Origin of the sequence: Spirabiliibacterium mucosae (assembly GCF_014884965.1) — a bacterium.
Classification (GTDB): domain Bacteria; phylum Pseudomonadota; class Gammaproteobacteria; order Enterobacterales; family Pasteurellaceae; genus Spirabiliibacterium; species Spirabiliibacterium mucosae.
Map to the genome: position 1 here is coordinate 57,672 of NZ_JABTBO010000004.1, position 56,204 is coordinate 113,875.

General features: G+C 51.0%; 52 protein-coding genes, 5 tRNA genes, 2 other RNA genes and 3 pseudogenes (1 of these 62 only partly in view). 45 read left to right on the forward strand and 17 right to left on the reverse strand.

Annotated elements, in window-relative coordinates; genetic code table 11:
• The 12 genes from rhlB to HPC37_RS02320 form a co-directional block, all read left to right on the forward strand.
• Positions 1-901: the 3' portion of an ATP-dependent RNA helicase RhlB gene (gene rhlB / locus HPC37_RS02265; protein ID WP_208121616.1), read on the forward strand. It extends 368 nt beyond the left edge of the window; only the last 901 of its 1,269 coding nucleotides appear in the window; its start codon lies beyond the left edge, outside the window; it ends in the stop codon at positions 899-901.
• A 117-nt stretch (positions 902-1,018) separates the two neighbouring features.
• Entirely contained in the window at positions 1,019-1,333 is a 315-nt protein-coding gene (gene rsfS / locus HPC37_RS02270) for a ribosome silencing factor (protein WP_235961291.1), read from the forward strand.
• A 1-nt stretch (position 1,334) separates the two neighbouring features.
• Positions 1,335-1,802, forward strand: a complete 468-nt coding sequence (gene rlmH, locus HPC37_RS02275; RefSeq protein WP_208121618.1) for a 23S rRNA (pseudouridine(1915)-N(3))-methyltransferase RlmH — start codon at positions 1,335-1,337, stop codon at positions 1,800-1,802.
• A gap of 14 nt (positions 1,803-1,816) precedes the next feature.
• Positions 1,817-3,718 (forward strand): penicillin-binding protein 2, encoded by a 1,902-nt coding sequence (gene mrdA / locus HPC37_RS02280; protein ID WP_345789993.1) that lies wholly within the window; start codon positions 1,817-1,819, stop codon positions 3,716-3,718.
• Complete coding sequence (rodA, locus tag HPC37_RS02285; RefSeq protein ID WP_208121619.1) at positions 3,715-4,830, forward strand: rod shape-determining protein RodA; 1,116 nt, start codon at positions 3,715-3,717, stop codon at positions 4,828-4,830. The genes mrdA and rodA overlap by 4 nt, the downstream gene beginning before the upstream one ends.
• Before the next feature lie 19 nt (positions 4,831-4,849).
• Positions 4,850-5,515: a septal ring lytic transglycosylase RlpA family protein gene (locus HPC37_RS02290; protein WP_235961293.1), complete on the forward strand. Its 666-nt coding sequence runs from the start codon at positions 4,850-4,852 to the stop codon at positions 5,513-5,515.
• Positions 5,516-5,517: 2 nt separating this feature from the next.
• Positions 5,518-5,754, forward strand: coding sequence for an SPOR domain-containing protein (locus HPC37_RS02295; RefSeq protein ID WP_208121620.1), 237 nt, complete (start codon positions 5,518-5,520; stop codon positions 5,752-5,754).
• Between the two features lie 20 nt (positions 5,755-5,774).
• On the forward strand, positions 5,775-6,956 hold the full coding sequence (locus tag HPC37_RS02300; RefSeq protein ID WP_208121621.1) for a serine hydrolase: 1,182 nt from the start codon (positions 5,775-5,777) through the stop codon (positions 6,954-6,956).
• An 11-nt stretch (positions 6,957-6,967) separates the two neighbouring features.
• Entirely contained in the window at positions 6,968-7,264 is a 297-nt protein-coding gene (gene ybeD / locus HPC37_RS02305) for a DUF493 family protein YbeD (protein ID WP_208121622.1), read from the forward strand.
• Positions 7,265-7,285: 21 nt separating this feature from the next.
• Positions 7,286-7,957 (forward strand): lipoyl(octanoyl) transferase LipB, encoded by a 672-nt coding sequence (gene lipB / locus HPC37_RS02310; protein WP_208121623.1) that lies wholly within the window; start codon positions 7,286-7,288, stop codon positions 7,955-7,957.
• 18 nt (positions 7,958-7,975) lie between these two features.
• The gene (lipA, locus tag HPC37_RS02315) at positions 7,976-8,938 is read left to right on the forward strand and encodes a lipoyl synthase (protein ID WP_208121624.1); all 963 of its coding nucleotides are present in this window, start codon (positions 7,976-7,978) and stop codon (positions 8,936-8,938) included.
• Between the two features lie 20 nt (positions 8,939-8,958).
• Positions 8,959-10,167, forward strand: coding sequence for a BaiN/RdsA family NAD(P)/FAD-dependent oxidoreductase (locus HPC37_RS02320; RefSeq protein WP_208121625.1), 1,209 nt, complete (start codon positions 8,959-8,961; stop codon positions 10,165-10,167).
• Here HPC37_RS02320 and HPC37_RS02325 read toward each other — a convergent pair.
• On the reverse strand, positions 10,136-11,899 hold the full coding sequence (locus HPC37_RS02325) for a DUF3413 domain-containing protein (RefSeq protein WP_208121626.1): 1,764 nt from the start codon (positions 11,897-11,899) through the stop codon (positions 10,136-10,138). The two genes, HPC37_RS02320 and HPC37_RS02325, sit on opposite strands and share 32 nt — an antisense overlap.
• A gap of 11 nt (positions 11,900-11,910) precedes the next feature.
• The gene (locus tag HPC37_RS02330; protein WP_208121627.1) at positions 11,911-12,132 is read right to left on the reverse strand and encodes a YejL family protein; all 222 of its coding nucleotides are present in this window, start codon (positions 12,130-12,132) and stop codon (positions 11,911-11,913) included.
• A 132-nt stretch (positions 12,133-12,264) separates the two neighbouring features.
• Here HPC37_RS02330 and yejK point away from each other — a divergent pair, with 132 nt between their 5' ends.
• From yejK to HPC37_RS02345, 3 genes are all read left to right on the forward strand, one after another.
• A complete protein-coding gene (yejK, locus tag HPC37_RS02335; RefSeq protein WP_208121628.1) occupies positions 12,265-13,278 on the forward strand; it encodes a nucleoid-associated protein YejK in 1,014 nt (337 codons plus the stop codon).
• A 137-nt stretch (positions 13,279-13,415) separates the two neighbouring features.
• Positions 13,416-13,835, forward strand: a complete 420-nt coding sequence (bamE, locus tag HPC37_RS02340; protein ID WP_208121629.1) for an outer membrane protein assembly factor BamE — start codon at positions 13,416-13,418, stop codon at positions 13,833-13,835.
• A gap of 102 nt (positions 13,836-13,937) precedes the next feature.
• On the forward strand, positions 13,938-14,324 hold the full coding sequence (locus tag HPC37_RS02345; protein WP_208121630.1) for a hypothetical protein: 387 nt from the start codon (positions 13,938-13,940) through the stop codon (positions 14,322-14,324).
• 53 nt (positions 14,325-14,377) lie between these two features.
• Here HPC37_RS02345 and HPC37_RS02350 read toward each other — a convergent pair whose 3' ends face one another.
• Together HPC37_RS02350 and HPC37_RS02355 are read right to left on the reverse strand one after the other, a co-directional pair.
• On the reverse strand, positions 14,378-14,920 hold the full coding sequence (locus HPC37_RS02350; protein ID WP_208121631.1) for a KdsC family phosphatase: 543 nt from the start codon (positions 14,918-14,920) through the stop codon (positions 14,378-14,380).
• Positions 14,921-14,929: 9 nt separating this feature from the next.
• Positions 14,930-15,862 carry a KpsF/GutQ family sugar-phosphate isomerase gene (locus HPC37_RS02355; RefSeq protein WP_208121632.1) on the reverse strand — a complete coding sequence of 311 codons (933 nt, stop codon included), beginning with the start codon at positions 15,860-15,862 and terminating at the stop codon, positions 14,930-14,932.
• Between the two features lie 150 nt (positions 15,863-16,012).
• Between HPC37_RS02355 and rnpB the strand changes: the two genes are divergently transcribed.
• An RNA gene (rnpB, locus tag HPC37_RS02360) (RNase P RNA component class A) lies at positions 16,013-16,389 on the forward strand.
• A 44-nt stretch (positions 16,390-16,433) separates the two neighbouring features.
• Here the strand turns inward: rnpB and tesB are convergent.
• Positions 16,434-17,300 carry an acyl-CoA thioesterase II gene (tesB, locus tag HPC37_RS02365; RefSeq protein ID WP_208121633.1) on the reverse strand — a complete coding sequence of 289 codons (867 nt, stop codon included), beginning with the start codon at positions 17,298-17,300 and terminating at the stop codon, positions 16,434-16,436.
• A 161-nt stretch (positions 17,301-17,461) separates the two neighbouring features.
• Here tesB and ffs point away from each other — a divergent pair.
• The 17 genes from ffs (at position 17,462) to HPC37_RS02445 (ending at position 34,675) form a co-directional block, all read left to right on the forward strand.
• An RNA gene (ffs, locus tag HPC37_RS02370) (signal recognition particle sRNA small type) lies at positions 17,462-17,554 on the forward strand.
• A 164-nt stretch (positions 17,555-17,718) separates the two neighbouring features.
• Positions 17,719-18,687, forward strand: coding sequence for an HlyD family secretion protein (locus tag HPC37_RS02375; protein WP_208121634.1), 969 nt, complete (start codon positions 17,719-17,721; stop codon positions 18,685-18,687).
• Positions 18,688-18,708: 21 nt separating this feature from the next.
• Positions 18,709-21,456, forward strand: coding sequence for a ribosome-associated ATPase/putative transporter RbbA (rbbA, locus tag HPC37_RS02380; RefSeq protein ID WP_208121635.1), 2,748 nt, complete (start codon positions 18,709-18,711; stop codon positions 21,454-21,456).
• A gap of 1 nt (position 21,457) precedes the next feature.
• The gene (locus HPC37_RS02385) at positions 21,458-22,585 is read left to right on the forward strand and encodes an ABC transporter permease (RefSeq protein ID WP_208121636.1); all 1,128 of its coding nucleotides are present in this window, start codon (positions 21,458-21,460) and stop codon (positions 22,583-22,585) included.
• An 8-nt stretch (positions 22,586-22,593) separates the two neighbouring features.
• Positions 22,594-23,184: a TolC family protein gene (locus HPC37_RS11155; protein ID WP_345789994.1), complete on the forward strand. Its 591-nt coding sequence runs from the start codon at positions 22,594-22,596 to the stop codon at positions 23,182-23,184.
• A complete protein-coding gene (locus tag HPC37_RS11160; protein ID WP_345789995.1) occupies positions 23,112-24,026 on the forward strand; it encodes a TolC family protein in 915 nt (304 codons plus the stop codon). Before HPC37_RS11155 ends, HPC37_RS11160 begins: the two co-directional genes overlap by 73 nt.
• Positions 24,027-24,113: 87 nt before the next feature.
• Positions 24,114-25,430: a glutamyl-tRNA reductase gene (gene hemA / locus HPC37_RS02395; RefSeq protein WP_208121637.1), complete on the forward strand. Its 1,317-nt coding sequence runs from the start codon at positions 24,114-24,116 to the stop codon at positions 25,428-25,430.
• Positions 25,431-25,504: 74 nt separating this feature from the next.
• The gene (prfA, locus tag HPC37_RS02400; RefSeq protein WP_208121638.1) at positions 25,505-26,587 is read left to right on the forward strand and encodes a peptide chain release factor 1; all 1,083 of its coding nucleotides are present in this window, start codon (positions 25,505-25,507) and stop codon (positions 26,585-26,587) included.
• The gene (gene prmC / locus HPC37_RS02405; RefSeq protein WP_208121639.1) at positions 26,587-27,486 is read left to right on the forward strand and encodes a peptide chain release factor N(5)-glutamine methyltransferase; all 900 of its coding nucleotides are present in this window, start codon (positions 26,587-26,589) and stop codon (positions 27,484-27,486) included. The genes prfA and prmC overlap by 1 nt, the downstream gene beginning before the upstream one ends.
• The gene (locus tag HPC37_RS02410; protein ID WP_208121640.1) at positions 27,473-28,285 is read left to right on the forward strand and encodes a SirB1 family protein; all 813 of its coding nucleotides are present in this window, start codon (positions 27,473-27,475) and stop codon (positions 28,283-28,285) included. Before prmC ends, HPC37_RS02410 begins: the two co-directional genes overlap by 14 nt.
• An 18-nt stretch (positions 28,286-28,303) precedes the next feature.
• A complete protein-coding gene (locus tag HPC37_RS02415) occupies positions 28,304-29,248 on the forward strand; it encodes a 2-hydroxyacid dehydrogenase (protein WP_208121641.1) in 945 nt (314 codons plus the stop codon).
• Positions 29,248-30,435, forward strand: a complete 1,188-nt coding sequence (locus HPC37_RS02420) for a lipoprotein-releasing ABC transporter permease subunit (protein ID WP_208121642.1) — start codon at positions 29,248-29,250, stop codon at positions 30,433-30,435. The genes HPC37_RS02415 and HPC37_RS02420 overlap by 1 nt, the downstream gene beginning before the upstream one ends.
• Positions 30,428-31,132: a lipoprotein-releasing ABC transporter ATP-binding protein LolD gene (lolD, locus tag HPC37_RS02425; RefSeq protein ID WP_208121643.1), complete on the forward strand. Its 705-nt coding sequence runs from the start codon at positions 30,428-30,430 to the stop codon at positions 31,130-31,132. Before HPC37_RS02420 ends, lolD begins: the two co-directional genes overlap by 8 nt.
• Positions 31,129-32,388, forward strand: a complete 1,260-nt coding sequence (lolE, locus tag HPC37_RS02430; RefSeq protein ID WP_208121644.1) for a lipoprotein-releasing ABC transporter permease subunit LolE — start codon at positions 31,129-31,131, stop codon at positions 32,386-32,388. Before lolD ends, lolE begins: the two co-directional genes overlap by 4 nt.
• 12 nt (positions 32,389-32,400) lie before the next feature.
• Entirely contained in the window at positions 32,401-33,498 is a 1,098-nt protein-coding gene (gene aroG / locus HPC37_RS02435; RefSeq protein ID WP_282435385.1) for a 3-deoxy-7-phosphoheptulonate synthase AroG, read from the forward strand.
• A gap of 133 nt (positions 33,499-33,631) precedes the next feature.
• Positions 33,632-33,841, forward strand: a complete 210-nt coding sequence (locus HPC37_RS02440) for a DUF1107 family protein (protein WP_208121645.1) — start codon at positions 33,632-33,634, stop codon at positions 33,839-33,841.
• Positions 33,842-34,009: 168 nt separating this feature from the next.
• The gene (locus HPC37_RS02445) at positions 34,010-34,675 is read left to right on the forward strand and encodes a hypothetical protein (protein WP_208121646.1); all 666 of its coding nucleotides are present in this window, start codon (positions 34,010-34,012) and stop codon (positions 34,673-34,675) included.
• Here the strand turns inward: HPC37_RS02445 and HPC37_RS02450 are convergent.
• Positions 34,580-35,287: a hypothetical protein gene (locus tag HPC37_RS02450; protein ID WP_208121647.1), complete on the reverse strand. Its 708-nt coding sequence runs from the start codon at positions 35,285-35,287 to the stop codon at positions 34,580-34,582. The two genes, HPC37_RS02445 and HPC37_RS02450, sit on opposite strands and share 96 nt — an antisense overlap.
• Positions 35,288-35,321: 34 nt before the next feature.
• Between HPC37_RS02450 and HPC37_RS02455 the strand changes: the two genes are divergently transcribed.
• Together HPC37_RS02455 and HPC37_RS02460 are read left to right on the forward strand one after the other, a co-directional pair.
• Positions 35,322-36,245 (forward strand): autotransporter outer membrane beta-barrel domain-containing protein, encoded by a 924-nt coding sequence (locus tag HPC37_RS02455; protein ID WP_208121668.1) that lies wholly within the window; start codon positions 35,322-35,324, stop codon positions 36,243-36,245.
• A gap of 116 nt (positions 36,246-36,361) precedes the next feature.
• Positions 36,362-37,198 (forward strand): MurR/RpiR family transcriptional regulator, encoded by an 837-nt coding sequence (locus tag HPC37_RS02460; RefSeq protein WP_208121648.1) that lies wholly within the window; start codon positions 36,362-36,364, stop codon positions 37,196-37,198.
• Between the two features lie 9 nt (positions 37,199-37,207).
• On the opposite strand, the gene iolB is transcribed toward HPC37_RS02460, so the two are convergent.
• Complete coding sequence (gene iolB, locus HPC37_RS02465; RefSeq protein WP_208121649.1) at positions 37,208-38,029, reverse strand: 5-deoxy-glucuronate isomerase; 822 nt, start codon at positions 38,027-38,029, stop codon at positions 37,208-37,210.
• A 206-nt stretch (positions 38,030-38,235) separates the two neighbouring features.
• On the opposite strand from iolB, the gene HPC37_RS02470 reads away from it, so the two are divergent.
• The 5 genes and pseudogenes from HPC37_RS02470 (at position 38,236) to HPC37_RS02490 (ending at position 44,798) form a co-directional block, all read left to right on the forward strand.
• Positions 38,236-39,750 (forward strand): CoA-acylating methylmalonate-semialdehyde dehydrogenase, encoded by a 1,515-nt coding sequence (locus tag HPC37_RS02470; protein WP_208121650.1) that lies wholly within the window; start codon positions 38,236-38,238, stop codon positions 39,748-39,750.
• A 64-nt stretch (positions 39,751-39,814) separates the two neighbouring features.
• Positions 39,815-40,942, forward strand: a complete 1,128-nt coding sequence (locus HPC37_RS02475; protein WP_208121651.1) for a Gfo/Idh/MocA family protein — start codon at positions 39,815-39,817, stop codon at positions 40,940-40,942.
• 335 nt (positions 40,943-41,277) lie between these two features.
• Positions 41,278-42,212, forward strand: a pseudogene (locus tag HPC37_RS02480) (substrate-binding domain-containing protein).
• A gap of 74 nt (positions 42,213-42,286) precedes the next feature.
• Positions 42,287-43,793 (forward strand): annotated as a pseudogene (locus tag HPC37_RS02485) (sugar ABC transporter ATP-binding protein).
• 47 nt (positions 43,794-43,840) lie between these two features.
• A pseudogene (locus HPC37_RS02490) lies at positions 43,841-44,798 on the forward strand (ABC transporter permease).
• Between the two features lie 56 nt (positions 44,799-44,854).
• On the opposite strand, the gene thrC reads toward HPC37_RS02490, so the two are convergent.
• From thrC to thrA, 3 genes are read right to left on the reverse strand one after another with little or no spacing between them, the layout of a single operon-like run.
• Positions 44,855-46,135, reverse strand: coding sequence for a threonine synthase (gene thrC, locus HPC37_RS02495; protein ID WP_208121653.1), 1,281 nt, complete (start codon positions 46,133-46,135; stop codon positions 44,855-44,857).
• Between the two features lie 7 nt (positions 46,136-46,142).
• Positions 46,143-47,087, reverse strand: coding sequence for a homoserine kinase (gene thrB, locus HPC37_RS02500; protein WP_208121654.1), 945 nt, complete (start codon positions 47,085-47,087; stop codon positions 46,143-46,145).
• Positions 47,087-49,546: a bifunctional aspartate kinase/homoserine dehydrogenase I gene (thrA, locus tag HPC37_RS02505; protein WP_208121655.1), complete on the reverse strand. Its 2,460-nt coding sequence runs from the start codon at positions 49,544-49,546 to the stop codon at positions 47,087-47,089. The genes thrB and thrA overlap by 1 nt, the downstream gene beginning before the upstream one ends.
• 382 nt (positions 49,547-49,928) lie before the next feature.
• On the opposite strand from thrA, the gene HPC37_RS02510 reads away from it, so the two are divergent.
• From HPC37_RS02510 to HPC37_RS02520, 3 genes are all read left to right on the forward strand, one after another.
• Positions 49,929-50,621 (forward strand): YggS family pyridoxal phosphate-dependent enzyme, encoded by a 693-nt coding sequence (locus HPC37_RS02510; RefSeq protein ID WP_208121656.1) that lies wholly within the window; start codon positions 49,929-49,931, stop codon positions 50,619-50,621.
• Between the two features lie 10 nt (positions 50,622-50,631).
• Positions 50,632-52,134: a sodium/proline symporter PutP gene (gene putP, locus HPC37_RS02515; RefSeq protein ID WP_208121657.1), complete on the forward strand. Its 1,503-nt coding sequence runs from the start codon at positions 50,632-50,634 to the stop codon at positions 52,132-52,134.
• A 105-nt stretch (positions 52,135-52,239) separates the two neighbouring features.
• Positions 52,240-52,464 carry a hypothetical protein gene (locus tag HPC37_RS02520; RefSeq protein WP_208121658.1) on the forward strand — a complete coding sequence of 75 codons (225 nt, stop codon included), beginning with the start codon at positions 52,240-52,242 and terminating at the stop codon, positions 52,462-52,464.
• Between the two features lie 270 nt (positions 52,465-52,734).
• Here the strand turns inward: HPC37_RS02520 and HPC37_RS02525 are convergent.
• The 7 genes from HPC37_RS02525 to cspE form a co-directional block, all read right to left on the reverse strand.
• Positions 52,735-52,819: transfer RNA gene (locus HPC37_RS02525), tRNA-Leu, on the reverse strand.
• Between the two features lie 13 nt (positions 52,820-52,832).
• Positions 52,833-52,907: transfer RNA gene (locus HPC37_RS02530), tRNA-Gln, on the reverse strand.
• Between the two features lie 23 nt (positions 52,908-52,930).
• Positions 52,931-53,005, reverse strand: a tRNA-Gln gene (locus tag HPC37_RS02535).
• Between the two features lie 24 nt (positions 53,006-53,029).
• Positions 53,030-53,114 (reverse strand) — tRNA-Leu (locus HPC37_RS02540).
• A 5-nt stretch (positions 53,115-53,119) separates the two neighbouring features.
• A tRNA-Met gene (locus tag HPC37_RS02545) sits at positions 53,120-53,196 on the reverse strand.
• 189 nt (positions 53,197-53,385) lie between these two features.
• The gene (nagB, locus tag HPC37_RS02550; RefSeq protein WP_208121659.1) at positions 53,386-54,201 is read right to left on the reverse strand and encodes a glucosamine-6-phosphate deaminase; all 816 of its coding nucleotides are present in this window, start codon (positions 54,199-54,201) and stop codon (positions 53,386-53,388) included.
• Positions 54,202-54,373: 172 nt separating this feature from the next.
• Positions 54,374-54,583: a transcription antiterminator/RNA stability regulator CspE gene (cspE, locus tag HPC37_RS02555; protein WP_208121660.1), complete on the reverse strand. Its 210-nt coding sequence runs from the start codon at positions 54,581-54,583 to the stop codon at positions 54,374-54,376.
• 254 nt (positions 54,584-54,837) lie between these two features.
• Between cspE and HPC37_RS02560 the strand changes: the two genes are divergently transcribed.
• Both HPC37_RS02560 and pflA read left to right on the forward strand, forming a co-directional pair.
• Positions 54,838-55,239 (forward strand): NUDIX hydrolase, encoded by a 402-nt coding sequence (locus HPC37_RS02560; protein ID WP_208121661.1) that lies wholly within the window; start codon positions 54,838-54,840, stop codon positions 55,237-55,239.
• Between the two features lie 83 nt (positions 55,240-55,322).
• Complete coding sequence (gene pflA / locus HPC37_RS02565; protein WP_235961297.1) at positions 55,323-56,060, forward strand: pyruvate formate lyase 1-activating protein; 738 nt, start codon at positions 55,323-55,325, stop codon at positions 56,058-56,060.
• The last annotated feature ends 144 nt before the right edge of the window (positions 56,061-56,204 follow it).

Sequence of the window (56,204 nt, forward strand, 5' to 3'; positions counted from 1 at the left end):
CTACGACAAGCAGCTCAAAGCCATTGAGCAAGGCGTGGATGTGTTGATTGGCACCACCGGCCGGGTGATTGATTATGTCAAACAAAACATCATCAACCTTGATAAAATCCAAGTAGTGGTGCTCGATGAGGCCGACCGTATGTTTGACTTGGGCTTTATCCGCGACATTCGCTATCTACTGCGCCGCTGCCCGGCCAACACCGAGCGGCTGACAATGCTGTTTTCCGCCACCTTGTCTTACCGTGTGCGCGAGCTGGCGTTTGAAGATATGAACGAGCCAGAATATATCGAAATCGAACCGCAACAAAAAACCGCCGCGCAAATCTCCGAAGAGCTGTTTTATCCCTCCAATCAAGACAAAATGCGCTTGTTGCAAACCTTGCTTGAAGAAGAGTGGCCCGATCGCTGCATTATTTTTGCCAACACCAAACACCAGTGTGAAAACATTTGGGCGCATTTGGCCGCCGACGGCCACCGCGTGGGCTTGCTGACAGGCGATGTGGCGCAAAACAAACGCTTGGCGCTGTTGGATAAATTCACCCAAGGCGCGCTCGATGTGCTGGTGGCAACAGACGTGGCTGCGCGCGGGTTGCATATTCCGGCGGTGACGCACGTGTTCAACTACGATTTGCCAGACGACTGTGAAGACTACGTGCACCGCATTGGGCGCACAGGGCGCGCAGGCGAGGCGGGCAAATCGATTAGCTTTGCCTGTGAGCAATACGCCATGAACCTGCCGGCGATTGAAGAGTACATCGGCCACCACATTCCCGTCAGCCAATATGACGAAACCGCACTTTTAACCGATTTGCCAAAACCGCAGCGTCGCCGTCGCACCAGCAACAGCAATCAGCGCCCTGGCAACCGTGGCAACACCCGCCGACGCAACTTTTCACGCTAAACGCCTGCAAACCGCACTTTGCGATAAAAGTGCGGTCAATCATTTCGCTTTTTGCCCAAGTGCGGTTATAATTCCCCTTTTATTTGTTCTATTTTAACGCAATACATGGGGAAACTTTTGCAAGATTCATTAGCCCAAACAGTGACAACAATTTTAGACGAACTCAAAGCCACCGATATCGATGTGTTTGACGTGCGCGCCAATAGCGGCATCACCGACAACATGGTAGTGTGCACCGGCACCTCCAGCCGCCATGTGGGCGCGATTGCGCAAAACCTCACCGAGGCGTGCAAAAAGCAAGGCATTGAGTCTTATGGTGCTGAGGGCATCAACACCGCCGATTGGGTGGTGGTGGATTTCGGCCAGGTGATTGTGCATGTGATGCAGCAAGAAAGCCGCGATCTCTATCAATTAGAAAAACTCTGGGGTTAAGGTGAAAATCCAACTCATCGCCGTGGGGGTGAAAATGCCCAGCTGGGTCAACGAGGGCTTTCGTGAATATCAGCGCCGCTTCCCAAAAGAGATGCCGCTGGAGCTGATTGAAATCCCCGCCGGCAAACGCGGCAAAAACGCCGACATTAAACGCATTTTGGACAAAGAGGGCGAGCTGATGCTGGCGGAATGCGGCAAATCGATGATTGTCACCCTCGACATCCCGGGCAAGCCGTGGGACACGTCGCAGCTGGCGGAGCAGCTGGAAAGCTGGAAGCAAGACGGGCGCGATGTCAGTTTGCTCATTGGCGGGCCTGAGGGGCTGTCAAGTGCGGTCAAAGCCGCCGCCGAGCGCAGCTGGTCGCTCTCGCCATTAACGCTGCCGCACCCGCTGGTGCGCGTGGTGGTGGCGGAGAGTTTGTATCGCGCGTGGAGCTTGTCGGCCAATCACCCTTACCATCGTGAATAAGAGAAAGTGCGGTTGTGAAAGAGATTATTCGAGATAACAAAGCAGAGCAGAACCTGTTTTTACGACGGGCGCTGGTGGCGTTTATTGGCGTCATCATTTTGCTTGCGCTGCTGCTGCTTAATCTCTATCACCTGCAGGTGCGCGATTTTGACAACTACCAAACCCGCTCCAACGGCAACCGCATCAAGCTGCTGCCCGTGCCGCCAACCCGCGGGTTGATTTATGACCGCAACGGCCATGTGCTGGCAGAAAATTTGACCTTTTTTGGCCTCTACATCGTGCCGGAAAAAACGGAAAACCTCGAGCAAACCTACGACGCGCTGCGCCAAATTGTCGGCTTGCAAGACGAAGACATTGACGCCTTTAAAAAAGAGCGTCGGCGTAACTCGCGCTACACGCCGATTTTGCTTAAACCGAATTTAACCGAAGAGCAAATCGCGCGCTTTGCCGTGGAGCAATACAAATTCCCAAGCTTGGAAGTGCGGCCGTATTTCAAACGCCACTATCCATACGGCGAGGACATGACCCATATTTTAGGCTATGTGGCCAAAATCAACGACAAAGACGTTGAAAAGCTGAAAAAAGACGACAAACTGGCCAATTACGCAGGCTCAAGCGACATTGGCAAGCTCGGCATTGAGCGCTTTTATGAAGACCAACTCCATGGTGAGGTCGGCTTTGAAGAGGTGGAGGTCAATAACCGTGGCAAAGTGATCCGCACTTTGCGCCAGCAGCCCGCGGTGTCGGGCAAAAGCATTAAGCTGACGATCGACATTGAGCTGCAACGCTACATCCGCCAGCTGCTTGACGGGCGCCGTGGCGCGGTGGTGGTGCTTGACCCGCGCGATAACAGCATTTTGGCCATGGTTTCGAGCCCAACTTACGACAACAATTTGTTCGTCGGTGGCATTTCAGGCAAAGATTACCGCACGTTGCTCAATGACCCTGACCGCCCGCTGTATAGCCGCACCACCCAAGGCGCATTCCCGCCGGCGTCCACCATCAAACCGTTTTCGGCCGTGGCGGCGCTGCAAGAGGGCGTGATCAGCACCAGCACCACCATTTATGACCCTGGGTATTGGGTGTTGCCAGGCACGGAGCGGCGTTATCGCGACTGGCTGAAAAGCGGCCACGGGCGGCTGAATTTGAACAAAGCGATTATGGAGTCAGCCGATACGTATTTTTATCAAGTGGTGTATGACATGGGCATTAACCGCTTTTCCAAATGGATGAAAAAATTTGGCTTTGGGCTGCCAACGGGCGTGGACATTCGGGAAGAAACCACCGGCGTGATGCCCGATCGCGAATGGAAGCGCAAACGCTTTAAAAAATCGTGGGTGATGGGCGATACCATCCCCGTGGGCATTGGCCAAGGCTACTGGACGGCGACCCCGCTGCAAGTGGTCAAAGCGCTGAGCATTTTGATCAACAACGGCAAGGTCAACACACCGCACTTTATGAAAGAGATCATCGGCAACCAGATTGAGCCGTATCAAGATCCAAAACTTTATGAAGACATCACCGGCGTGCCTAATGCCTACTGGCAAGCGGCGAAGCAAGGGATGTTCTCGGTGCTGTATGGCCCGTCGGGCACGGCGCGCAAGGCCTTTACGGGCATGCCGTATTACGCCGCGGGCAAATCGGGCACCGCGCAGGTGTTTGGCTTGAAAGAAAATCAAAAATACGATGCCAAGAGCTTGGCGAAACATTTGCACGACCACGCGTGGTTTATCTCTTACGCGCCGTTTAATGAGCCGAAAATCGCGCTGTCGATCTTCTTAGAAAACGCCGGTGGCGGCTCGAGCAACGCAGCACCGCTGGCACGACAAATTTTGGATCACTATTTATTGCGCATGGGGCATATCAAAGATGACAATACACAAAGTGCGGTTGCGCAAGCCGAGGAGGCGCTGTGAGTGACGAAAAACGCTTTTTCGGCGGGCTATGGGCGCGGCTGCATTTAGACTTTTGGCTATTTTTAGGGCTGGTGGTCATCAGTGCCTATGGCTTGATTGTGCTTTACAGTGCATCGGGCGCCAGCGAGGCGATGTTTCAAAGCCGCGTGATTCAAATCGCGCTGGGCTTTACCGTGATGATCGTGATGGCGCAATTGCCGCCACGCTTTTATGAACGCATCGCGCCTTATCTTTATGTGATCGGCATTGTGTTGCTGATTTTGGTGGATGTGATTGGTACCACCAGCAAAGGCGCCCAGCGCTGGCTCAACTTGGGGCTGTTTCGCTTTCAGCCCTCTGAGATTGTCAAACTCTCGGTGCCGCTTATGGTGGCGGTTTATTTAGGCCGGCAAAAACTGCCGCCAACGCTGCTCAGCACCTTTATTGCGCTTGCGATGATTTTTGTGCCAACGATTTTGGTGGCGATCCAGCCCGATCTCGGCACGTCGATTTTAGTTAGCGCATCGGGGCTATTTGTTGTATTCTTAGCGGGGATGAGCTGGCGGCTAATTGCCATTGCGGTGGTTGGCCTGGCGGGGTTCATCCCTATTATGTGGTATTTTTTAATGCACGATTACCAACGCACCCGCGTGATGACACTGTTTGACCCCGAGTCAGACCCACTGGGTGCGGGCTATCACATTATTCAGTCGAAAATCGCCATTGGATCAGGCGGGCTGTTTGGCAAAGGCTGGATGCAAGGCACCCAGTCGCAATTGGAATTTTTGCCCGAGCCACATACAGATTTTATTTTTGCGGTGCTCGGTGAAGAGCACGGCTTAATTGGTGTGTTGATTTTACTGGCGATTTATATGTTTATTATCATCCGCGGTTTGATGATTGCCGGCAAAGCCGACACCTCGTTTGGCCGCATCTTAACAGGTGCGATAATTTTAATCTTTTTTGTTTATATTTTTGTCAACATCGGCATGGTCAGCGGTATTTTGCCGGTGGTTGGCGTACCCTTACCGCTTGTCAGCTATGGCGGCACGTCGTTCGTGACGCTGATGGCGGGGTTTGGGTTGATTATGTCAATCCATACCCACAAGCGCAAAATAACACAATACCTATGAGGTATTGCGAGGACTTTTTATGAATTATGTAAAATTCACATTCTGGGGCTTGCTCTCATTGTGTGTAGGCATGCAAACGGCACTGGCAAGCGCCGGCGGCGCGCTGGAGAAGTATTACGGCGTCAAAGGCCCGGCCTTGAGCCAGTCGGCTAGTCGTAGCAAAAGCCGCTCCTACACCGTGAAAGGGCAAACCTACAAAACCCTAAATCATGAAACGGCGAAGGAATATTCGGTCACTGGCACCGCGAGTTTTTATGCCAAAAAATTCAACGGCCGCAAAACCTCCAGCGGCGAGATTTATAACGAAAATCTGCTCACCGCTGCGCACAAACGCTTGCCGATCCCAAGCTATGTGCTGGTAACCAACTTGCACAACGGGCGCAAAGTGGTGGTGCGGGTCAATGACCGCGGGCCATTTGTCGGCGATCGCAAAATTGATCTCTCCAAGGCGGCGGCGCGCGAGCTCGGCATGCTCCATCGCGGCACCGCGAAAGTGAAACTCGATGTGGTGCATGTGGACCGCCACGGCAACATCAGCGGCCCAGGTGGTGAGAAGCTGATGAACATTGCCAAACGTAAAATTTGCCCATCCCAGGGCAAAAAGACGCGCAAAATGCCGTCGAAATCGCACAAGGTGAAAGCCAAAGTGCGGTCGAAACAGCACAAAACGCGCCGCAAAACGTGAGCGTGTCTGCCCATACTTATGAATTGCAAAGTGTTAATCTCGGTAGCGACAAACAAGCCAAGCAGTTAATTGCCAAACTCACCATGGATAATATCAACAGCGAAATTATCCGTGATGGGGATCGCTACAAAGTGAAATTTGGCCCGATTGCCAGCAAAAGCATGGTTAATCAGCTGAAATCGCAGCTGGTGAAAGAAGGCCAAAAAGACAATATTTTATATTCTTATAACGCAAAATAAGCCAAAGGAGTTTGTTTGCTATGTTTAAACACGCAAAATCAGCCGTAACGTTGTTAGCAGCAACTTTATCTGTTTCAAGCTTGAGCTACGCCGAAGGCGAGGCGCTGGAATTTAATATCCCAACGCCGCAACTCAACGCCAAAAGCTATGTGCTGGTGGACTACCACACCGGCGTGGTGCTGGCCCAAAAAGACATGAACGAGCGCTATGCGCCAGCCAGTTTGACCAAAATGATGACCAGCTATGTGGTCGGTGATGCCATTAAACAAGGCAAAATCCACAATGATGACATGGTCACCATCAGTGAAAACGCGTGGGGCAAAAAATTCCCAGGCTCGTCCAAAATGTTTTTGAACATCAACCAGCAAGTCAGCGTCAGTGATCTCAATCACGGCGTGATCATCGCCTCGGGCAACGACGCTTGCGTAGCACTGGCGGAGCATTTAACAGGCAGCGAGCACAACTTTATTGAATTGATGAATAAATATGTGCAGCAATTTGGGCTGAAAAACACTCACTTTGCCACCGTGCATGGGCTGGATGCTGACGGGCAATACTCATCAGCCTACGACATGGCGGTGATTGGCAGCCATTTGATTCGTGACCTGCCGGATGAATACCACATCTATGCGCAAAAAGATTTCACCTTTAACAAAATCAAACAAAACAACCGCAATGGCCTATTGTGGGATAAAAACTTACAAGTTGACGGCATCAAAACTGGCCACACCGACCAAGCCGGCTACAACCTAGTGGCCTCGGCGGTGAACGGCGACACGCGTTTTGTTTCGGTGGTGATGGGTGTGCCAACCTACAAAGGCCGCGAGGTGGAAAGCAAAAAATTATTGCAATGGGGCTTTAACCACTTTGAAACCTTAAAACCGTTTAAAGCCGGCACGGTGGTTTCTGAGCAGAGCGTGTACTACGGCGCGGAAAACAAAGTCAAACTCGGCACGCTTGAAGACGGCTTTATCACCATTCCAAAAGGCAAAATGGCCGAGCTGAAAGCGCGCTATGAGCTCAACAATCGCTTTTTAGAAGCGCCACTGGCCAAAGGGCAAAGCGTGGGCAAAGTGGTTTATCAACTCGACGGCAAAGATGTGGCTACAGTTGATTTGCAAGTGCTTGAAAACGTGGAAGAAGCAGGCTTTTTCGGCAAAATGGTTGACTGGGTTGTGCTGACTGTGAAGAGCTTGTTTTAACGGAGAATACGATGACCAAAGAGATCAATTTAAACGACCTCGGTGAAGACAAAACCTTAAAAGATTTGCTCACCTTTCCGTGCAGCTTCACCTTCAAAGTGATGGGGCTGGCCGACACCGCGTTGAAAGACAAAGTGGTGGCCGAAGTGCAAAAAGTGGTGCCAGGGGATTATTCACCCGAGGTGAAACCGAGCTCAAAAGGCAAATACGAAGCGGTTTCCATCACCTTGCAAGCGCAAAACATCGAGCAAATCGACACCTTATACCAAACGCTGGCGGAGATCGACGGCGTGCGGATGGTGCTTTAAATAGTGCGGTAAAGTGCGGTTATGCAACACGCGACAACCTTGATCATCCGCGATCTCGGCGTGCAGCCTTATGTGGCCACATGGGAGAAGATGCAAGCGTTCACCAACGCGCGCGGTGACGACACCTTAGATGAAATCTGGCTGGTGCAGCACCCGTCGGTGTTCACCCAAGGGCAGGCGGGCAAGGCCGAGCATTTGCTGCGCCAAAGCGACATCCCTGTGGTGCAATCCGACCGTGGCGGGCAGATCACCTATCACGGCATCGGCCAGCAGGTGATGTATGTGCTGATCGACATCAAACGTCACAAAACGCAAGACAACACCTTTAATGTGCGTGAGCTGGTCAGCGCGCTGGAAAACACCGTGATCGCCACCTTGCGTGACTACGGCATTGACAGCGCAGCCAAGCCTGATGCGCCAGGGGTCTATGTTGACGGGCGCAAAATTTGCTCGCTGGGGCTTCGTATTCGCAAAGGGTGCTCCTTTCATGGGTTGGCGTTGAACGTGAATTTAGACCTCACGCCGTTTAGCTACATCAATCCGTGCGGCTATGCTGGCCTAGAAATGTGCCAGTTGAGTGAATTAATCTCTGAGCGCACTTTACAATGCGACGCGGTTGCGCCACAATTGGTGCAACATTTTTGCAACATCATGCACTACACCACCTTCGACCACCGTCAAGGGTGGCAATAATCATTAACTGAGAACATTATGGGCAAGCCGTTTAAAATGGAGCGTGGCGTGAAATATCGCGACGCCGCAAAAACCTCAATTATCCCTGTAAAAAACATCAACCCAGACCAAGAGCTGCTGCCAAAACCAGCGTGGATGAAAATCAAACTGCCGGCCAGCAGCGTGAAAATTGAAGGGATCAAAAACGCGATGCGCAAGCACGGGCTGCACTCCGTGTGTGAAGAGGCCTCTTGCCCGAATTTGGCCGAGTGTTTCAACCACGGCACCGCGACCTTTATGATTTTGGGCGCGATTTGCACTCGCCGCTGCCCGTTTTGCGATGTGGCACACGGCAAACCCTTGCCGCCAGACCCAGACGAGCCGCGCAAATTGGCGATGACCATTCGCGATATGAAATTGCGCTATGTGGTGATCACCTCCGTTGACCGCGACGATTTGCGCGATGGCGGCGCGGGCCATTTTGCCGAGTGCGTGAAAGCCATTCGCGAGCTCAACCCAGAGATTAAAATTGAGATTTTGGTGCCCGATTTCCGCGGCAAAATCGACAAAGCCCTTGAAGTGCTCGCCAGTGCGCCGCCGGATGTGTTTAACCACAACCTTGAAAACATCCCGCGGCTTTATAAAGAAATCCGCCCTGGGGCTGATTATCAGTGGTCTTTGCGTCTGCTGCGTGAGTTTAAAGCGCTGTTTCCAGAGATTCCAACCAAATCTGGCTTGATGGTCGGCTTAGGCGAAACCAACGAAGAGATTTTGGACGTGATGCAAGATTTGCGTAACAACGGTGTGACCATGCTAACACTGGGGCAATACCTCCAACCTAGCCGCCACCACTTGCCAGTTGACCGCTATGTTTCGCCTGATGAGTTTGACGTGATGAAACAAAAAGCGCTCGCCATGGGCTTTGAACACGCTGCCTGCGGGCCGTTTGTGCGCTCATCGTATCACGCTGACTTGCAAGCCCAAGGCAAAGAGGTGAAATAGCCCAACCGCACTTTGAGATTATGACAAAACCATTCGACGTTGCCATTATTGGCGCAGGTGCTGCGGGGCTTTTTTGTGCGGGGTTGCTAGGCCAAGCAGGCTTGCGCGCGGTGGTGCTTGATAGCGGCAAAAAAATCGGGCGCAAAATTTTGATGTCGGGCGGTGGCTTTTGTAATTTTACTAATCTTGATGTGGGCGCAGAGCACTATTTGTGCGCCAACCCGCACTTTGTCAAATCCGCCCTTTCTCGTTTCACCCAGTGGGATTTCATCGCGCTGGTCAATCATTATCAAATTGCTTATCACGAAAAAGAGCGCGGCCAGCTGTTTTGTGACATTGGCGCTAGCGAAATTGTGCGCTTGCTGCAAAGTGAGTGCGACAAAGGCGATGTGACCATTGCCTTGCGTGAGGCGGTGGAGAGCGTCAGTTATCATGAACCGCACTTTACTATTTCAGCCAGTCAAACTTACCACGCCCGCCACTTGGTGGTGGCAACAGGTGGGCTTTCCATGCCCAAACTGGGCGCTAGCGCCTTGGGCTATCAACTGGCCACGCAATTTGGTTTGTCGGTGCGCGCTCCGCGAGCCAGCTTAGTGCCTTTTACTTTCCGCGAGCAAGACAGCTTTCTCTCGGAACTCGCCGGCGTTGCTCTGCCCGTGGTGGTGCAAGCCAAGTGCGGTATGGCATTTTCTCACCAAATGCTGTTCACTCATCGCGGGCTTTCAGGGCCTGCGATGTTGCAAATCTCCAACTATTGGCAGCCTGGTGAAGCGCTGAAAATCGATCTCTTGCCGCAAGGGGATATCAAAACATGGCTTGCTAAGCAGCGCCAACGCACGCCAAAGCAGCAGCTGAAAACCGCACTTTGCCAGTGCCTGCCCAAACGCTTGGTCACATTGTGGGAGGCGCGGGGCGTGATCCCAAGCGTGGAGCTGGCGCATTTAAGCAAAGCGCAGCTTGAAGCCCTTGAAACAACAGTGCATCACTGGGCGTTTCAGCCCAACGGCACGGAGGGGTACCGCAGTGCTGAGGTGACACTTGGCGGGGTGGATACGGCGCAGATTTCATCGAAAACACTGCAAGCCAGCACTCAGAAAAACCTCTATTTTATCGGCGAAGTGCTTGATGTCACTGGCTGGCTTGGTGGGTATAATTTCCAGTGGGCGTGGAGCTCGGCTTACGCTTGCGCACAAGGGATTATCGCGCAAGAAAATTGCGATCGCGATTAAACACCTGCAAAAAGAGCTCAAGCGGCGGCTTTTCGGATGGCATCAGCTGGTGCTTGGCATCATATTGGAAATATTCGCCTTTGGAATCAAGCTGATATTGCGTGCCGTCGCGGGCGATGATCACATTCCAGCGCTGATTGGCGGCAAACACCCACGAGGCATTATCGGCGCTGAACAAATTGCGCCCTTGGGTGTAATCACCGTTGCGGTTTTCCAGCGCGAACACCTCTTGCATCACGCTTGGCACAATGTCCATCAGCGAGGTAATGCTGGCATAATGCCCCGCGCCATGGCCGCGCCATTGCATAATCAGTGGCACTTGCAGGCGATCTTGGCCAAAATAGTTGCTGTCTTGCTGGAATTTGGCGTTGAAGGAATAGCCTTGATCGGCGGTGATGATCACCACCGTATCAGTCGCGCCTTGGTTAATTTGCGCCAGCATTTGCGCCAAATAGCTATCAATGCGCTGGAGTTGGAGAGCATATTCGGCCTGTTTTTCCGCCTCAGGGGCGTTAAGCACGCCTTTCATCGCGCCAATCAGGTCAAATTGCATATAGCTAAACCACGGCGTTTGCGCCTGCTGGCGTGCTTGCGCTTGCCAATCCAGCCAAGCTTGGGTGCGCTGGGCATCATCACTGAGTACATTTAGGCGTTTGCCAAACAAGGTGTTGCGATACAGCGTCGAATTGGCGTTGGCAAAGGCGCCGAAGTGATAGCCCAGCTCCTGCATACGGTCAAACCACACGGGTTGCGTTTTCTGGTTTAACAGGCTGTCTAAGTAGTTGGCGTTGAGGCCATAAAACAGGCTCACCAGTGCGCCATCTTGCTCGTTGCTGCCGCTATAATTATTACTCAGTTGAATATTGCGCGCGGCAAACTCACGCAAGGTTGGCATCGCCTCGCCATCGAGTGCATCAAAACGCAGGCCTGAAATATTAATGACCAAAATATTTTGCACAGGCGTGCTTTGCGCACCATAGTAAAGTGCGGTTTTCGGGTAATCCAGCGCAGGCGCATCCAGCCGGCCGGTTTGCGAGAGCCGGTCAAAATAGATGTCTTTATCCAGCAGCTGATTTTTCTGCAAAAAGGTGCGTGCTGTCATCGGGTAGGCTAGCGGCAAATTGGCGCGCTGGGCGGTGACAGGGCGATAAAAATAGGCATCAGCCCAGGCATAAATTAAATGGGAGCAGACAAAGCACAACGTGAGCACCAGCACCACGCCTTTGACCCATTTTTGCCGCTCAAGGCTGCGCAGTTTGTCCCAGCTCCAGCGCGAGAAAATCATCAGCACCATCAAAATCAACGGCATCGGTGCGAAAAAGATCTCCCAATTGCGCGCCAGCCGCCCGTTGTCAGGGTTGACTAAAATATCCCAAATCAAAATCGACAAATGCAGATTGAAGCGATAGAACACTTCGCTGTCAAACAGCAGCAGCGTCAGCCCAATGGTGGCAAAAATCACACTCACGCCGCGGAAAGTGGCGGGGTTTTTAATAATAAAACTTAAAGGGAAGAGTACGAGCAAATAAAGCGCAAAAACAATAAAGCTAAAATGCCCTAATATATTGATAATAAAATAAAATCGACCAATGAACGTTTCAGGCCAGTCGCTGATGAAAGCATAACGTGCGCCGATTAAAATGGCAAAAATGATGTTAAACAGTGCAAACCAATGCCCCCACGCAATTTTGCGTGAAATGGCTTCCCAATATTGGCGCGAGAGCTTAAACATGCACTTGCCTATCAGTGACGGGTGTTGACCGATTGTTGCAGCGCGCGGCAGAAAGTCTCAACCAAGGCTTGCTGCTGGGCTGGCGCAACGCTGGATTTCAACAAATTGGTTACGGTATCACCGAGCGCCATCAGCGCTAAGTCGACACTGGCATGGTGTTGCTCAAGCACGGCGGCGAGATCTTGCAGCAGGGCGCGCACTTGGGTGTCTGAATATTTTGATTGTCTTGCCATGTTGTTCTTATCTTAGGTTTGAGCCAAACGGGCTTGTTTATCGTGTTATAGTAGCATAAATTTTTTTTGACAGCTAAAAAAGCGCAACAAAATTCGCTATAATGCGGGAAATTTTCAACCAAGGCAACGACAATGAGCATTGATGTAAAAGCAATTATTCTTCACCAACTTGAGCCGAACGCAAACGAAAGTGAAAGTGCGGTTCTCACCACTCGGCTGCGCGCCCAGCCCCTGGCTGTGGAGGACGACATCTTACAAATGATGTTGACTCTTCACCAGCACTATCAAGGTAAGGCGCAGGCCTACGGCGTGTTCAAGCAAGAATCCACTTTTGCGCAAAGCCTGAATCAATACCTTGAAGGCGAACTCGATTTTTTGTCATTCAGCCAACAAAGCGCCAAAGCGCTGGGCCAAGAGCTGGGACAGTACAATTTCGCCCAAGGGGGCAGTTTTATTTTTTGCCATTACACCTTTTTGGCCACGCAATATTTGTTTATCGCGCTGCTGGATAATCGCGAAAGTGTGTTGGTGGACGACGCGCTGGACATTCATCAGGTCTCTTATCTTAACATGGCGCAGTTTGACATCGCCGCGCGGATTAATTTAACCCAGCTGCAAGTAGACGCCAGCGACAAGCGCTATTTGAGCTATCTCAAAGGCCGCGTGGGGCGCAAAGTGGCGGATTTCTTTATGGATTTTCTCGGTGCTGAGCCTGGCTTTGACCCGAAAGCGCAAAACCTCACTTTGTTGCAAGCGGTGGACGATTTCTGCCAGCAAGGGGAGCTCAACGCGCAACAAACGCAAGCAGTGAAGTCGCAAACTTTTGACTATTGCAAAGGCCAACTTAAAGCGGGTGAAGAAATTGTCCTTTCAGAACTCTCTGATGTGCTGCCAGTGCTCAACGAGCAAGCCTTCAGCACCTTTAGCCAAACGCAAGAGTACGACCTTGCCGAGCAAATTCCGCCGGTGCAAAGTGCGCTGAAAAGCCTGACCAAATACTCCGGTTCAGGCAAAGGGGTGACCATCAGCTTTGACGCCGCTTTGCTGGGCGAGCGCTTGATTTGGGATGAGCACGCCGACACCCTCACCCTTAAAGGCTTGCCTGCTAACCTGCGCGATCAGCTCCAACGCTTTGCCAAAGGTTAAAACAAAAGTGCGGTTGGATTTTTTGCGCCAGCCGTCACATATGAGTAGAAAATTCTCTCACTTTTTGGCATTATAAAGCCATTGAACACAGCATGCCGCTTTGCGGTCAAGCCAACCTAGACGGAAAAGGTAAACTTATGCGTATTAAATCTCTTCTCGCCATGACACTGATTGCCGCAAGTGTCAGCTCTTGCTCGTTGTATAACAAGCTTGTCTACCGCATTGACGTACCGCAAGGCAACTACCTCCAGCAAGATCAAGTTGAGCAACTGCAAGTTGGCATGACAGCGCCGCAAGTCCAATACCTGCTCGGCACCCCGCTGCTGATTGACCCCTACAACCGTTTTGTGTGGTACTACGTTTTCTTGCAACAAAAAGGCCACCAAGACCCTGTGCAGCGCACCTTGACCGTGAATTTCTCACAACAAGGCACCGTGAGCGATTTCACCTTGGATAAACCGTTGCCTGAAATGCAAAAAGGCGACGTCAAACCGATTGAACTCGACGACGAACACAGCTGGTGGCAATCGTTTAAAAATATGTTCTCCTCAAACTAACCTCCAAGCCCGATGTTATCGGGCTTTTTGCTGCCTGCCATTTGAGTTTAATTTCAAGAAAATGCTATAGTGAGTGAAACTATATTCTCACCAGGAGGCGTTATGGATAATATTATTTGGATCATTGCACTTGTGGTGCTGGTTGTTGTGGGCTTTTGGTTTGTCGGCAACGTGCTACGCAACCGGCGAGAAAAGGCCCGTCTTGAGCAACACGAGCAAAGCGTTGTGGTGCTCAGCACCAGCCAAAGCGGCTATGCCGAGGCTGTCAACGTGCTGTCTTACAACGGCATCACCCCCAGCACTTTCACCTACCAAGGCCAACAAGCAATTTATCTGCCCGTCGGCCAGGTGGAATTGAGCGTGCAAGCCCAAAGTGATGACACCACCGAGCCCCACCAAATGCGCGTCAACGTGGCCGAAAAATCCGTCTACCACCTACGCTACAACCTCACCACCAAAGAGTATCAGTTTGTGGGGTATGATAAATAAGTAAGATGAAAGCCGATTAAAACCGCACTTTAAGATAAAAGTGCGGTTTTGTTTTATTGCGCCATTTTTTTGGCGGTTTTGAGGAAGCCTTCGGCGCTGGTGAAGATGGCATCATGGCCTTGGGCGCGGAGGATGGCGTCGCTTAACTCGCGCACGGCACCTTTGCCACCGGCGGTGTTGAGGGTGATATCAGCAGCGTCTTGAATGTAATCAGGGGCGTCGGCAACAGCAACAGCGAGGCCACAGCTGGCAAAGGCGGGCAGGTCAACGCTGTCATCGCCGATATAGGCGGTTTGTTCTGCGCTGACGCCGGCCTGCGCCATCAGTTGTTGGCAGGCGGTGCGTTTTTCCAGCTTGCCGAGCTGAAACAGCGTGATGCCCAGATCGGCGATGCGTTTGCGCAAAATGGCGGAATCCCGCCCGGAGAGCACGGCCACTTGCACGCCGTTTTCGATCAGCATGCGGATGCCAAGCCCGTCGCGCACGTTGAAGCATTTCAGCGCCTCACCATTGGCGTCGTAATAGAGCGCGCCGTCGGTCAGCACGCCGTCGACATCAGTGATTAACAATTTGATCTGTTTGAGCTTTTTATTCATTTTTTACCCTTAGCTTGAAAATTCAACCAAACCAAGCACTTTGCCGTTGTCGGTCACAATCAGTGAATGAATTTTGTGCTCGCGCATGTAATCCTCCGCTTGGCTTAAAAATGTGTCAGCCTCAACGGTTTTAGGGTTGCGCGACATAATATCCTGCGCGTTTAGGCGGATGCATTTCACCCCTTTGGCGGAAAAGGCGCGGCGAATGTCGCCGTCGGTGATGATGCCCGCTAATGCGTCGTTTTCCATCACCACCGCCACGCCCATGCGCCCTTCGTTCATGGTGGTGATACATTCACTAAACGGTGTGTTAGGGGCGACCACGGGCAGCTTGGTTTGCATCGCGTTGCGCACGCGGGTGAGCAACCGCCGGCCAAGGCTGCCGCCAGGGTGAAAGCGGGCGAAATCTTGCGGCTGGAAGTTGCGCGCTTTGATCAACGCCACCGCCAGCGCATCAGCCAGCGCCAGTGTCACCAGTGCTGAGGTGGTGGGCGCGAGATTGTTCGGGCAGGCCTCACGCTCAACCGCGATGTTGAGCACATAATCGGCGTTTTTTGCCAGTGTGGAGCTTGGGTTGCCCGTCATGGCGATGATTTTATTGCCAAAATTTTGCAAGCTGGGGATCAGCTTGTTGACATCGTCGGTTTCGCCGCTGTATGAAATCAAAATGACAATATCAATCGGCTTGAGCATGCCCAAATCGCCGTGAAAGGCTTCCGTTGGGTGCAAAAAGAAGCTCGGTGTGCCTGTTGAGGCAAAGGTGGCGACCATTTTTTGCCCAATCAGGCCAGATTTGCCAATGCCTGACACCACCAGCCGGCCTTGGCCGGTTAAGATCAGCTCAACCACATCATTAAAAGTGCGGTCAAGGCGCTCGCGCAAGGTTGCTAAGCCGTGCTCTTCAATGCTCAGCGTTTGGCGTGCAATGTTTAGATAATCCATAATTGTCTCCCACAAAGAATCGCTTGTATTCTAACGTATGTGATTAAATGGATAAATCCCAAGATGTCAAAATTGTGCGAAACCGCACTTTTTTGTAGGCTAAAGTGAAATGTGTTAGCCAATGGGCGCAATTTCACGTAGAATGGCGCGTGAGTTGGCCAGGCAATCGCTGGTTTATTGAAGCCCTTACCCATGGTGGAGGGGACAAATAGATGAGAGGAAAGTCCGGGCTACACAGGGCAGAGTGCCAGATAACGTCTGGGGGGCGCGAGCCTACGACAAGTGCAGCAGAGAGCAGACCGCCGATGGGCGCAAGCCACAGGTAAGGGTGAAAGGGTGCGGTAAGAGCGCACCGTGCCGCTGGCAACAGTGTGCAGCAAGGTAAACTCCACTCGTAGCAAGACCAAATAGGAACGCAATGCGTGGCCCGCGCAGCGTTCGGGTAGGTTGCTTGAGCGTGTGTGTGAATGCACGCCTAGAGGAATGATTGCCCACGACAGAACCCGGCTTATCGGCCAACTCACACGTTTTTAAAAGTGCGGTTAAGGTGACTTGACCGCACTTTTGCTTTTTAAGGCGCGCTAAAGCGAATCAAGCCCTCTTGCGCGGTGCTGGCAATCAGCCGGCCTTGTTGGTCAAAAATCTGCCCGCGCGCAAGGCCACGCGCGCCAGACGCGTTGTTGCTTTCCACCGCATGCAGCAGCCAGTTGTTGAGATCAAACGGGCGGTGAAACCAAATGGCGTGGTCGATGGTGGCCACTTTCATGCCGGGCTCTAAAAAGCCTTTTTTGTGTGGGTGAAGTGCGGTCAGCAAGCAGTGGAAGTCACTGAAATAGGCCAGCAAGCATTGGTTGATCGCCAAATCGTCGGGCACGCGGCCGTTGGCCTTAAACCACGCGTATTGCTCCGGCGGGAATTCAATGCCTTTAAACGGATTATTCAAATACTTGGTGCGCACATCAAACGGGCGCTCAGCGGTGAGCTTGTCACGAATGGCTTCAGGCAGATAAGGCGCCACTGCGCGCACGGCGGCGAGTTCATCGGTCAGCGCCTCTGGCGGCTCCACTTGCGGCATCACGACTTGGTGCTCAAAGCCTTGTTCTGGCGCTTGGAAGGAAGCGGTGATGTGGCAAATCGGCTCATTGTGTTGCAGCGCTTTAACCCGCAGTGCGCTGAAATTATGCCCATGGCGGAGCACTTCCACGTCGTATAAAATTGGGTGGGCGGCATCGCCTGTGCGCAAAAAATAAGCGTGCGCGGAGTGCAATACGCGCTCTTTGGGTGCGACTTGCATCGCGGCATACAGTGCTTGGGCGATCACTTGCCCGCCGAAAACTTGGCGCAAGCCCATGTCCACATTGTGGCCACGGTAGTAGTGATCGTCAATCATCTCAAGCTCGAGCAGGGCGATCAGTTTGTCTAAAATTGAAGCGTTCATGGCTTTCCTTGTTGGCTGTTTTTTTACGGTTATAACAAAGTTGACTGATGAATACAATGAAAACGGCGGATAAATCGGCAACTGTGGGCGAGAAACTTGCAATCACCGCACTTTTATAGCACAATGCACGCACTTGATTTTTCAAGTCCTCTATGGGTTCTCCCTTGGTTCCTCGCAACAGGGTTTGGCTCACTGGGTCAGGTTCGGAAGAAAGCAGCCCAAGTTAAATTACTGTGTGCCGAGATCAAGCTGGGGGAGAATCCACCCTTTCTCGTAATAATTTCACGTTGTTATGATCTAATTCTCCTTTTTTGCTTAATTTTGAATAAAATAGCGTTGTGTGCTTGATCTTTTCGACCGCACTTTATAGTATTTGTCACTATAGTTACTATTCTTCTTTTTGGCTTGGCAGGTAATCATGAAAAAAATAGTGATCATTGTGCTGCTACTGGCAATCGCTGGCGGCGCCTATTGGTTTTTCACGCGGGATGACCGCACGCAATACGAAGGCGTGAGCTACAGCAATGGGCGGCTGGAATTTGCCCGCATGGACGTGGCCAGCCTTTATCCTGGGCGGGTGGAGCGCTTGGCGGTGAGTGAAGGGCAGCAGGTTGCCCAAGGCGATGTGTTGGCAGAGCTGTCCTCCAGCACCAGTTCCAGCCAATTGCAAGCGGCCAAAGCGCAGCAAGCGCGTGCCGAGCAAGCCGTTAGCCGCGCGCAAGCGGAAGTGCAAGCCCGCGAGCAGCAGCTCAATGTGGCACAGATGGATCTCAACAACGCGCAGAAAATGCGCCGGGAGCGCTTAATTTCTCAATCTGAGCTTGAAAAACGCATCGCCGCGCGTGATGCCGCCCGTGCTGCGGTGGAGGCCACCAAAGCCGCACAATCTGAGGCCAGTGCCGCGGTGGAGGCCGCGAAAGCGCAAGTGGAGCAAGCCTCCAGCGTGAATGAAGACATGCAAGTGCGCGCCCCGCAAGCCGGCCGCGTGGAATACACGATTGCGGAAGTGGGCAATGTGATCCCCGCCGGCGGCAAAGTGGTGAGCCTGCTCAACCTGGATGATGTCAGCATGAATCTCTTTTTCCAAGCGCCTGTGGTCAACAACATTGCCCTTAACAGCGAGGCGCGCATTGTGCTCGATGGGCTAGATAGCGTGTTCCCTGCCAAAGTGGTGTATGTCGCGGCCCAGTCGCAGTTCACACCAAAATTTGTGGAAACCGCCGAAGAGCGCGAAAAGCTGGTGTTCAAGGTGAAGCTGAAAATCGACAAAGACACCGTGGATAAAATCGCGCCGTATCTCAAAGGCGGCATGACGGGCAATGGTTATGTGCTCACCGCACCAAACGCCACCTTCCCGCCTGAGTTGGCGGTGAAATTGCCGCGCTAACCGCACTTTGAGAGGGGCGTTATGAGTGAGCAAAAATTCGCCGTCAAGGTTGAGCACGTTTCCCACCACTATGGCAAAACGCGCGCCCTTGATGATGTGTCGCTAACCTTGCCGATGGGCAAAACTGTCGGCTTGATTGGCCCTGATGGCGTGGGCAAATCCACGCTGCTATCACTCATCGCGGGGGTGAAAATCATCCAAAAAGGCGATGTTGAAGTGCTCGGGCGGGATGTCAAAAACAAAGCCGACCGCCAAGCGCTGTCATCACAAGTGGCGTTTATGCCCCAAGGGCTGGGTAAAAACCTCTATCCAACGCTCTCTGTTTATGAAAATATTGACTTCCACGCCCGCCTTTATGGGCTGGATAGCAAACTGCGCAAGCAGCGCATTGAGCGCTTGATGCAGGCCACAGGCTTGGCGCCCTTTCCTGACCGCGCCGCGGGCAAACTCTCCGGCGGCATGAAGCAAAAATTGAGCCTGTGCTGCGCGCTGGTGCACAATCCTGATTTATTGATTTTAGACGAACCCACAACGGGGGTCGATCCGCTCTCCCGCCGGCAATTTTGGACGCTGGTCAATGACCTGCGCCAAGAAATTCAAGACATGACCGTGCTGGTGGCAACCGCCTACATCGACGAGGCGGAGCAGTTTGAGTATCTGCTGGCGATGGATGATGGCCAATTACTGGTCAATGACAAAACCGCCAACGTGCTTGAGCGCACGGAAAGTGAAAACCTCGAGCAGGCCTACATCAAACTGTTGCCAGAGGACAAACAAACCCACTGGGACGACAGCCAAATCCCACCGTTTGAGCCCGAGCCGAACGCGCCGCCTGCCATCGAAGCAGAAAATTTGGTGAAAAAATTCGGTGATTTCACCGCCGTGGATAATGTCAGTTTCAGCATTCCCAAAGGGGAGATTTTCGGTTTTTTGGGCTCCAACGGCTGCGGCAAATCCACCACCATGAAAATGCTCACCGGCCTTTTAGATGCCACCTCCGGCAGCGCGAAACTGCTCGGAAAAAGTGTCGAGACAGGTGATATGCAAACGCGCAAACGCGTGGGCTATATGTCGCAAGCCTTCTCGCTGTATGAAGAGTTGAGCGTGCGGCAAAATTTGGATCTCCACGCCAAGCTCTACCAGCTGGAAGGCAAAGAAAGGCAAAGTGCGGTTGAAGACGCACTCAAACAGTTTGAGCTAAGCGAAATTGCTGATGTGATCCCCGCCTCACTCTCTCTAGGCGTGCGCCAGCGTTTGCAGCTGGCGGCAGCCTGTTTGCACCACCCCGAGGTGCTGATTTTAGATGAGCCCACCTCTGGCGTGGACCCTGCTGCACGGGATATGTTTTGGGAATATTTGCTCAAGCTCTCGCGCGAGGATCGCATCACCATTTTTGTTTCAACTCACTTCATGAACGAAGCACAACGCTGTGATCGTATTTCGTTTATGCACCGCGGGCGTGTGCTCGGCGTTGGCACGCCTGAGGAGTTGCGCCAAGAGCAGCACGCCGACACCTTGGAAGAGGCGTTCATTCTCTTTTTGGAGCAAGAAGAGGAGAAAGACGGCGAGCAAAGTGCGGTCGAGCACGCCGATGAAGAGAAGCAAAGCGATGGCTTAAGCGAGGCGAAAGGCAAGCCGATGGGGCTGGCGTATTGGTTTATGATTGTGCTGACCTTTGCCATCCGTGAGGGCAAGGAGCTGCTGCGCGATAAAATCCGCCTGCTGTTTGCCATATTTGGGCCGGTGATTTTGCTGCTGGCGGGCAGTTATGGCATCTCGTTTGATGTCAGTAATTTACGCTTTGCCGTGTGGGATCAAGACCAAACCCAAGAAAGCCGCCGCTTGGTGGAACAATTTGAAGGCTCGAGTTATTTCCACGAAGTGGGGCAAATCCGCACCCGCGATGAGTTGATTCACAGCCTGCGCAGCGGCAAGGCGCGCTTGGCGCTGGATATCCCGCCTGATTTTGGGCGCAAATTATTGCAAGGGCAAAAGCCCGAAGTGGCATTTTATGTTGACGGATCAATGCCGTTCACCGGCGAAAATATTGTCGGCAATATCCAAGGAATCATGACCCAATATGTCAAAGACTACTACGCCCAGCAGGGCTACACCTTGCCACAAGCGTTTGACCTTGAAGTGCGGTTTATTTATAACCAATCTTTCCGCAGTGTGAATGCCATTTCGCCGGGGCTGATCATGCTCACGCTGATGATGATCCCGTGCATGATGACCGCACTTGGCGTGGTGCGAGAAAAGGAAATTGGCTCGATCACCAACCTTTACTCCTCGCCGGCCGCCACCTGGCAGTATCTGCTGGGCAAGCAGCTGCCTTATGCCACTTTAGCGATGGCGAGTTATTTTGTCCTGATTGGGCTGACCATTGTGCTTATTGGCGTGCCGATGAAAGGCTCGTTTTGGGCGATGAGCTTGGGCGCGCTGTGTTTGATTTTAGCCTCCACCGCCTTTGGCTTGTTGATTTCAGCCTTTGTGAAATCGCAAGTGGCGGCGATTTTTGCCGCGGCGATCATCTCGATGGTGCCGGCGCTCAACTTCTCTGGGCTGTTGTACCCGATGTCAACCCTCACGGGCGTGGGCTATTGGATTGGCTGGAGCTTCCCGACCAGTTGGTATAATTTAATCAGTCTGGGCACCTTCACCAAAGGGCTAGGCTTTGCCAGCTTTGTGTCGATTTATGGCGTGCTGCTGGGCTTTTTTGTTGCCTATTTGCTGCTCGCCAGCATGTTGCTGAAAAAGCAGGAGGTGTGAAGTGTTGCGTTGGCTAAAAAATGTCTATTTTCTCTCAGTCAAAGAACTGCGCAGCCTGTTTAGTGATTACACCTTAATCGGCCTGGTGGTGATTATGTTCACCTTCACCATCTATTCCATCGCCAAAGGGATCACAACCGAAGTGAAAAACGCGTCCGTTGCGGTGTGGGATCAAGATCAATCCACGCTGTCATACCAAATCCGCGATGCGATTTTGCCACCCTATTTCAACCACGTGGCGAGCATCACGCCAGATAAAATCGACAAAGCGATGGACGAGGGTGAGTATATTTTTGTCATCACCATCCCGCCCAATTTTGAGCAAAAAGTGATGGCCGGCGAGCAGCCGCAAATTCAGCTGCTGGTTGATGCCACCGCCATGACGCAAGCTGGTGTGGGTGCGAGTTATCTCAGCCAAATCATCAACCGCCAAATCAGCGAATTTTTACACCAGCCGTCGATGAGTGACATTTTGCCGCTTAAGCCGGTGGTGAATGTGTTGTTCAACAGCAATTTGCGCAGTGAGTGGTTTATGCCGATGACGCAAATCACGGGTAACTCGAGCCTGCTGGCGCTAATTTTAGTCGGTGCGGCGGTAATCCGCGAGCGTGAGCACGGCACGATTGAGCACTTGCTGGTGATGCCCGTGAGCGCCAGCGAAATTGCCTTTTCCAAAATTTTAGCCAACGGCTTGGTGATTTTGGTTTCCGCCATGTTGTCGCTCTATTTTGTGGTGCATCAATTTTTGGGCGCGCCGATTAACGGCTCGATTTGGCTATTTGCCGCCAGCGAGGTGGTCTATCTCTTCTCCATCGCGGGCTTAGGGCTGTTTTTAGCCACCCAAGCACCGACCATGCCGCAGTTCAGCCTGCTGTGTTTGCCGGTTTATATCGTGCTGTATTTACTCTCTGGCGCGCCGTCGCCGTTTGAAAATATGCCGCAAGGCGTGCAAAACGTGATGCAGCTTTCGCCGCTGACCCAATTTGTGGCCATCAGCCAAGATGTGTTATTCCGCGGTGCGGGGTGGGAGACCATTTGGCACCGCGTGCTGATCATGGCCGTGCTTGGCGCGGTGTTTGTTGCCCTTGCGATTTCCAGCTTCCGCTCAATGCTGGCAAGACAAAACTAGGAGTTATTATGCCTCAGTCAAAATGTATTTTAACCGCACTTGCTCTGTTGCTCACCGCGTGCAGCCAAACCCAAGTGCCGCTGGAGTCCAACATCACGATGCCGGCGCAATTTGAACAAGTGAAAGCCGGCCAAATGCAAAATATGCAGCAGTGGTGGCGCTATTGGCATGACCCGCAACTGGCACGCTTGATTGAGCAAGGGCTGAAAACCAGCCCTGATATTGCCATTGCTCAATCGCGCCTCAATGAAGCGCGCGCCACCGCCCAACTGGCGCAAAGTGATCTTGGCCCAACGGTTGGCGTGGGCGGCAATATCGGTGGCCAGCGCAGCCGCCTTGACAACCCGATTGGCGAGCCGTACCGCACTTTGGCTGGGCAAGACGACCACATCAACAGCAAAGGCTATGGGGCCAACCTCGGCGTGATGGCCAGCTGGGAGGTGGATATTTTCGGGCAAAAACAAGTGATGCCGATGCCGCCAGTGCCGCCGCGCGCGGTGCGCAAGCCCGTGTTTATGGCGCGCAAATGCTCTTGGCCACGGGCATTGCCGAAAATTACCTCAAAGCCGCCGCCACACTGGAAAAACGCACCTTGTTAAATGCCATGGCTGGCACGCTCTCGCGGTTGCGGCAATATGTTAAAGGCCGATTTGAATCTGGCCAAGCCACCGCTTATGAAGTCAGCGCGGTGGAGTCAAAATTGCAAGCGGTGCGCGCGCAACTGCAAAGCCTCAACGCCGAGTTTGCCGCCTATGAGCGCAGCATTGCGGTGCTGATTGGCTACAACGGCGTGGGCTTCAAGCTCGATAAAACCGCACTTTCAGGCAAAAATGGCCTGCTCAAACGCCTGCCTGCACCACCAACGGGCGTGCGCCCAGGCGACTTGCTTGCCAGCCGGCCGGATATTCAAGGCAAAAAAGCGGCGGTGGAGGCTTATGCCGCCAAACTGGCCTCAGCCAAAGCGGATTTGCTGCCGCGTTTTGACATTCGCTTTTTAGGCCAAGGCGGGCGCATTGAGCTTGACGGCGACGTGCCAACGCTCAAAGGTGTGGGTGGCTTGATTAGCCTTGGCGTGCAGTTGCCGATTTTCACCAACGGGCGGATTCAAGCCAACATTGATGCCGCCGACGCACGGCTGAAAACCGCACTTTTGGAATATGATCAAACCTTGCTGAAAGCCTTAAGCGAGGTGGAAAGCAGCTACCAATTGCAATATGCATTGGCCCGCCAAAGCCGGCAATTGCAAAGTGCGGTCGGCAGTGCGTATCGCCAAGCCAGCCAAGGCGAGCGACTGTTTAACTACGGCGACAAAACCCTTGATGAAGCGCTGCGCGCACGCCTTGATGCGCTCGATCTAGCGCAAAAATCGCTAGAACTGCGCTTATTCCAAGGGCAAAACTTGCTGAATTTATACAAAGCCATCGGTGCGGGCTGGCAGTAGTAATCATAGGTTGCCCAATGGCGCGCAATTGATTAAAATGTTGCGTTTTACCGCACTTGCGGTGGTGGGGAGTGGGCAGGCCCAAAGATGACCATTTTATTGCTTGGTATCAATCATAAAACAGCGCCAGTGGAGCTGCGTGAAAAAGTCGCTTTCAGTGATGAAAAGCGCGGCCTTGCCTTGCAACAAATTCACGAACAGCAATTAGGTGAAAGTGCGGTTATCCTCTCCACTTGCAACCGCACTGAGGTCTATTTGCATGCGCGCAACATCCCACCTGATGAACACAACGAGAAAAACCGCACGTGGCTTGCGCGAGTGCTGGCGTGGTTTGTGGCACTGCATGGCGTGAGCGAGCGCGAGGTGCAAAAAAGCATTTACCTTGAACAAAACCTTGCCGTGGCGCGCCATTTGATGCGCGTGGCCTGCGGGCTGGACTCCTTAATTTTGGGTGAGCCGCAAATTCTAGGCCAAGTGAAGCAAGCCTTCAGCGCCAGTGAGCAGTTTTATCATGCTCAGGGGTTGAGTTTGAGCAGTGAGTTTTCACGGCTGTTTCAAAAAAGTTTTGCCAGCGCCAAACGTGTGCGCAGCGAAACCGCCATCGGCGGCAGTGCTGTGTCGGTGGCCTATGCCGCCACCAGCCTCGCGCGGCAAATTTTCGACTCCTTCCAGCCGTTGACCATTTTGCTGCTCGGCGCGGGGGAAACCATCGAGCTGGTCAGCCGTTATCTCTTCCAACAAGGGGCAAGCCATGTATTGGTTGCCAACCGCACTTTGGAGCGCGCCCAGGCCTTGAGCGAGCGGGTGGCGCCGATGACGGTGCTCAGCCTGGGGCAGTTGCAAACGGGGTTGAATCAAGCCGATATTGTGATTTGCTCCACCGCCAGCCCAACGCCGCTGATTGATGTGGATATGGTCAAAGCCGCACAAAAAGCGCGCAAATACCGCCCGATGCTAATCATCGACATCGCCGTGCCGCGCGATGTGGACGAGCGCGTGGGCGAGCTGGATGCGGTGTATCACTACTGCGTGGATGATTTGCAGCAAATCATTGAGCAAAACAAAGCCCAGCGCCAGCAAGCCTCGCAACAGGCGGAGCTGATTGTGGCGCAAGAGGCACAAGATTTCTTCCAATGGCTGAAGTTGCACCAATCCTCCAATTTGATTCGCAAATACCGCGCGCAGGCCGAAAGCACACGCCAAGTGCTGCTGGCCAAAGCGCTGCAGGCCATCAACCAAGGGCAAGATGTGCAAACGGTGCTCAATGAAATGAGCTACAAACTCACCAATAATTTGCTCCACAGCCCAACGCAGGCCATCACGCAGCTGGTTAAACAAGGCGACGCGCAGGCGTTGCAGCTTTTTTCAAGCGCGTTGGGGCTCGATGACGAGCGCGAACATTAGCGTTTTTGTTAAGCAAAATCCCGCAAAGTAGGCTAAAATAGCCTGTTATCAACCTTTTTCAGATGATAAAAACTATGAAAGAATCCATCATTGCCAAGTTAGACACCCTCAATGAACGCCATGAAGAGCTGCAAGCCCTGCTTGGCTCACCCGAGGTGATTAACGATCAAGACAAATTCCGCGCCTATTCCAAAGAATTCGCCCAGCTCGGCGAGGTGGTGGAGTGCTTCAACGCGTGGAAAAAACAACAAGACGACCTCGAGCAAGCGCAATTGCTGCTTGATGACCCCGCTATGAAAGAGATGGCGCAAGAAGAAATTGAACAGTGCAAAGGCGAGATCGACAGCCTTGAGCAGCGCTTGCAAGTGCTGTTGCTGCCCAAAGATCCCAACGATGAATACAACTGCTTTTTGGAAATCCGCGCCGGCACCGGCGGCGACGAGGCAGGCATTTTCTGTGGGGATTTGTTCCGCATGTATAGCCGCTATGCCGAGATCAAACGCTGGCGGGTGGAGCTGATGAGCGCTAACGAAAGCGAGCAGGGCGGCTTTAAAGAAGTGATCGCCAAAATCAGCGGTGAGGGCGTTTATGGCCAGCTGAAGTTTGAATCCGGCGGCCACCGCGTGCAGCGCGTGCCGAAAACCGAATCCCAAGGGCGCATTCACACCTCGGCTTGCACGGTGGCGGTGATGCCAGAGCTGCCAGAGTCCGAATTGCCGGAGATTAACCCATCGGATCTGAAAATCGACACCTATCGCTCCTCGGGCGCCGGTGGTCAGCACGTCAACACCACCGATTCAGCGGTGCGCATCACCCACTTGCCAACGGGCATTGTGGTGGAGTGTCAAGACGAACGCTCACAGCACAAAAACAAAGCCAAAGCGATGTCGGTGCTGGCCTCCCGCATTGTGAAGGCGGAAGAAGAGCGCAAAGCAGCGGAAACCGCCAACACCCGCCGAGACTTGCTCGGCAGTGGCGATCGCAGTGACAAGATCCGCACTTATAACTACCCACAAGGGCGGGTGACGGATCACCGCATCAACTTAACGCTTTATCGCCTGGATGAAGTGATGAACGGCAAAATGGACGAACTGATCCAGCCGATCATCACCGAATACCAAGCCGACCAACTGGCCGCGTTATCGGACGAGAATTGATGACCTACGCCGATTGGGTAAAAAGTGCGGTTGCAAAGTTAACCGAGTGCGACGTGGTGCAAAGTGCTAGGCTTGATGCCTATTTGCTGCTTGAGCGCGTCACATCTTGTACGCGCGCGCAACTGATGGCCTTTGACGACACACAACTGAGCGCATCACAACTGCGCGAGCTGACCGCACTTTTAACGCGCCGTATGCAAGGCGAGCCGATGGCGTATATTTTAGGGGAAAAGGCGTTTTGGTCACTGAATTTAAACGTTGACCCCAGCACCTTGATCCCCCGCCCCGACACGGAAGTGCTGGTTGAGCGCGCGCTGGATTTGGCGCGTGCGGCGATTGCTCAGCTCAACCCACCGCACTTTGCGATTCTTGACCTCGGCACCGGCACGGGCGCAATTGCGCTGGCGCTGGCCTACGAGCTGAAAGACTATTGCCAGCAGCACAGCTGCCAATTGCGCGTGGTTGGCGTGGACAAAATTGAAAGTGCGGTCGCACTCGCCAAACACAACCAGCAGCGCAACGGCATTGCAGGCGTGGAATTTTTGCACAGTGATTGGTTTACCGCCCTTGCAGGCCAGCGCTTTGATTTGATTGTTAGCAACCCGCCTTATATTGATGAAACGGACACCCATTTGCAGCAAGGCGACGTGCGCTTTGAGCCGCGCAGCGCGCTGGTGGCGGCAAAGTGCGGTTTGGCCGACATTGAGCAGATTATCAGCCAGGCAAAAAGGCATTTAAACCCCGGCGGCTATCTGCTGATTGAACACGGCTGGCAGCAAGGCGAGGCGGTGCGCGCGTGCTTTCGCGCACACCATTGGGCTGATATTCACACCATTGACGATTACGCCGGCCGTGAGCGCGTAACCTTGGCAGGATTAAACACAGATGCAACACAATAATCTCACTCCCAACACACACGTCCAGCGGCTGTTGATCAATTTGATGATCACGCTAGAATCAGTGCTCAGCGACACTCTCAAACCGTCTAGCATTTACGGCCGCTTGGGGCATTTGGTGCGCGCGGTGGGGGCAAAAGTGGACCCCGCGCTGCCCGTGAAAAGCCAAATCGACCAACTCTTGGCGGCGTTTTATCACGATCAGGGGTTTCATTGCGACCCTAAAAATTATTACCTATCGGATAATTTAAAAATCTCCGCCATTTTGACCCGCAAGCAGGGCATGCCAGTTTCACTGGGCGCGATTTTACTGTTTTTGGCTGATCGCTTGCGCTTGCCGCTTTACCCGATTAACTTCCCAACTCAGTTGATTTTAAAAGCGCAAGTCAATGACGAAGTGGCGTTTATCGACCCGTGGAATGGCGAGTTTATCAGCCTTGACTATTTAAACAAACTGATTGAAGGCCACATTGGCTTTGGCGCGCGGCTAGAACCAGCGGATATTGCAGTGGCCGACCCGCAAATGCTCGAAGGGCGGCTGGTGCAGCTGATGAAAATGGCCTTAATGCGTGAAGAGCAAGACATGGCGGCATTGCGCTTAATTGAATGGTGCATGCAGCGCTATCCAGAGAATCCTTATGAATTGCTTGACCGCGGCGTGGTGCTGGCCAATTTGGGCTGTGTGGCGCTGGCGCGTGATGATTTTAACAATTTTGTAAAAAAATGCCCAGAAGATCCCACCAGCCAAGTGTTGCGTGATAAGATTGAGAAATTAGAGCAAATCAGCCACATTTATCACTAGTGACGTTAAGGAGTGCTTATGTTAACCATTGTTCATCTTGATTCCGACACCTTCCCGCGCGGGACAGAGGTACCCAAGCCACGCATTGAACACCAGTGGATTGCCTACCCGTTCACTGACCCAGAAGACAGGCTTGAGCGGCTCAAAGACGCGGACGTGGCGGTGAGCAACAAAGTAGTGATCGACCGTGAGCTGATGGCGCAATTGCCGAAGCTGAAACTCATCGCCATCACCGCAACGGGCATGAATAATGTGGATTTGGACGCCGCCAAAGAGTTTGGCATTTGCGTGAAAAACGTCGCGGGCTATTCCTCAACCTGCGTGCCAGAGCACGTGCTGGGCATGATTTTCGCCCTCAAACACAGCCTGATGGGCTGGTATCGCGACCAACTGACCGACCGCTGGGTAGAAAACAAACAGTTTTGCTACTTTGATTACCCAATCACCGACATTCGCGGATCAACGTTGGGCATTATCGGCAAGGGCAATTTGGGCTCAGAAGTGGCGCGCCTGGCCACCGCGGTGGGCATGAATGTGATTTTTGCCGAGCGACCAAACGCGAAGACCTGCCGCGAGGGCTATTTGCCGTTTGATGAAGTGCTCTCACAAGCGGATTTCATCAGCTTGCATTGCCCACTGACGGAAGAAACGCAAAACATTATCAACGCCGAGGCGCTGAGCAAAATGAAAAAAGGCGCGTTTTTAATCAACACTGGCCGCGGCCCGTTGGTGGATGAACACGCCTTGGTCGAGGCCTTAAAGTGCGGTCAGCTCGGTGGCGCGGCGCTGGATGTGATGATCAAAGAGCCACCTGAAAAAGGCAACGTGATCATGCAAGCGGCCAAAACATTGCCGAATTTGCTTATCACCCCACATATTGCGTGGGCGTCTGACAGCGCGATCGACACCTTGCTGAATAAGGTGCGGGATAATATCGAAACCTTTGCAAAAGAGCAGGCATAATGGCGTTGAATGTTTCGTTGTTTGTTGCTTGGCGCTATTGGCGCTCCAAAAGTGCTGATCGCTTCGGGCGCATTGTCACTTGGCTGGGCAGCATTGGCATCACCCTTGGGGTGATGGCGCTGGTGATTGTACTCTCCGTGATGAACGGCTTGCAAAATCAGCAAAAAGTCAATGTGCTCGCCAGCCTGCCGCACGCCATCGTGATGCCCAAAGCGGGCCATTTGCCAGCGGATTTTGCCTTCACGCAAACATTGCCTGACGTGGCGCGCGCGGTGCCAGTTAATCAAAGTGATGTGATTTTGCAAACCGCCTCGGGCATGAGTGCCGCGCGGCTTTTGGGCGTGAAAAGCTGGCGTGATGACCCGACACTGGCCGATGAAACGGCGGATTTTGACCGCACTTTGCCTATCGGTGGCTATCACATCGCGCTGCCGGCATCCTTGGCGCAGCAATTGAACCTGCACGTGGGTGACAAAGTGCGGGTGATGCTCGCCGCCAACAGCCAATACACCCCCTTTGGGCGCGTGCCCGTGCAGCGTTTGTTTACCGTCTCGGCCATTTTGGATGCCAGCGTGAAAAACGACGGCCACAGCGCCTTTGCCAATCTTGCTGATGTTGGCCGGCTGCTGCGCATCGCACCTGATGAGGTGCAAGGCATGCGATTATTTATGCCAGACCCTTTCAAGGTGACCGCACTTTCACACACGTTTCCTAAAGACAAATGGCACATTGCGGACTGGCGCGAGCAAAAGGGCGAGTTTTTCCAAGCGGTGGCGATGGAAAAAAACATGATGGGGCTGCTCATTGGCCTTATCATCATTGTGGCGATCGCCAACATTGTGACAAGCTTGAGCTTGATGGTGCTCGACAAACAAGGCGAGATTGCCATTTTGCAAACCCAAGGGATGCAAAAGCGTGATGTGATGGGCATTTTTATTTTGCAAGGGCTGCTCGTTGGCGCTAGCGGCACGGCGATTGGCCTGCTGGCGGGCTTTGTGGTGGCGTCTAACATCAATGAAATTATGCACTATTTGCCGTTAAACAGCATTCGCCTGCCGGTGTTGTTTGACCACAGCCAGCTGCTGCTCATCGGCGTGCTGACGCTGACGTTAACCTTGCTTTCCACCCTTTATCCTGCTTATCGAGCAGCAAAAATTGAACCTGCGGATGCATTACGATATGAATAATTCAACCTCATCAACGCCGCTTTTGGCCTGCGAGCAGCTGTGTAAATCCTACCAAGAGGGCGACAAAACCACCGAGGTGCTCAAACAGGTGAGCTTTGCCATGCGAGCTCAAGAGCTGGTGGCGATTGTCGGCAGCTCCGGCTCGGGCAAAAGCACCTTACTGCACCTGCTCGGCGGGCTAGACAAGCCTGACAGCGGGCGCGTGATGCTGTGCAATCACGATCTTTTCAGCCTCAAAGCGCGCCAGCTGGCGCAGTTGCGCAATCAACATTTGGGCTTTGTTTATCAATTTCACCACTTGATGGCGGATTTTTCCGCGCTGGAAAATGTGATGATGCCGCTCTTAATTGGCAAAACCAATAAAAGCGAGGCGCAAGACAGGGCCCAGGCCATGCTCAGTGCGGTTGGGCTGGCTCATCGCTTAAGTCACCGCCCATCGGCGTTGTCAGGCGGTGAGCGCCAGCGGGTGGCGATTGCGCGCGCGTTGGTCAATCAGCCTGATTTGGTGCTGGCCGATGAGCCAACGGGCAATTTGGATCACAAAACCACCGAGAGCATTTTTGAATTGATTCAACAACTTAACGCCGAGCAAAAAATCGCCTTTTTGCTCGTCACTCATGACCGCACTTTGGCACAAAAACTCTCGCGCACCATGGTGATGAAAGACGGCGTGTTGCACGCTGAGGGGGCGGTGTGAACACCCCATTGATGATGGCTTGGCGCTATCAACGCGGCAAGCAGAAAAACCGCCTAGTGAGCCTCATCTCCGCCTTTTCCACCGTTGGCATCGCACTCGGTGTGGCGGTGCTGATTATTGGGCTCAGTGCCATGAACGGTTTTGAGCGCGAGCTGCGCCAGCGCGTGCTGGCCGTGGTGCCCAATGTTGAAATCAACGCCTACGCAACGGATGCTGGGCGCGAGAATTATGTCCATGACTGGCAGCAACTGGCCGGCGTGTTTTCAGGCCAAAGTGCGGTCAAAGGGGTGGCGCCTTACGTCAGCACCACCGCGCTGGTGGAAAACGGCAACCGCTTGAAAGTGGTGCAAGTGCGCGGGGTTGACAAAGCCGCGCAAGACAGCGTTAGCGCGTTGGGCCAATTTGTGCAACAAGGCGCCTGGCAGGATTTCAATGCCGATTCGGGCCTGATTTTAGGCGCTGGCATTGCCCACGATCTTGGTGTGCAGCGTGGCGATTGGGTCACGTTATTATTATCACAAGGGCAGGCGGGCGACAACGCCATGGCGCAGAGCAAACGCGAGCGTATCCGCGTGGACGGCATTTTGCGCCTTGACGGCCAGCTTGACCACAGCTTTGCGTTAATGCCCATTGGCCAACTGCGTGCGTTATTGCATCTATCCGACCAAGAGGCCACGGGCATTGAAATTGCCCTACACGACCCGTTTGCACTGGACAAAGTCGATTACCAAAGCCTGATAAACTACCCTCAACAGCTGTGGGCGAGCAGCTGGCAGGGCAAATTTGGCTATATGTATCGCGACATTCAGCTGATTCGCAGCATCATGTATATCGCCATGGTGTTGGTGATTGGCGTGGCGTGTTTTAATATTGTCTCCACCTTGATTATGGCGGTGAAAGACAAGCAAGGCGACATCGCCATTTTGCGCACGCTTGGCGCTAATGGGCATTTTATTCGCCGAATTTTCATTTATTATGGCATGCTCGCTGGCATGAAGGGGTGCTTTTATGGCATTATCTTAGGCGTGCTGGTGGCGCTCAATTTGACCGCACTTATCCAAGGCATTGAGCATCTTTTTGATATTCACATTTTGTCTGACGGCATCTATTTTGTCGACTTTTTGCCAAGCCAATTGCACTGGTTTGATGTGGCAATGGTGTTTATTGCGGCCTTGATTTTAAGTTTAATGGCAAGCCTTTACCCCGCTTCACGTGCGGCGAAGCTTTCGCCGGCACAGGTTTTAAGTAGTTATTAATAAGAGAAGAACATGAACAGCAAAAACAAACTGTATTATAAAAACGACGATTTACGCATTGCAAAAACACAACAACTGCTCCCACCGGTGGCCTTGCTGGAAAAGTACCCTGCCAGCGACGTGGCTGCTGAAACCGTCGCACAAGCCCGCGCCAAAGCGCATGACATCATTCAAGGGCAAGACGACCGCCTGCTTGTGATCATCGGCCCGTGTTCGATTCATGACCCCAAAGCGGCGTTGGAATATGCACAAAAAATCAAAGCGATGCGCGCCGAGCTTGGCGATGAGCTGGAAATTATCATGCGCGTGTATTTTGAAAAACCGCGCACCACCGTGGGCTGGAAGGGCTTTATCAACGACCCTGATCTTGACAACAGCTTTTTGATCAACGACGGCCTTCGCCTTGCGCGCAAAGTGCTGTCTGACATCAACGACATGCAAGTGCCGGCGGCTGGCGAGTTTTTGGATATGATCACACCGCAATACATGGCGGATTTCATGAGCTGGGGCGCGATTGGGGCACGCACCACCGAATCCCAAGTGCATCGTGAGCTGGCCTCGGGCCTTTCTTGCGGTGTGGGTTTTAAAAATGCCACCAACGGCTGCGTGCAAGTGGCACTCGACGCCATCGGTGCGGCACAAGCCTCGCACAACTTTTTGTCTGTCACCAAATTTGGCCACTCCGCCATCGTGACCACCAAAGGCAACGAAGACTGCCACATCATTTTGCGCGGCGGCGACAAACAAACCAACTACGACGCGCAGTCCATCGCGCCCGTGTGCGAGCGCCTTGCCAGCATGGGTAAACCGGCGCACGTGATGATTGATTTCAGCCACGCCAACAGCCACAAACAGTTTAAAAAGCAACTCGACGTGTGCCGTGATGTGTGCGAACAACTCTCCAACGGCTCAACCCACATTTTCGGCGTGATGATCGAAAGCCACCTCGTTGAAGGGCGCCAAAATTTGGTGGATGGCCAAGCGCTGGTTTACGGCCAAAGCATCACCGACAGCTGCCTAGGTTGGGACGACAGCGAACAAGTGCTGCGCGACCTTGCCCAAGCTGTGCGCAACCGCCGCTTAAAAAAACAGATAATTATGCAAAAATAATGTGATCCCATTCAAAGTGCGGTGAATTAAATCACAATTGACCGCACTTTTTGCGTTATACTGGGTCTAAAGCAATAGCAAGGAGAATAGACTAAGACAACCCCTAAAAATAATTAAAAAACAGGAGTGTACTATGCAAGTTCGTGTTTTTAAACGCTACAACCCTTTGCAAATCGCCCGCTACGTGACCATCTTGTTCACCGGCAGCTTCTTCATCCGCGGCATCGGCCTATTCGAATTCCGCCACGGCAAAATCATCTCCCCCAAAGTGAAAAACCTGAAAAAATTCAGCGTCATGAGCGAGGTCAACAAACAAATCAAAACCCTCACTGCTTTGAGTTAACTTCATTCAACACCATCCTAATTCTGAGGTTGGTGTTGGACAATTGCCTAAAAATCCAAAAAAGCCCTTTTTTTGTCTCAAAATGCGCAATTAATTGCACATAGACTTTATTTTGTGCAAAAAATAGTGATAATAGAGCCCAAATTTTGAGCTATTGAGGATATTCTTATGCAAAAAACATTGATTGCTAGTGCTATTTGCGCGCTGGCAGTGGCTGCAGGTGCTCATGCTGCGGCTGGCCCAAACGGAACAAACGACATTACTGCAGGCACCAAAGAGAATCCAGAAAGTCCGCAATCATATTGTGCTAATCACAACTGTAACTTCAGTGTGGCCTGGAAAGGCGATGATTTGATTTTGCAAAGTGATTATGTTTCCAGTGCGGGTGCTAAGCGCATCGTATTTAAAGACTATGCTAAAAAACTGCCTGTGGAAGCCCAACAACTCAAAGCTAAAATACGTGAGATTCGTAATAAGCCAGATGTAACCGAAGAGGATATAGATAGCATTAAGGTTAAGTTAAAATGGACGGGGCGAGTGTATCAAGGGGATGAAAAAGACCATGATGAAGGCACATTTGAATTTGATTTTGCCCCTGCGGGTGTAAACACGGAGAATAAAACCATCACAGTGCCTGCAACTGATAGCGGATCGAAAGCGGTATTTGATATCAAACAAGACAACGGGAAAAACGCGTTTGTATTTAACGAAAAGAAAGTGAAGGGGCTAAAACATCGATCAAAGACAGCCTTGAAAACAAGCCAGCGCCTGCAAAACCTGTTGACCCCGCACCAGCACCTGCTGAGCCAATCCCAGCGGATGATAATAAAATAAAGATGAAAGTGCGATTGAGCCAACAGTACCATCACAACCTAATATAGAAGCACCAAAAATTGAAGCTCCAGAAGCTGAGAATCCAAAAGCTGATGAAGCAAAACCAGAAGAGCCAAAACCTGAAGAGCCTAAAGCTGATGAATCGAAACCTGAAGAGCCGAACCCAGAAGAGCCAAAAGCTGATGAGCCTAAAGTAAAGGAGCCAAAAGCTGATGAGCCTAAAGTAGAGGAGCCGAAATCAGAAGAACCAAAAGTTGAGAAACCTAAATCAGAAGAACCTAAAGTAGAGGAGCCTAAAGCAGAGGAGCCGAAGCCAGAAGAACCAAAAGCTGAGGAACCTAAAGTAGAGGAGCCTAAAGCAGAGGAACCTAAATCGGAAGAGCAAAAAGTTGAGGAGTCTAAAGCCGAGGAATCTAAAGTAGAAGAGTCTAAAGCGGATAAACCGAAATCTGAAGAGCAAAAAGCTGAGGAGCCTAAAGACGGGGAATCTAAAGTAGAGGAGCCTAAAGCAGAGGAACCTAAAGTAGAGAAACCTAAATCTGAAGAGCAAAAAGTTGAGGAGTCTAAAGCAGAAGAACCTAAATCAGAAGAACCAAAAGCTGAGGAAACCAAAGCTGAAGATCAGGTAGTCGAAAATGATACGCAGATTCAAAGTGCGGTTGAGCCTAAGAGCGATAAATTAATACCTTCAGTGAGTGCTCGTGATTCTCGTTTTGTTAATGCCGCATTGCTAGGATCTACGTTGTGGCAGCTAGAAATGAATGATGTCAACAAACGTCTAGGTGATCTCCATTTTGCGCAAGGCAATGAGGGATTATGGTTGCGCAGTTATGGTGGAAAATATAGCCTAGACTACCACATTAAAGACCGCGCTTTTACTAGCCAAAATCACTTTGCTGCTGTGCAGCTTGGTTACGACCGCACTTTAGATGCACATATTCGCAGTGGTTTGGCAGTGAGCGTGGTGAAAGGCAAGGCTAAGCTTAATCAATGGGCGCAAAATGCACAACTTGTCGGTGTAACAGGTTACACAACCTACACCCCAAATGAAGCCGACTACATTGATGTGGTGGCGAAAGTGGCACAACTACAACAGAAAATAGCGGGCAACCGCCTTGCATTATGGGGTGTGGCTTTCAGCACTGAGTACGGCCACAAATTCACATTGAGTGAGCACTGGTTTGCAACACCGAATGCAGAGTTAACGCTCGGTTATCTGCAGGGGGGTGATGTTAACATTGAGGGGCACCACTATCAACAACGCAGCAATACCCACTGGAGCGCACGCGCAGGCGTGAATCTAGGCTATGCGTATAATATGGGTAACATTATGCTGAAAGCCTCAGTACAGCATGAGGCTAACAACCGTCTAAAATTGATTCTTGATAACGGCGCTAATGACGCCTATCAGCACAGCATTGATTTGAGCGGAACCCAACTGCGCCTAGGGCTTGGTGGCACTCATGACTTAGGCCATAACACCTATGTCTATTACAACATAGAAAAATCTGCCAAAGGCAAACTCCACCTTCACTGGCGCACTGATATAGGCCTGCGTTACAGTTTTTAAATAAAATCAGAAACCGCACTTTAAAGTGCGGTTTTTTGTGTTTGATGCAATAAACATTATTACTTTAGTTGATTGTTTTGTATACTATAAGGAATCATTCACTATTGGGTTTACTTATGAATAAATCAATTGAGCTTGTGCAATTAGAACAAAGTATTCGTGAACGTTACGAAAAATTGAGTAAGCGCTTAAAGCAAGTGGCTAAGTATATCTTGGACAATCCCAATAGTGTGGTTTTTGATACTGTTGCGGTGATTTCTGAACGTGCTCAGGTGCCGCCATCAACGCTTATCCGCTTTGCTAATGCCTTTGGTTATGGTGGCTTTAATGAGATGAAAGCGATTTTTCGCAATAATCTGATTGAGGAAACAGTAAACTACAGTGAACGTGTTCAATTAGTTGATAAAATTGACCCTGAAAATACGCTTGATAGCTCCCCAAAAAATTTATTGGGTGTATTTGCCAAGGCCAATACACAAGCCCTTATTCAATTAGAAAGCGAAACGAGCGATACGCTATTAAAAAGTGCGGTTGAGTTAATTGATAAAGCGAACAATATTTATATTATTGGCATGAAGCGCTCTTTTAGTATCGCATCTTATTTAAAATACGCCTTAAATCATCTAAATTGCAGAGCGTATATTATTGATGGCTTCGGCGGGATGTTTGAAGAACAATTGAACCTGATTAAACCTGGTGATGCCGTTATTGCGATTAGTTTTTCACCTTATGCTAAGGAAACATTGAGCGCGATTGCTGATGAAGCACGATACCGCAAAGTTGGCAAAATTGCGATGACAGACAGCCAAATTAGCCCGCTGGTTGACTTTGCGGATATTGCCTTTGTGGTGAAAGAGGCGCAAGTCAGCGGCTTTCGCTCACAATGCGCCACCATGACGTTGGCTCAAACATTGGCGATTGCGTTGGCGTTTAAACGCAATCGCAAGATGTAATAACTTGAATTATTTAAATTTATTTTCGTATTCTGGCGTATTAATCCAAGCGTGGTCTTTTTCCCATGTGAATTTCCATTTGCGCACTGGCCCTGCCATGACATTTAAATAATAATTGTCATAACCGGCTAGGGTTGCTACAGGGTGGTAGCCTTTAGGCACTTTAACCACATCACCATCATAAACAGCCATACATTCATCTAAAGTGCGGTCATCCGTGTAAACGCGCTGCAGGCAAAAACCGCTGGCCGGATGAATGCGATGATAATAAGTCTCTTCAAGGTAGGTTTCCTGATCTGAGTGTTTTTGATCATGCTTATGGCTTGGGTAAGAGCTGGTGTTGCCCTCATCTGTGTACACTTCAACAACCAATAAGGCATCAGCAGGTTCTGTTTCAGGCAAGATATTGTGAACAAGACGTTTGTTGTTGCCAAAACCGCGTTGCTCCACTCCCACATCATCAGGCGTGATGACCCGAACTGGCAAGCTGCCTTGGCTTGGCGCACGACAGATGGCGATTTCTGCTTCACTTACGCTGTTGATTGAAACGGTTTTGTTATGCGGAACATAAAGGGAATAAGGCGGCACCTTCTCAAAAGGAGAAGTGCGGTTGCCTAAGTTTTCATACTCAACGCCATCGACAGTAAATGAAGCGTAGCCTGAAATCATAACAAAGCAGGCCTCGGTGCTTTGGGTGTCAACAGTAATTTGCTGTTTTTTTTCCAAGTGGAGTAGTTCAAATCCCACGTAGTCCCAATGGGCATTTGCTGGCGTGATTTGTTGGCGATAGCCATTGGTTACATTTTGTGATTTTGAGAGTAATTTGCTCATATCGTCTCCTCGCTATTTAGGGCTATAAGCAGTATAGGGGATGAAGCCGATATCGGGTAGTGTCTTTTCCTCAAGATTTTATCTGGATCACAAAAATGAAACAAAAATTTCATTTCGTGCAAATTCTATTGAAAAAAAATTTCACTATGATGTAGTATGAAACACACAGTGGCTAGAATAATTGAAATAGTTAAAAGGGGGAGACGATGAACCAATCCATTACCAACTTTGTCAACGGTGAAATGAAAGAAAGCCAAAGCACGCGCTTTTCACCTGTTTTCAACCCAGCAACGGGTGAGCAAATCAACCAAGTTACTTTGAGCAAGCCTGAAGAGATTGAAGAGGCCATTGCTGCCGCCCACGCTGCCTTTCCTGCGTGGTCTGCGCTTTCACCATTAAAACGCGCGAGAATTTTATTTAAATTCAAAGAACTGCTTGAGAAAAACTTTGATGCCTTGGCAAAATTAATCACCTCTGAACATGGCAAAATTTATTCCGATTCCATCGGTGAACTCACCCGTGGCCTTGAGGTTGTGGAGTTTGCAACAGGCATACCGCACTTATTGAAAGGCGAATTTTCTGCCAATGTTGGCACAGGGATCGACAGCCATTCCATCATGCAACCGCTAGGCGTTGTGGCCGGCATCACGCCATTTAATTTCCCTGCAATGGTGCCGATGTGGATGTTCCCGATTGCGCTGGCGTGTGGTAACACCTTTGTCTTAAAACCGTCTGAAAAAGATCCTTCACTTTCATTGCGTTTAGCTGAGCTTTTAAAAGAAGCTGGATTGCCTGATGGCGTGTTTAATGTTGTGCAAGGGGATAAAGAAGCCGTTGATGTGTTACTCACGGACGCGCGCGTGCAGGCTGTCAGCTTTGTAGGTTCCACACCGATTGCGCAATACATCTACGCCACCGGCTCTGCCAACGGCAAGCGCGTGCAAGCCTTGGGTGGCGCGAAAAATCACGCATTGATTATGCCAGATGCCGATATTGAAATGACAGCCAATGCACTGCTGGGTGCCGCATTTGGTGCCGCGGGTGAGCGCTGCATGGCGTTGTCGGTTGCGGTCACAACCGATGACAGTGTCGCGGACAAATTAATCGAAGCATTAAAACCGAAAGTTGAAGCACTCAAAATCGGCCCAGGCATTTTGCCAGAAGGTGAAAAAGAAAATGACATGGGGCCACTGATTTCTAAAGAGCACTTAAAACGTGTTTCAGATTACGTGACACAAGGCATTGAAGCGGGCGCAACAGCTGTTGTTGACGGCCGCGGCTTTAAAGTTTCAGGCTGTGAAAATGGCTATTTTATTGGTGGAACCTTACTTGATCACGTCACCACAGACATGCAAGTCTACCAAGATGAAATTTTTGGCCCTGTGTTGTGTGTGGTGCGAGCCAGTGATTACGCCAGTGCAATTAAATTGATCAATGAACATCAATACGGCAATGGCAGTGCGATTTTCACCAGCGATGGTGATGCCGCCCGACAATACAGTCAAGACGTTCAAGCCGGCATGGTGGGGATTAATATTCCAATTCCTGTGCCGATGGCATTCCACTGTTTCGGCGGATGGAAATCCTCAATTTTTGGCCCGCTGAATGTGTATGGCACCGATGGCGTTCGTTTTTACACCAAAATGAAAACCATCACCAGCCGCTGGCCAAATCACAATGTCAGAGAACAAGGCGCGGCATTTAGCATGCCAACCTTATAATAGCAACGCAGAGAAGGGCAATCGCCCTTCTTTTGTCTATCGACTACTGCTTGAGGTTAATACTATGAAAAAAGTTAAAGTGGGTTTAATCGGCACCGGGTATATTGGTCGCTGTCATGCAATTGCGTATGCGCAGGCGCCGACTGTATTTAATTTGCAAGGTGAGCTCGTGTTAGAAATGCTTGCAGAGGTCACGCCCCAATTAGCCGAGCAACGCGCAAAAGAGTTCGGTTTTAACCGTTCAACAGGGGATTGGCGCGATGTGGTGCGTGACCCGAATATTGATGTTGTTGACATTTGCACGCCGAACTTTTTGCACAAAGAAATTGCCATGGAGGCGATTAAGCACGGCAAGCACGTGTATTGCGAAAAACCACTTGCGCTGACCGCACTTGATGCCAAAGAAATGTATCAAAGCGCCAAAAACAGCGGCGTGAAAACCTTGGTGGGTTTTAATTACATGAAAAACCCCGCCAGTCAGCTTGCCAAAGAAATTATCACTCAGGGTGAAATCGGTGAAATTGTCCATTTTTATGGCACCCATAATGAGGATTATCTAGCAAGCAGCGACACGCCACTGGATTGGCACTGCGTTAAATCCAAGGCGGGGCTAGGTGCGCTTGGTGATTTGGGAGCGCATATCGTCAATATGGCGCATTACCTTGTGGGTGAAGATATTGTCAGTGTGTGTGGGGATATGCAAACGGTGATTGCACAGCGCCCCTCACCACAAGATAAAACACAGTCACTGTGCGTTGAAAATGAAGATCAAGCCAGTGCGCTGGTGCGCTTTGCCAATGGCGTGATGGGCACAATTGAAACCTCACGGATTGCAACAGGCAGAAAAATGGGCCTATCTTATGTGGTGACAGGCACCAAAGGCGCGCTGGTCTACACTCAAGAGCGAATGGCGGAATTGAAACTATATTTGCATGGGGATGACCCAGCTAGACAAGGCTTTAAAACACTGTTAGTTGGCCCACTTCACCCTGATTATAAACCGTTTTGCATCAGTGCTGGCCATGGGATTGGATTTAATGATCAAAAAACCATTGAAATTCGTGATCTCATCGATGGTATTGCAGCGGATAAACCGATGTGGCCAGATTTTGAGGAGGGATATAAAGTTTCCACCATTCTCGAGGCGATCGCCCAATCAGCGAAAACGAGAAGCTGGGTTGATATCGCATAACAGCCAGTTTGAGAAGCTGTTGTTTAACATCAGGCGCGTTTGTGTTAGGCAAATGCGCCTTATTGTAACCGCACTTTTTAAACCGCACTTTTAGTTTTCAAGCAGCCTATTTTCAATGCAATCCCTTCTATTTTAAGCAATTTTATTTTTTCACAAAAATAAGATGCGGGTCACAATTTCAGATCTTTTTTGTTGCGAGTGAGCGCGATGAAATGATATACATCTAACTGAACTATTTATTTCAAAATTGTTTTTTATTGAATGATATGTTCAACTTTATGTGGCGGTATTATTCAAATCAGTCATCATTTGAGCCTTTAAAAGAGGAGACAAAAATGAAAAAAACACTATTAACCATGATGTGCGGCGGGTTGTTGCTGGTTTCTCAATCCACGCTGGCAAAGCAACTTGTTATTGGTGCGCCAATGAATTCATTTGCCGATAAATGGCAAACCTATTTGCAAGACTCAATCAGAGATTTTGATGCGAAACACGACGATGTTGTCATTAAATTATCCGACGCCAATGGCGACCCAGCGCGTTTGTTAAACGATGTTGAAACTTTTATTGACCAAAATGTGGATGCCTTATTGGTGGTGCCAACAGATCCAAATATTGTCAAAGTGATTGGCCGCAAAGCGCAAAAAGCCAAAATTCCGCTCATTATTGTCAACCGCAAACCCAATGATGAAGACATGAAATATGTCACCAGCTATGTCGGCTCTGATGAAATTGAAGGTGGCCATCTTCAAGCTGAATTTATCGCAAAAGCCCTTGACGGCAAAGCGGGTAATGCCTTGGTGCTGCTCGGTCCATTGGGACAAGATGCAGTAACCAAACGCACACAAGGCAACAAAGATATTTTTGCAAAACACGACAATATTCGTATTGCCACCGAGCAAGAGGGCAAATGGGAGCGTAATAGAGGCTTGAGCATTGCGGAAAATGTGCTTGCAGCTAACAAAACTATCAATGTGGTTGTCAGCAACAATGATGAAATGGCAATCGGTGCATTATTGGCATCTCGCAAGCTTGGCTTAAAAGATGAAGATATTCTGATTGTCGGCCTAGATGCAACGCCAGATGCGCTTGAGTATTTGGGCAAAGGGCTTGATGCCACCGTTTATCAATCCGCCAAAGGCCAAGGTGAAGCTGGCGCTGAGGTGGCTTATTTAGCCGCCAAAGGAGAAAAGGTCCCTGATGTGAAATGGATCCCATTTGAGCTTGTCACTCCAGATAAAAAGAAGAGTACCAAGCAAAATATAAATAATCAGCGCTAAAGGGCTAGCGTTATGCGCCGGCCCTTTATTAAATCAGCTTCATGATAATTTCAAGGAGAAGAGGATGAATCCAGAAGAGAAATCACCTTACATTTTAGAAATGCGCAATGTTTCTAAAACTTTTCCTGGCGTCAAAGCGTTGGATGGTATCCATTTGAAGGTGAAAAGAGGGTCGATTCATGCCTTAATGGGAGAAAACGGCGCTGGCAAGTCAACCTTGATGAAAGTGCTCTATGGCATCTACACGCCCGATGCTGGCAGTGAACTCATTTTAGATGATAAGCCATTCAAACCCACTCGCCCGATTGATGCAATTCGAGCAGGGCTGACGATGGTGCCACAAGAAATTTCCCCCGCGGCAAATTTGACCATTGCGGATAATTTTTATCTCGGTCGTGAGCTGACCAAAGGGTGTTTTTTGCTAGATCAAAAAGAAATGAACACAAGAGCGGCCAACATTCTGCGAGAATTAGGTGTGCCGATGGATGTCACGGTCAAAATGTCAGAAGTCTCCGTTGCCCGCGCTCAACTGGTGGCCATTGCAACTGCCGTGTCGAATGACGCCAAAGTGATCATCATGGATGAGCCCACCACCGCATTGACCGAAACCGAGGTCGAGCAACTCTACCGCATTATTGATATTGTGAAAAAACGTGGCATTGCGATCATCTTTATTTCACACAAACTTGATGAAGTGTTCAAAGTGTCTGATGAAATCACTGTTATTCGTGATGGGCAATATGTCGGCACAAAATCCACCACTGAGCTCACTAAAGATATGTTGATCTCCATGATGGTTGGGCGGGATATGTCTGATATGTTCCAGCGTGAGCGTTTTGATATTTCAGATGAAGTGGTGATTGAGGTGAAAGGCTTCACCCGTGAGGGCAAATACGACGATATTCACTTCAAAGTCAGAAAAGGCGAAATCTTTGGTATTGCAGGCCTAGTTGGTGCAGGGCGCTCTGAAATTGTTGAGGGCTTATTTGGCTACAAACCGGCGGACAGCGGTGAAATGTATATCCACGGGAAAAAGGTCGAGATTAAAAATCCCCTTGATGCCATGAAACATAAAATCGGCTTCGTGACTGAAGATCGTAAATTGACAGGCTTATTTCTCAATTTGAGCATCACTGATAATATGATCATGCCGAAAATGTCACCTTATTTAGAAAACTTTCTTATTTCGGTCACAAGAGCACAAAAACAGCCGATGAACAAAAAAGCAAACTCAGAATTAAAGCCCCCAACGTAGAGGTGATTACCGACAACTTATCCGGTGGCAACCAACAGAAAGTGCTCTTGGCACGTTGGCTGTTGCTTGAGCCTGATATTTTGATTTTGGATGAGCCCACAAAGGGATTGATGTTGGTGCCAAGGCTGAGCTGTATAAATTAATGGTGGAGCTGTCACGGCAAGGTAAATCAATCATCATGATTTCATCGGATATGCTCGAACTGCTGTCAATGAGTGATCGCGTCATGGTGATGCATGAAGGCCGCCAAGCAGGAATTATCCCAGGTCATGAGCTGACACAAGAGCGCGTGCTCAAACTCGCTTCAGGTGTTTAATGCAAGCGTGCTGAGCAAACACAGGTTTCTATTTCGGAGATTATATTATGTCTACTGCTTCTTTGAAAAAAATGATCAATGCCTACGGCATGGTGTTTATTTTAATCGGGTTATTCCTTGCACTTTCTGTTTCCATTGATGGATTTTTCTCCGCTCGCACCGTCTGGAGCATTATCGAACAAGTCTCAATGTTCGGCATCATTGCCATTGGTGTGACCTTTGCCATTATCACAACAGGGATTGATCTCTCCTCAGGCTCTGTTGTGGCGTTGACAGCCGTTGTTTCGGCCTCGGTTGTCACAGGTGGCGACACCGCCAGCGCGGCATTGTTGGCGTTTGGTATCTCTTTAGCACTGGGCGCATTTCTCGGCTCAATTAATGGCGCGCTAACAGCCATTGGTGCAATCCCCCCCTTTCATCGCCACACTGGGCATGATGATCATTGCCCGTGGTGCTGCACAGCTCTATTCTGACGGCCGCCCGATTGATGCTTCATCCGAGTGGTTTACCTGGATTGCTGATGTCAGCTTATTTGGGCTGCCGGGCTTGGTGATTTTGTATATTTTTATCGTGATTGGTGCGCATATCCTGCTAAGCCGCTCAACTTTCGGTCGACACGTTTATGCCGTAGGCGGGAATCTCAATGCTGCTAAAATTTGTGGTATCAACACCACGCGTACACTGATTTGGGTTTATACTCTGGCAGGCGCGCTTTCAGGCCTCGCAGGCGCTTTGCTGGCGGCGCGGACATACGCAGGGAATCCCTCTTATGGCCTTGCTTGGGAGCTCGATGCCATCGCGGCAGCCGTGATTGGCGGAGTGTCTCTCAGTGGTGGGTTTGGCAGCATCCCGATGTGTGTGATTGGTGCATTGATTATCGGCACCACCAATAAAGGGCTGAATATGCTCGGCGTTGACCCTTACTGGCAACAAATCGTGAAAGGGTTAATTATCGTGATCGCGGTGTTATTAGATACCTTAAAACGCCGTAAAAAAGCCAGCTGATTATACAAAGATGAATAAAACCGCACTTTACCCAAAGTGCGGTTTTTATTGCTGTGTTAGCCTTTACCGAGCAGGAAGTCACGCAGGGTGGTGAAGTCGTTGTCCATGTCGGTGCTCAGCAGGGGCAGTTTGTTGTGCTTGTCGAGGGCGTCGGGCAGTGGTAGGTCGAGGGATAAAATGCGGTCGACGCTTTCTTTGAATTTCGCCGGGTGGGCGGTGCACAAGAAGATGCCGGTTTCGCCTTGTTGCAGGTCTTCACGCAGCACTTGGTAGGCGATGGCGCCGTGGGGCTCGCAGAGGTAGCCGAGCGCGTGCATGTCGCGAAGTGCGGTTTCGGTTTGTGCGTCTGTCTTCGCGCTGGCGTGCAGCTCATTCAAATCCCATTGGTTGCGTTTGAACAGCTCCTCCACTCGTGGCCAGTTGTTTGGGCGGCTCACGTCCATCGCGTTAGAGAGCGTTGCCACGGTTGGGTTGGGCGCCCATTTGCCGCTTTGCAAATAGCGCGGCACGGTGTCGTTGGCGTTGGTGGAGGCGATGAAGCGTTTAATCGGCAAGCCCAGCGTTTTGGCAATCAGCCCCGCGGTGAGGTTGCCAAAGTTGCCGCTTGGCACGCTGACCACCACGTTGTCGCGTTTGTCTGCTGGCAGTTGGGCATAGGCCTCAAAGTAGTAGCACACTTGCGCCAAAAGCCGGCTGATGTTGATGGAGTTCGCCGAGTTGAGCCCAATGGCTTCACGCAATTCTTGGTCGTCAAAGGCTTGTTTTACCAGCGCTTGGCAGGCGTCGAAATCGCCATTGATGGCCACGGTGCGGATGTTATCACCCAGAGTGCAAAAGAGCTTTTCTTGCAGCGGGCTGATTTTGCCTTTTGGATACAAAATCACCACATCGATGTTTTCCAACCCATGAAAAGCGTGCGCCACGGCCGCACCTGTGTCGCCGGAGGTGGCGGTGAGGATGGTAATTTTGCCGCTGTTGCGCACGGCCGCGAGGGTGCGCGCCATGAAGCGCCCGCCAAAGTCTTTAAACGCCAGCGTTGGGCCGTGGAATAATTCTAACGCATAAATCGCATCACTGACTTGCACCAACGGCGCCGGGAAGGTGAATGCGTTAGCGATGATGTCATCGAGCGTGTCGCGCGGCAGTTCGTCGCCAATCAGCGCGCTTAAAATCCGCTGGCTGCGCTCGACCAACGGCAGCGCGAGCAATTCATCGATATTATCAAAGTGCGGTATGCTTTGCGGGAAGAACAAGCCTTGATCTTTCCCCAGCCCTTGTTGCACCGCTTGGGCAAAGCTCACTTGTTCTTCGGGGTGCTTAATATTGTATAATTTCATAGCGTCCTCAATCAATTACGCGTGCGCCTTGCATGTCGAGCTGGCAAATATGCACGAAACCTTCGTTATTTTGTAGATACTCTTTTTCCAAAAATTGGCTGACTTTGTTGGCCGTGAGCAAATCAGGAGTGATGGCAAACATCGTCGGCCCCGAGCCTGAAATGCCGCTGGCCAGCGCGCCGAGGTCACGACAGCCTTGTTTGACAAAGGCATAATTCGGCAGCAGCTGCTCGCGATAAGGCTCGGCGATTACATCTTTCATCATCATCGCGGCTAGGTTTTCTTGCCCTGTATGGCAGGCGTGAACAAAGCTGCCGAGATAGCGCCCGTGGTCAATCACATCTTGGCGGGAGTAGCTTTTTGGCAAAATGGCACGCGCCTCGGCGGTGGAGACCTCAATGCCCGGGTAGGCGAGAACCCAATACCAATGCTCAAAAAATGGCAAGTGTTGGCTGATGTTGCCCAGCGATTGCACCATCAGCTGAATGCCGCCCAAAAAGCACGGCGCCACGTTGTCGTAATGCACCGAGCCTGAAATGCGCCCTTCGAGCTCGCCCATCATCTCCAGCAGCTCCATTTTGGAAAACGGCCGTTGGTGAAACTCATTGAGTGCCACCAATGCCGCCACAATCGAGCACGCGCTTGAGCCAAGCCCTGAGCCGATCGGCATGTTTTTTTCCAGCGTCAAGCGCAGCGACCGCACTTTGCTATTTTGCAGCGCCAAGCGTTCACTAAAGAGCACATAGGCTTGATAGACAATGTTTTTTTGCGGCTCTTTGGGCAGTTTGCGGACAAAATAACCCGCGCTTTCCAGCTCGAAGCCGCTGGCAATGTCTTCAATTTGCACCACATCACCAAGCAGTGAGCCGTCGATCGGTGAAACCGCCGCGCCTAAGGTGTCAAACCCGACGCTAACATTGGCGCTGGAGGCTGGGGCATAGACTCGTAGCATTAATTCGCGCCTCCGTTTTGCACTGTGCGTAAAATATCGGCAAAAATCCCCGCCGCGGTCACATCATTGCCCGCGCCGTAGCCGCGCAGTAGCAGTGGGATTGGGTTGTAATAGCGCGAATAAAACGCCAGCGCATTTTCGCCGTTTTTCACTTTATAAAGTGGGTCATCGCCGTCAACGGCCACAATCGACACTTTGCATTTGCCGTCTTCTAGGCGGCCTACATAACGCAGTACTTGGCCGTTTTCTTGTGCGCGGCGCACTTTTTGGGCAAATTCGTCATCCAATTGTGGCAATTTTTGCATAAATTCATCAATGCTGTCGCCTTCAGCAAAGCCCGCTGGCAGCACGCCTTCCACTTCGACATCGTCAAGCTCCATTTTCAGGCCACATTCGCGCGCAAGGATCAACAATTTGCGCGCCACGTCGCTGCCGGAGAGGTCATCGCGCGGGTCAGGTTCAGTGTAGCCCTTTTCTTTGGCCAGTTTGGTGGCTTCAGAAAGTGTCATGCCTTCTTCGAGCTTGCCGAAGATAAACGACAAGGAGCCAGACAAAATGCCGTCAAAGCGTTGGATTTCATCACCAGCGGCAATCAGTTTTTGCAAGTTGTCGATAACCGGCAGGCCTGCGCCCACGTTGGTGTCATACATAAACTGGCGATGGTTGCGCGCCGCCACGGTACGTAGCTGCTGATAATAGGCCATATCAGCGGTGTTGGCTTTTTTATTCGGTGTCACCACATGGAAGCCGCTGGCGAGCAAGTCGGCATAGGCATCGGCAATCGCTTGGCTTGAGGTGCAGTCAACAAACACCGGGTTGACGAGGTGATTTTCTTTAATAAATTGCATCAAGCGCTCAAGGTCGAGGGTGTCATTGGCGTTGTCGAGCTGCTCGCGCCAATTGCGCAAATTCAGCGGCTTGGTGCTGAGCAGTAATTTTTGGGAGTTAGCCAAAGCGAACACGTTGATCGCCACATTTTTTTGCTCAAGGTAGCGCTGCTGGCGTTCGATTTGGTCAACCAACTCCCCCCCGACACCGCCTGTGCCGACGATAAACACATCCAACTCGCGGTATTGCGAGAACAACGCGCGGTGAGTGGCGCGCACCGCTTGCACCGATTTGGCCTGCGGCACCACCACCGAAATGGAGCGCTCAGACGAGCCTTGGGCAATCGCCACAATGTTGATGTTGGCTTTGGCCAGCGCGGTGAAAAAGCGCGCGGCAATGCCTTTGGCTTTTTTCATGCCATCGCCCACCACGGAAACAATCGACAAATCGCTGATGATATCCAGCGGCTCGAGTTTTTTCACGGCGAGTTCTTCGGCAAATTCCATCTCAAGTGCGGTTTTGGCTTGTGCTTCTAGCTTGCTCGGCACGCAGAAGCTGATGCTGTATTCTGATGATGATTGGGTGATTAAAATCACCGAAATGCCCGCTTTTGACATCGTGGAGAACACGCGCGCGGCCATGCCCACCATGCCTTGCATGCCAGGGCCGGAGATGTTGAACATGCTGACGTTATCTAGGTTGGTGATGCCTTTGACTTGCAAAAAATCGGATTTCACATCGTTGTTGATGTAAGTGCCAGGCGCTTGCGGGTTGCCAGTGTTTTTGATCACGCAGGGGATGCTGGTGCGCACCAATGGGCCGATGGTGCGCGGGTGGATCACTTTCGCACCAAAATAGGCCAGCTCCATTGCCTCTTGATAGCTTAAGCTGTCGAGCAAGCGCGCGTCAGGCACCAAGCGTGGGTCACAGGTGAACACGCCGTCCACGTCGGTCCAAATTTCACAAAAATCGGCGTCCAAGCAAGCGGCCAGCACGGCAGCGGAGTAGTCAGAGCCATTGCGCCCGAGCAACACCAGCTCGCCTGCTTCATTGCGGGCGGTGAAGCCGGCCATCAGCACGATGTGATCTTTCGGGATAGACGGCGCGTCCACCAGCGCTTTGGATTGGGTGATGCTAACAGAGGATTCTAAATACGAGCCTTTGGCGACCAATTTTTCCGCTGGGTTGATTTGTGTTACTTGGTAGCCTTTGGCCTCAAACCAGGCGCGCATCATGGCAATGGAGAGCTTTTCACCGCGGCATAAAATGGTGGCGTTGACGCTATCTGGGCACTCGCGCTGGGCGGCGATGGTGTCTAAAACGCTGTGTAACTGCTCAAATTCGGTGTCGATGGTGTGTAAAAGTGCGGTTTTGTCGAGTTTAGGGTTGGCGTCGTGCAGGCCGTGGATGATAACGTGGAAGATCTGTTTCGCGCTTTGGAAATCGCCTTCAAAATCCTCGCCGTTGCAGGCTTTTTCCACCAGCGCGACCAAAAAATTGGTGATTTTGGCCGGCGCTGACAGCACGCCTGCGGCTTGGTCTGCCAGGTGGGCTTTTTCAATCAACTCCGCGGCTTGCAAAAACCGTTCCGGGTTGGCTAGGGATGTCCCACCAAATTTAAGCACTCGCATAAGTCTACTCCTTCATCATTTGTTATTTTCAATTTTATCAAATCATAAAAAAACCCGCACTAGTTGGTGCGGGTTTTGCTTAATTTTTACCAATGCTAGCCCGCCACCTGGGAGATGGTCATGATAATCATGGTGGTAGGCATTAACAGCGTTTGCATGATGGTCTGTGTTCTATTTCCGTTTTTGATAGCATAGATTTACAAAATTCCCCCTCGCTTGTCAACAAAAAAGTGAGCAACTGTTTTAAATTTTTTACTTTGCCCGCGCTCAGTTGCATTTTGTGCAGTCAGCAATGGTGAAAATGCAAAATCTTGGCAATTTTCAGTGACAATTTGCGCGCAACTCGCTATGCTTTACGCTTTAATGCAAACACCCAACAACTATGTCGATCAGCGAAAACATCGCCCGTGTTCAAGGGCAAATTGCACAAGCCACCACGCAGGCCAACCGCACTTTGGGTTCTGTCGCCTTGCTGGCGGTGAGCAAAACCAAACCTGTTGAGGCCATTGAAGAGGCCATTGAGGCTGGCCTGCGCGCCTTTGGTGAAAACTATGTGCAAGAAGGCGTGAGCAAAATCACGCACTTTCAACGTCGCGGCGTGGCGCTGCAGTGGCATTTTATCGGGCCGTTGCAATCGAACAAAACGCGCTTGGTGGCCGAGCATTTTGACTGGGTGGAAAGCATAGAGCGTGAAAAAATCGCCCAGCGGCTAAGCGAGCAGCGCCCGGCAGGCATGGCGCCCTTGAATGTGCTGATTCAAGTCAACATCAGCCAAGAGGGCTCCAAATCCGGCGTGGCGGTGGACGAGGTGCTGCCACTGGCAGAAAAAATTGCCACCTTGCCAAATTTAACCCTGCGCGGGCTGATGGCCATCCCCGAGCCTGGCAAGGGGAGTGAGGCGTTTGCGCAAATGCAGGCGCTGTTTAACCAACTCAAAGCCGCACTGCCAGAGTGCGCCATCGACACGCTTTCAATGGGCATGACAGACGACATGGCGCAAGCCATTGCCCACGGCTCAACCCAAGTGCGCATTGGCACAGCGATTTTTGGTGCCCGCCAATACAACAAAAATTAGGAGTTGTTCAATGTTTGGCTTAGACCCAACCATTATCACCTTTGTGATTTATATCCTCGGCATGCTGTTCATCGGCGTGCTGGCCTACCGTTACACACAAAATTTATCTGACTACATCTTAGGCGGGCGCAAGCTTGGCGGCTTTGTCACGGGCATGTCGGCCGGTGCTTCCGATATGTCGGGCTGGCTGCTGATGGGGCTGCCGGGCGCGGTGTATGCCGCGGGCTTGGTCAAAGCGTGGATTGCCATTGGCTTAACGCTGGGGGCGTGTCTCAACTGGGTGTTTGTCTCCGGCCGGCTGCGCATTTTCACCGAATGTTACGACAACGCCTTAACCCTGCCGGAATATTTCCAAGCGCGCTTTGGCGCCCAGCACAAGTGGCTGAAAATCATTGCCGCGAGCACCATTTTGGTGTTTTTCACCATCTATTGCGCCTCGGGCGTGGTGGCTGGCGCTCGTTTGTTTGAAAACCTCTTCGGCACACCGTATGCGACCGCACTTTGGTATGGCGCGTTGGCGACCATTGCGTACACCTTTATCGGCGGCTTTTTGGCGGTGAGCTGGACAGACACCGTGCAGGCCACGCTGATGGTGCTGGCGTTGATTATCACGCCTGTGATTGTGCTCTTTAGCATCGGCGGGGCGGAAAAACTGCCCGAGGTGATTGCTCAAGCCGGTGCAGCCAGCGGTAAAGATTTCACCGATTTATTCACCGACACCTCATTGATCGGGCTGTTGAGCCTTTCAGCATGGGGCTTAGGCTATTTCGGCCAGCCGCACATTCTCGCGCGCTTTATGGCGGCCGATAGCGTCAAATCGCTCACCAGCGCGCGGCGCATCGGCATCGCGTGGATGATCTTCTGCCTGATTGGCGCGGTCGCGATCGGCTTTTTCGGCATTGCCTATTTTTATGTCAACCCAAGCGAGGCGCAGGTGGTGGACGCCAACAGCGAGCAAATTTTCATCGAACTGGCGCGCAACCTCTTCAACCCTTGGATTGCGGGCATCTTGCTCTCCGCCATTTTAGCGGCGGTGATGAGCACCTTAAGCTGCCAGCTTTTGATTAGCTCCAGCGCCATCACCGAGGATTTCTACCGCGGCTTTATCCGCCCTAACGCAAGCGAAAAAGAGCTGGTGTGGCTGGGGCGCGTGATGGTGCTGTTGATTGCGGTGGTGGCCATCGTCATCGCCCATGACCCAAATAGCCAAGTGCTTGGGCTAGTTGAACACGCGTGGGCTGGCTTTGGCTGCGCCTTTGGCCCGATTGTGCTGTTCTCGTTATTTTGGAAACGCACCAACGCCAGCGGCGCCATGGCTGGCATGCTTACCGGCGCCTTGATCGTAATTTTCTGGAAGGTGATTTTCCCATCCAGCCAAGTGTATGAAATGATCCCAGGCTTTATCGGCTCAAGCATCGCCATCGTACTGGCCTCACTCCTGAGTGCCAAACCAAGTGACGCCATCGAACAACGCTACCAACGCGCCAAATCGCGCTACAGCGCGAGCCTTTAAAAGTAAAAGTGCGGTGAGATTATTGACCGCACTTTGAGTTGAGTACGCGTGTTGGAGTGTGTACACAGTATGATTTAAAGATGATACACGTTAAAAGGCAAAATAATGTTAAACTTACTCAAGAAACCTATCGAGCAAGAAACGTTAGATGACTGGGCCAAGCTCTCCGTTGATGTGGCAAAAGTTGCTATTATGGCGGTTCCTGTTATACTTTATGGAAATGATCCTGTTTATTTAAAACTTATAAATTCTTTTTTACTTGGGGCTGGCGCCTATAGTGGCTTAATTGCTGGCCGCAAGTTTAGAAAAATGAAAGAGGAGATGCAGTGATGGGAATGACATTCGGATTATTCATATTTGCTCTCATTATGGTTGGCTGGGCCTACTTCGCCAGCAAAGTCACCAAACACTAATTTTAAAAGCCCACTTTGGTGGGCTTTTTACTGCCTTAAACACAGTGATTGCCACATAATTGATAACTCAGCAGGTGATTTTGTGCGTAATTCGTGCGTAAATTCGTCTAGAACGTTGGCTAAAAGTGATTAAAATTAAGTGACTTTAGAATGTAATGCTTTGAAATAAAGGGATTTTTAAAAGAAATGGTGCGGATGGTGGGACTCGAACCCACACACCTCTCGGCTCTAAAACCTGAATCTAGCGCGTCTACCAGTTTCGCCACATCCGCAATCGTAAAGTAATGGCTGGGGTACTAGGATTCGAACCTAGGAATGCTGAGATCAAAACCCAGTGCCTTACCGCTTGGCGATACCCCAATTGAATTGAAACGTTAAAAAGATGGCTGGGGTACTAGGATTCGAACCTAGGAATGCTGAGATCAAAACCCAGTGCCTTACCGCTTGGCGATACCCCACCTGTTGAATTCAATGAGTGCCCATGGTGCGGGAAGAGGGACTTGAACCCACACACCTCTCGGCGCCAGAACCTAAATCTGGTGCGTCTACCAATTTCGCCATTCCCGCGTGTTTGGTGGCTATGACGGGATTCGAACCTGTGACCCCAACATTATGAGTGTTGTGCTCTAACCAACTGAGCTACATAGCCAAAAACGCTTGAACATCTCATCGTTTTGCGTGCGTCATTATGCTAACTTAGGCGCACTTCGTCAACCTCTTTTTATGAAAAAGTCCAAATTTTTATTTATTCGGATACAGATTAACCAGTTTAAAATGATTCTTGCCCAAGGGCAACACTTTTTGTGCAAAATGTGTGCGCATTTTGCACGTTCAAATATCAAAGTGCGGTTTGCTGCATCCGTTGAATTTCGTCCGCTTCCAAATTGGTGAAATATTTCACCGTTTTCACCTTCAGCTCTTGAGTGGCTGGCTCATCGCACACAATAATCGCCTTGGCGTGCATTTGCAGTGCGCTGATCGTCCACAAATGGTTCACCGCGCCCTCCACGCCCGCTTGCAGCGCCAGCGCTTTGCTGTAGCCTGTGACCAAAATCATCACCTCTTCGGCGTCCATCAAGGTTTGCACACCAATGGTGAGGGCATATTTCGGCACTTTGGTGATGTCGTTGTCGAAAAAGCGCGAGTTGGCAATCAGCGTGTCTTCATTGAGGGTTTTAATCCGCGTGCGCGAGGTCAGTGACGAACCTGGCTCATTAAAGGCGATGTGCCCGTCGCTGCCCACGCCACCCATAAACAGGTGAATTTTGCCATAGGCGCGGATTTTCTCTTCATACAAGCGGCACTCGGTGATGTGATCTGGATTGTTGCCGTTGAGAATGTTCACATTCTCTTTTGGGATGTCGATATGGCTGAAAAAGTTCTTCCACATAAAAGTGTGGTAGCTTTCAGGGTGATCTTCCGGCAGGCCGACGTATTCGTCCATATTGAACGTCACCACATTTTTAAAGCTCACTTTGCCTTGTTGATAAAGCTTAATCAACGCCTCATAGGTTTTCAGCGGTGTGCCGCCAGTGGGCAAGCCCAGCACAAACGGGCGCTCAGGCGTTGGCGCAAAGGCATTAATTTTATTCACAATATAATCAGCAGACCAGCGGCAGACTTGCTCGGCGGTTTGCAAAGGTAACAGTCGCATAATTCTCTCCTAGGTGGAACTTTCCTGCTAGTTAAGCACTTTTGATAACCAAAAACAAGCCAACGCGCGCCCAAATTGCCGAGATTGTGATGTAGCGCAAAGCCCAACCGCACTTTATGTTTTTCAGATATAAAAAAGCCACCCGCAGGTGGCTTTAGCAAGACAGGGGCGATTAAATCACCGCCACATCCACCGCCGCTGGGCCGCGTGGAGAGTCTTGCACGTTGAACTCAACATTCGCGCCTTCTTCCAACGTGCGGTAATTGTTGCCCAAAATGCCTGAAAAATGCACGAACAAATCTTTGCCGCCGTCGGCAGGCGTGATGAAGCCGAAGCCTTTAGTTGAGTTGAACCATTTAACTGAACCAGTTGATTTAGACATAGTGTCTTCCTTCTTTTTTAAAAATACATTTGCTTGAAAAGCACGTGGCTAACACGGGAATTTAGAGGTGGTAGAAAGGACTTTCAAAAAACAAACAAATGTGAAAAGGAAGTACTCAAAACGAACTTTATATAAACTGCTGTCTAGCTGGCAAGCATTAGAACACGCCCAATCAATTAAAGCAACACATTTCGCATTTTATTTTGCATTTAAAACCGCCCTTTTTTACAATACGCCCAAACACAGGAGGATTTATGACCGACCACATCGACAAACTCGCCTTGATTGTGCTAGACAATCGCAAGCTGCTGGTCACCCGCTCTCACAACAAAACCGCCTACTACCTGCCAGGCGGCAAGCGTGAAGCGGGCGAAAGCGACGCCCAAGCGCTGGTGCGAGAGGTGAAAGAAGAGCTCAACGTCACCCTTGATGAAGCCAGCCTGCACTTTGTTGAGCGCTTTGCCGCCCAAGCTGACGGCAAGCCTGAAGGCGTGATGGTGGTGATGCGCTGCTACCAAGGGCAGTTTCGCGGCGAGCCCCAGCCCTGCCACGAAATCGCGGAGCTGGCGTGGATCACCACCGCGGATTTAGCCAAGTGCTCCAAAGCGGCCACCTTGGTGGTGGAGTACCTCCACGCCAAGCAACTGATCGATTAAAAGTGCGGTTTCGCGCGATCGGCTATCGCCATTAACCGCACTTTACGATAAACTAGCGATACTTTTTTTATGTTGGACAGATTATGACTATCGGGCGTATTCATTCTTTTGAATCTTGCGGCACCGTGGATGGGCCAGGGATTCGTTTTATTCTTTTTATGCAAGGCTGCCTTATGCGTTGCAAATATTGCCACAACCGCGACACGTGGGATCTCGACGGCGGGCGTGAAATCACCGTTGAAGAGCTGATGAAAGAAGTGGTGACCTATCGCCACTTTATGACGGCCTCCGGCGGCGGGGTGACAGCCTCGGGCGGGGAGGCGATTTTGCAAGCGGCCTTTGTGCGCGATTGGTTCCGCGCGTGCAAGGAGTTAGGCATTCACACCTGTTTAGACACCAATGGTTTTGTGCGCCGCTATGATGCGGTGATTGATGAGCTGTTGGATGTGACCGATTTGGTGCTGTTGGACCTCAAGCAGCTGGATGATACGATTCATCATAATTTGATCGGGGTGCCGAATAAGCGGACGCTGGAGTTTGCGCGTTATTTGCAAAAGCGTAATCAGAAGACGTGGATTCGTTATGTGGTGGTGCCAGGTTATACGGATGATGATCATTCGGTGACGTTGTTGGGCGAGTTTATTAAGGATATGAAGAATATTGAGAAGGTGGAGTTGTTGCCGTATCATCGTTTAGGCCAGCATAAGTGGGAGGCGATGGGTGAGAAGTATGAGCTTGAGGATGTTCAGCCACCAAGTAAGGAGAAGATGGATCATATTCAGGCCATTTTGTTGCGTTATCATGATAATGTGACGTATTGATGTTGCACCGCACTTTGGGTTTAAAGTGCGGTTTTTTTTGACCGCACTTTTGTTTTTTATAACGCCATTATCTCATTTTTTCTTTTCTTTGTTTTCTTTCATGACGCCGTCATCGCTATCTTTTCCGCCTGCGGCGGGCGCTTT

Excerpts from the sequence above, each read along its gene's own strand:
- HPC37_RS02420 (WP_208121642.1), top strand. The coding sequence starts at position 29,248 with ATGGCGTTGAATGTTTCGTTGTTTGTTGCTTGGCGCTATTGGCGCTCC.
- thrA (WP_208121655.1), bottom strand. The coding sequence starts at position 49,546 with ATGCGAGTGCTTAAATTTGGTGGGACATCCCTAGCCAACCCGGAACGG.
- tesB (WP_208121633.1), bottom strand. The coding sequence starts at position 17,300 with ATGAACGCTTCAATTTTAGACAAACTGATCGCCCTGCTCGAGCTTGAG.
- ybeD (WP_208121622.1), top strand. The coding sequence starts at position 6,968 with ATGACCAAAGAGATCAATTTAAACGACCTCGGTGAAGACAAAACCTTA.
- prmC (WP_208121639.1), top strand. The coding sequence starts at position 26,587 with ATGACCTACGCCGATTGGGTAAAAAGTGCGGTTGCAAAGTTAACCGAG.
- putP (WP_208121657.1), top strand. The coding sequence starts at position 50,632 with ATGTTTGGCTTAGACCCAACCATTATCACCTTTGTGATTTATATCCTC.
- HPC37_RS02470 (WP_208121650.1), top strand. The coding sequence starts at position 38,236 with ATGAACCAATCCATTACCAACTTTGTCAACGGTGAAATGAAAGAAAGC.
- lolD (WP_208121643.1), top strand. The coding sequence starts at position 30,428 with ATGAATAATTCAACCTCATCAACGCCGCTTTTGGCCTGCGAGCAGCTG.
- HPC37_RS02350 (WP_208121631.1), bottom strand. The coding sequence starts at position 14,920 with ATGAATAAAAAGCTCAAACAGATCAAATTGTTAATCACTGATGTCGAC.
- HPC37_RS02460 (WP_208121648.1), top strand. The coding sequence starts at position 36,362 with ATGAATAAATCAATTGAGCTTGTGCAATTAGAACAAAGTATTCGTGAA.
- thrC (WP_208121653.1), bottom strand. The coding sequence starts at position 46,135 with ATGAAATTATACAATATTAAGCACCCCGAAGAACAAGTGAGCTTTGCC.
- HPC37_RS02415 (WP_208121641.1), top strand. The coding sequence starts at position 28,304 with ATGTTAACCATTGTTCATCTTGATTCCGACACCTTCCCGCGCGGGACA.
- nagB (WP_208121659.1), bottom strand. The coding sequence starts at position 54,201 with ATGCGACTGTTACCTTTGCAAACCGCCGAGCAAGTCTGCCGCTGGTCT.
- rbbA (WP_208121635.1), top strand. The coding sequence starts at position 18,709 with ATGAGTGAGCAAAAATTCGCCGTCAAGGTTGAGCACGTTTCCCACCAC.
- thrB (WP_208121654.1), bottom strand. The coding sequence starts at position 47,087 with ATGCTACGAGTCTATGCCCCAGCCTCCAGCGCCAATGTTAGCGTCGGG.
- HPC37_RS02520 (WP_208121658.1), top strand. The coding sequence starts at position 52,240 with ATGTTAAACTTACTCAAGAAACCTATCGAGCAAGAAACGTTAGATGAC.
- cspE (WP_208121660.1), bottom strand. The coding sequence starts at position 54,583 with ATGTCTAAATCAACTGGTTCAGTTAAATGGTTCAACTCAACTAAAGGC.
- bamE (WP_208121629.1), top strand. The coding sequence starts at position 13,416 with ATGCGTATTAAATCTCTTCTCGCCATGACACTGATTGCCGCAAGTGTC.
- lipA (WP_208121624.1), top strand. The coding sequence starts at position 7,976 with ATGGGCAAGCCGTTTAAAATGGAGCGTGGCGTGAAATATCGCGACGCC.
- HPC37_RS02410 (WP_208121640.1), top strand. The coding sequence starts at position 27,473 with ATGCAACACAATAATCTCACTCCCAACACACACGTCCAGCGGCTGTTG.
- HPC37_RS02445 (WP_208121646.1), top strand. The coding sequence starts at position 34,010 with ATGCAAAAAACATTGATTGCTAGTGCTATTTGCGCGCTGGCAGTGGCT.
- HPC37_RS02290 (WP_235961293.1), top strand. The coding sequence starts at position 4,850 with ATGAATTATGTAAAATTCACATTCTGGGGCTTGCTCTCATTGTGTGTA.
- HPC37_RS02345 (WP_208121630.1), top strand. The coding sequence starts at position 13,938 with ATGGATAATATTATTTGGATCATTGCACTTGTGGTGCTGGTTGTTGTG.
- HPC37_RS02440 (WP_208121645.1), top strand. The coding sequence starts at position 33,632 with ATGCAAGTTCGTGTTTTTAAACGCTACAACCCTTTGCAAATCGCCCGC.
- yejK (WP_208121628.1), top strand. The coding sequence starts at position 12,265 with ATGAGCATTGATGTAAAAGCAATTATTCTTCACCAACTTGAGCCGAAC.
- HPC37_RS02330 (WP_208121627.1), bottom strand. The coding sequence starts at position 12,132 with ATGGCAAGACAATCAAAATATTCAGACACCCAAGTGCGCGCCCTGCTG.
- HPC37_RS11160 (WP_345789995.1), top strand. The coding sequence starts at position 23,112 with ATGCTCTTGGCCACGGGCATTGCCGAAAATTACCTCAAAGCCGCCGCC.
- HPC37_RS02375 (WP_208121634.1), top strand. The coding sequence starts at position 17,719 with ATGAAAAAAATAGTGATCATTGTGCTGCTACTGGCAATCGCTGGCGGC.
- HPC37_RS02320 (WP_208121625.1), top strand. The coding sequence starts at position 8,959 with ATGACAAAACCATTCGACGTTGCCATTATTGGCGCAGGTGCTGCGGGG.
- prfA (WP_208121638.1), top strand. The coding sequence starts at position 25,505 with ATGAAAGAATCCATCATTGCCAAGTTAGACACCCTCAATGAACGCCAT.
- hemA (WP_208121637.1), top strand. The coding sequence starts at position 24,114 with ATGACCATTTTATTGCTTGGTATCAATCATAAAACAGCGCCAGTGGAG.
- HPC37_RS02325 (WP_208121626.1), bottom strand. The coding sequence starts at position 11,899 with ATGTTTAAGCTCTCGCGCCAATATTGGGAAGCCATTTCACGCAAAATT.
- HPC37_RS02560 (WP_208121661.1), top strand. The coding sequence starts at position 54,838 with ATGACCGACCACATCGACAAACTCGCCTTGATTGTGCTAGACAATCGC.
- HPC37_RS02355 (WP_208121632.1), bottom strand. The coding sequence starts at position 15,862 with ATGGATTATCTAAACATTGCACGCCAAACGCTGAGCATTGAAGAGCAC.
- lipB (WP_208121623.1), top strand. The coding sequence starts at position 7,286 with ATGCAACACGCGACAACCTTGATCATCCGCGATCTCGGCGTGCAGCCT.
- HPC37_RS02300 (WP_208121621.1), top strand. The coding sequence starts at position 5,775 with ATGTTTAAACACGCAAAATCAGCCGTAACGTTGTTAGCAGCAACTTTA.
- iolB (WP_208121649.1), bottom strand. The coding sequence starts at position 38,029 with ATGAGCAAATTACTCTCAAAATCACAAAATGTAACCAATGGCTATCGC.
- HPC37_RS02510 (WP_208121656.1), top strand. The coding sequence starts at position 49,929 with ATGTCGATCAGCGAAAACATCGCCCGTGTTCAAGGGCAAATTGCACAA.
- HPC37_RS11155 (WP_345789994.1), top strand. The coding sequence starts at position 22,594 with ATGCCTCAGTCAAAATGTATTTTAACCGCACTTGCTCTGTTGCTCACC.
- aroG (WP_282435385.1), top strand. The coding sequence starts at position 32,401 with ATGAACAGCAAAAACAAACTGTATTATAAAAACGACGATTTACGCATT.
- pflA (WP_235961297.1), top strand. The coding sequence starts at position 55,323 with ATGACTATCGGGCGTATTCATTCTTTTGAATCTTGCGGCACCGTGGAT.
- HPC37_RS02475 (WP_208121651.1), top strand. The coding sequence starts at position 39,815 with ATGAAAAAAGTTAAAGTGGGTTTAATCGGCACCGGGTATATTGGTCGC.